Source organism: Pseudomonas gorinensis, assembly GCF_042015035.1.
Taxonomy (GTDB): Bacteria; Pseudomonadota; Gammaproteobacteria; order Pseudomonadales; family Pseudomonadaceae; genus Aquipseudomonas; species Aquipseudomonas gorinensis.
Genome location: NZ_CP167125.1, coordinates 6,062,725 through 6,120,079 on the forward strand (window position 1 = coordinate 6,062,725; position 57,355 = coordinate 6,120,079).

50 protein-coding genes (1 of these 50 cut by a window edge) are annotated in these 57,355 nt (G+C 59.7%); 22 read left to right on the forward strand and 28 right to left on the reverse strand.

Going from position 1 to position 57,355, the window contains the following annotated elements; genetic code table 11:
* Together recJ and AB7933_RS27700 are read right to left on the reverse strand one after the other, a co-directional pair.
* Positions 1 to 1,286: the 5' portion of a single-stranded-DNA-specific exonuclease RecJ gene (gene recJ, locus AB7933_RS27695; RefSeq protein ID WP_024077226.1), read on the reverse strand. The gene continues 424 nt to the left of window position 1, outside the view; 1,286 of the gene's 1,710 nt are visible here — the first part of the coding sequence; its start codon is at positions 1,284 to 1,286; its stop codon lies beyond the left edge, outside the window.
* Positions 1,287 to 1,461: 175 nt separating this feature from the next.
* A complete protein-coding gene (locus tag AB7933_RS27700) occupies positions 1,462 to 2,004 on the reverse strand; it encodes a YaeQ family protein (RefSeq protein ID WP_024077227.1) in 543 nt (180 codons plus the stop codon).
* A 148-nt stretch (positions 2,005 to 2,152) separates the two neighbouring features.
* On the opposite strand from AB7933_RS27700, the gene AB7933_RS27705 reads away from it, so the two are divergent.
* Entirely contained in the window at positions 2,153 to 3,352 is a 1,200-nt protein-coding gene (locus tag AB7933_RS27705; protein WP_024077228.1) for a CaiB/BaiF CoA transferase family protein, read from the forward strand.
* Positions 3,352 to 4,236 carry a TIGR02285 family protein gene (locus AB7933_RS27710; RefSeq protein WP_024077229.1) on the forward strand — a complete coding sequence of 295 codons (885 nt, stop codon included), beginning with the start codon at positions 3,352 to 3,354 and terminating at the stop codon, positions 4,234 to 4,236. The genes AB7933_RS27705 and AB7933_RS27710 overlap by 1 nt, the downstream gene beginning before the upstream one ends.
* Positions 4,237 to 4,408: 172 nt before the next feature.
* On the opposite strand, the gene AB7933_RS27715 is transcribed toward AB7933_RS27710, so the two are convergent.
* The gene (locus AB7933_RS27715) at positions 4,409 to 4,693 is read right to left on the reverse strand and encodes a DUF3509 domain-containing protein (protein WP_041161012.1); all 285 of its coding nucleotides are present in this window, start codon (positions 4,691 to 4,693) and stop codon (positions 4,409 to 4,411) included.
* 310 nt (positions 4,694 to 5,003) lie between these two features.
* Here AB7933_RS27715 and AB7933_RS27720 point away from each other — a divergent pair, with 310 nt between their 5' ends.
* Positions 5,004 to 5,225, forward strand: coding sequence for a hypothetical protein (locus AB7933_RS27720; RefSeq protein WP_024077231.1), 222 nt, complete (start codon positions 5,004 to 5,006; stop codon positions 5,223 to 5,225).
* A gap of 81 nt (positions 5,226 to 5,306) precedes the next feature.
* Here AB7933_RS27720 and thrC read toward each other — a convergent pair whose 3' ends face one another.
* The 9 genes from thrC to ffh form a co-directional block, all read right to left on the reverse strand.
* A complete protein-coding gene (gene thrC, locus AB7933_RS27725) occupies positions 5,307 to 6,716 on the reverse strand; it encodes a threonine synthase (RefSeq protein ID WP_024077232.1) in 1,410 nt (469 codons plus the stop codon).
* Positions 6,717 to 6,783: 67 nt separating this feature from the next.
* Positions 6,784 to 8,088: a homoserine dehydrogenase gene (locus tag AB7933_RS27730; protein ID WP_024077233.1), complete on the reverse strand. Its 1,305-nt coding sequence runs from the start codon at positions 8,086 to 8,088 to the stop codon at positions 6,784 to 6,786.
* A 129-nt stretch (positions 8,089 to 8,217) separates the two neighbouring features.
* Positions 8,218 to 8,949, reverse strand: coding sequence for a thioredoxin fold domain-containing protein (locus AB7933_RS27735; RefSeq protein WP_024077234.1), 732 nt, complete (start codon positions 8,947 to 8,949; stop codon positions 8,218 to 8,220).
* Between the two features lie 157 nt (positions 8,950 to 9,106).
* Positions 9,107 to 10,003 carry a site-specific tyrosine recombinase XerD gene (xerD, locus tag AB7933_RS27740; protein ID WP_017846134.1) on the reverse strand — a complete coding sequence of 299 codons (897 nt, stop codon included), beginning with the start codon at positions 10,001 to 10,003 and terminating at the stop codon, positions 9,107 to 9,109.
* 218 nt (positions 10,004 to 10,221) lie between these two features.
* Positions 10,222 to 10,572 (reverse strand): 50S ribosomal protein L19, encoded by a 351-nt coding sequence (gene rplS, locus AB7933_RS27745; protein ID WP_003175895.1) that lies wholly within the window; start codon positions 10,570 to 10,572, stop codon positions 10,222 to 10,224.
* A gap of 45 nt (positions 10,573 to 10,617) precedes the next feature.
* Positions 10,618 to 11,391 (reverse strand): tRNA (guanosine(37)-N1)-methyltransferase TrmD, encoded by a 774-nt coding sequence (gene trmD / locus AB7933_RS27750; RefSeq protein ID WP_024077235.1) that lies wholly within the window; start codon positions 11,389 to 11,391, stop codon positions 10,618 to 10,620.
* Complete coding sequence (rimM, locus tag AB7933_RS27755; protein ID WP_024077236.1) at positions 11,373 to 11,909, reverse strand: ribosome maturation factor RimM; 537 nt, start codon at positions 11,907 to 11,909, stop codon at positions 11,373 to 11,375. Before rimM ends, trmD begins: the two co-directional genes overlap by 19 nt.
* Before the next feature lie 5 nt (positions 11,910 to 11,914).
* The gene (rpsP, locus tag AB7933_RS27760) at positions 11,915 to 12,166 is read right to left on the reverse strand and encodes a 30S ribosomal protein S16 (RefSeq protein ID WP_003175899.1); all 252 of its coding nucleotides are present in this window, start codon (positions 12,164 to 12,166) and stop codon (positions 11,915 to 11,917) included.
* Positions 12,167 to 12,417: 251 nt separating this feature from the next.
* Positions 12,418 to 13,794 carry a signal recognition particle protein gene (gene ffh, locus AB7933_RS27765; RefSeq protein WP_024077237.1) on the reverse strand — a complete coding sequence of 459 codons (1,377 nt, stop codon included), beginning with the start codon at positions 13,792 to 13,794 and terminating at the stop codon, positions 12,418 to 12,420.
* A 234-nt stretch (positions 13,795 to 14,028) separates the two neighbouring features.
* On the opposite strand from ffh, the gene AB7933_RS27770 reads away from it, so the two are divergent.
* From AB7933_RS27770 to AB7933_RS27780, 3 genes are all read left to right on the forward strand, one after another.
* Positions 14,029 to 14,841 carry a cytochrome C assembly family protein gene (locus tag AB7933_RS27770; protein ID WP_024077238.1) on the forward strand — a complete coding sequence of 271 codons (813 nt, stop codon included), beginning with the start codon at positions 14,029 to 14,031 and terminating at the stop codon, positions 14,839 to 14,841.
* A gap of 12 nt (positions 14,842 to 14,853) precedes the next feature.
* Positions 14,854 to 16,092 (forward strand): transporter associated domain-containing protein, encoded by a 1,239-nt coding sequence (locus tag AB7933_RS27775; protein ID WP_024077239.1) that lies wholly within the window; start codon positions 14,854 to 14,856, stop codon positions 16,090 to 16,092.
* A gap of 297 nt (positions 16,093 to 16,389) precedes the next feature.
* Complete coding sequence (locus tag AB7933_RS27780) at positions 16,390 to 17,700, forward strand: MFS transporter (RefSeq protein WP_024077240.1); 1,311 nt, start codon at positions 16,390 to 16,392, stop codon at positions 17,698 to 17,700.
* A 112-nt stretch (positions 17,701 to 17,812) separates the two neighbouring features.
* Here the strand turns inward: AB7933_RS27780 and purT are convergent, their stop codons facing one another.
* The 5 genes from purT to AB7933_RS27805 all read right to left on the reverse strand — a co-directional run bounded on the left by purT (position 17,813) and on the right by AB7933_RS27805 (position 21,071).
* Entirely contained in the window at positions 17,813 to 18,994 is a 1,182-nt protein-coding gene (purT, locus tag AB7933_RS27785) for a formate-dependent phosphoribosylglycinamide formyltransferase (protein ID WP_024077241.1), read from the reverse strand.
* 69 nt (positions 18,995 to 19,063) lie between these two features.
* Positions 19,064 to 19,531, reverse strand: coding sequence for a VUT family protein (locus AB7933_RS27790; RefSeq protein ID WP_024077242.1), 468 nt, complete (start codon positions 19,529 to 19,531; stop codon positions 19,064 to 19,066).
* A gap of 164 nt (positions 19,532 to 19,695) precedes the next feature.
* A complete protein-coding gene (locus AB7933_RS27795; RefSeq protein ID WP_024077243.1) occupies positions 19,696 to 19,911 on the reverse strand; it encodes a DUF1289 domain-containing protein in 216 nt (71 codons plus the stop codon).
* Positions 19,908 to 20,432 carry a gamma carbonic anhydrase family protein gene (locus AB7933_RS27800; RefSeq protein WP_024077244.1) on the reverse strand — a complete coding sequence of 175 codons (525 nt, stop codon included), beginning with the start codon at positions 20,430 to 20,432 and terminating at the stop codon, positions 19,908 to 19,910. Before AB7933_RS27800 ends, AB7933_RS27795 begins: the two co-directional genes overlap by 4 nt.
* 36 nt (positions 20,433 to 20,468) lie before the next feature.
* The gene (locus AB7933_RS27805; RefSeq protein ID WP_024077245.1) at positions 20,469 to 21,071 is read right to left on the reverse strand and encodes a CoA pyrophosphatase; all 603 of its coding nucleotides are present in this window, start codon (positions 21,069 to 21,071) and stop codon (positions 20,469 to 20,471) included.
* A 146-nt stretch (positions 21,072 to 21,217) separates the two neighbouring features.
* On the opposite strand from AB7933_RS27805, the gene AB7933_RS27810 reads away from it, so the two are divergent.
* The 7 genes from AB7933_RS27810 (at position 21,218) to nagE (ending at position 29,741) form a co-directional block, all read left to right on the forward strand.
* Entirely contained in the window at positions 21,218 to 21,766 is a 549-nt protein-coding gene (locus AB7933_RS27810) for an NUDIX hydrolase (protein WP_024077246.1), read from the forward strand.
* Positions 21,767 to 21,803: 37 nt separating this feature from the next.
* Entirely contained in the window at positions 21,804 to 22,307 is a 504-nt protein-coding gene (locus tag AB7933_RS27815; protein ID WP_024077247.1) for a L,D-transpeptidase family protein, read from the forward strand.
* A 261-nt stretch (positions 22,308 to 22,568) separates the two neighbouring features.
* Positions 22,569 to 23,300 (forward strand): GntR family transcriptional regulator, encoded by a 732-nt coding sequence (locus AB7933_RS27820; protein WP_024077248.1) that lies wholly within the window; start codon positions 22,569 to 22,571, stop codon positions 23,298 to 23,300.
* Positions 23,301 to 23,351: 51 nt separating this feature from the next.
* On the forward strand, positions 23,352 to 24,458 hold the full coding sequence (gene nagA, locus AB7933_RS27825) for an N-acetylglucosamine-6-phosphate deacetylase (RefSeq protein WP_024077249.1): 1,107 nt from the start codon (positions 23,352 to 23,354) through the stop codon (positions 24,456 to 24,458).
* On the forward strand, positions 24,451 to 25,461 hold the full coding sequence (locus AB7933_RS27830) for an SIS domain-containing protein (RefSeq protein ID WP_041161013.1): 1,011 nt from the start codon (positions 24,451 to 24,453) through the stop codon (positions 25,459 to 25,461). The genes nagA and AB7933_RS27830 overlap by 8 nt, the downstream gene beginning before the upstream one ends.
* A gap of 36 nt (positions 25,462 to 25,497) precedes the next feature.
* Entirely contained in the window at positions 25,498 to 28,008 is a 2,511-nt protein-coding gene (ptsP, locus tag AB7933_RS27835) for a phosphoenolpyruvate--protein phosphotransferase (protein WP_041161014.1), read from the forward strand.
* 26 nt (positions 28,009 to 28,034) lie between these two features.
* Positions 28,035 to 29,741 (forward strand): N-acetylglucosamine-specific PTS transporter subunit IIBC, encoded by a 1,707-nt coding sequence (nagE, locus tag AB7933_RS27840; protein ID WP_024077252.1) that lies wholly within the window; start codon positions 28,035 to 28,037, stop codon positions 29,739 to 29,741.
* 414 nt (positions 29,742 to 30,155) lie between these two features.
* On the opposite strand, the gene AB7933_RS27845 is transcribed toward nagE, so the two are convergent.
* Positions 30,156 to 30,467, reverse strand: a complete 312-nt coding sequence (locus AB7933_RS27845) for an NIF3 1 (RefSeq protein ID WP_024077253.1) — start codon at positions 30,465 to 30,467, stop codon at positions 30,156 to 30,158.
* A 4-nt stretch (positions 30,468 to 30,471) separates the two neighbouring features.
* Entirely contained in the window at positions 30,472 to 34,368 is a 3,897-nt protein-coding gene (gene purL, locus AB7933_RS27850) for a phosphoribosylformylglycinamidine synthase (RefSeq protein ID WP_024077254.1), read from the reverse strand.
* 276 nt (positions 34,369 to 34,644) lie between these two features.
* Between purL and mltF the strand changes: the two genes are divergently transcribed.
* On the forward strand, positions 34,645 to 36,105 hold the full coding sequence (gene mltF, locus AB7933_RS27855) for a membrane-bound lytic murein transglycosylase MltF (protein ID WP_024077255.1): 1,461 nt from the start codon (positions 34,645 to 34,647) through the stop codon (positions 36,103 to 36,105).
* Between the two features lie 115 nt (positions 36,106 to 36,220).
* Here the strand turns inward: mltF and AB7933_RS27860 are convergent, their stop codons facing one another.
* The 5 genes from AB7933_RS27860 to treP all read right to left on the reverse strand — a co-directional run bounded on the left by AB7933_RS27860 (position 36,221) and on the right by treP (position 43,662).
* Positions 36,221 to 36,508: a PTS transporter subunit EIIB gene (locus AB7933_RS27860; RefSeq protein ID WP_024077256.1), complete on the reverse strand. Its 288-nt coding sequence runs from the start codon at positions 36,506 to 36,508 to the stop codon at positions 36,221 to 36,223.
* 2 nt (positions 36,509 to 36,510) lie between these two features.
* Entirely contained in the window at positions 36,511 to 39,027 is a 2,517-nt protein-coding gene (gene ptsP, locus AB7933_RS27865; RefSeq protein ID WP_024077257.1) for a phosphoenolpyruvate--protein phosphotransferase, read from the reverse strand.
* A gap of 147 nt (positions 39,028 to 39,174) precedes the next feature.
* A complete protein-coding gene (locus AB7933_RS27870) occupies positions 39,175 to 40,395 on the reverse strand; it encodes a maltoporin (RefSeq protein WP_024077258.1) in 1,221 nt (406 codons plus the stop codon).
* A gap of 70 nt (positions 40,396 to 40,465) precedes the next feature.
* Complete coding sequence (gene treC / locus AB7933_RS27875; protein WP_024077259.1) at positions 40,466 to 42,112, reverse strand: alpha,alpha-phosphotrehalase; 1,647 nt, start codon at positions 42,110 to 42,112, stop codon at positions 40,466 to 40,468.
* Between the two features lie 107 nt (positions 42,113 to 42,219).
* Positions 42,220 to 43,662: a PTS system trehalose-specific EIIBC component gene (gene treP, locus AB7933_RS27880; protein WP_375156299.1), complete on the reverse strand. Its 1,443-nt coding sequence runs from the start codon at positions 43,660 to 43,662 to the stop codon at positions 42,220 to 42,222.
* Between the two features lie 238 nt (positions 43,663 to 43,900).
* Here treP and treR point away from each other — a divergent pair, with 238 nt between their 5' ends.
* On the forward strand, positions 43,901 to 44,605 hold the full coding sequence (gene treR / locus AB7933_RS27885; protein WP_024077261.1) for a trehalose operon repressor: 705 nt from the start codon (positions 43,901 to 43,903) through the stop codon (positions 44,603 to 44,605).
* A 446-nt stretch (positions 44,606 to 45,051) separates the two neighbouring features.
* The gene (locus AB7933_RS27890; RefSeq protein WP_024077262.1) at positions 45,052 to 46,356 is read left to right on the forward strand and encodes a hypothetical protein; all 1,305 of its coding nucleotides are present in this window, start codon (positions 45,052 to 45,054) and stop codon (positions 46,354 to 46,356) included.
* Between the two features lie 379 nt (positions 46,357 to 46,735).
* Here AB7933_RS27890 and AB7933_RS27895 read toward each other — a convergent pair whose 3' ends face one another.
* Together AB7933_RS27895 and AB7933_RS27900 are read right to left on the reverse strand one after the other, a co-directional pair.
* A complete protein-coding gene (locus AB7933_RS27895) occupies positions 46,736 to 47,368 on the reverse strand; it encodes an NAD(P)H-dependent oxidoreductase (RefSeq protein WP_024077263.1) in 633 nt (210 codons plus the stop codon).
* An 81-nt stretch (positions 47,369 to 47,449) separates the two neighbouring features.
* Complete coding sequence (locus AB7933_RS27900; protein ID WP_024077264.1) at positions 47,450 to 48,430, reverse strand: sterol desaturase family protein; 981 nt, start codon at positions 48,428 to 48,430, stop codon at positions 47,450 to 47,452.
* A gap of 957 nt (positions 48,431 to 49,387) precedes the next feature.
* Between AB7933_RS27900 and AB7933_RS27905 the strand changes: the two genes are divergently transcribed.
* The 6 genes from AB7933_RS27905 (at position 49,388) to AB7933_RS27930 (ending at position 54,570) form a co-directional block, all read left to right on the forward strand.
* On the forward strand, positions 49,388 to 50,986 hold the full coding sequence (locus tag AB7933_RS27905) for a VPA1262 family N-terminal domain-containing protein (RefSeq protein WP_024077265.1): 1,599 nt from the start codon (positions 49,388 to 49,390) through the stop codon (positions 50,984 to 50,986).
* The gene (locus tag AB7933_RS27910) at positions 50,968 to 52,443 is read left to right on the forward strand and encodes a hypothetical protein (RefSeq protein WP_024077266.1); all 1,476 of its coding nucleotides are present in this window, start codon (positions 50,968 to 50,970) and stop codon (positions 52,441 to 52,443) included. Before AB7933_RS27905 ends, AB7933_RS27910 begins: the two co-directional genes overlap by 19 nt.
* 542 nt (positions 52,444 to 52,985) lie before the next feature.
* The gene (locus tag AB7933_RS27915) at positions 52,986 to 53,297 is read left to right on the forward strand and encodes a hypothetical protein (protein WP_024077267.1); all 312 of its coding nucleotides are present in this window, start codon (positions 52,986 to 52,988) and stop codon (positions 53,295 to 53,297) included.
* Positions 53,298 to 53,337: 40 nt separating this feature from the next.
* Positions 53,338 to 53,649, forward strand: a complete 312-nt coding sequence (locus AB7933_RS27920) for a hypothetical protein (RefSeq protein ID WP_024077268.1) — start codon at positions 53,338 to 53,340, stop codon at positions 53,647 to 53,649.
* 24 nt (positions 53,650 to 53,673) lie between these two features.
* Positions 53,674 to 54,000 (forward strand): hypothetical protein, encoded by a 327-nt coding sequence (locus AB7933_RS27925; RefSeq protein WP_024077269.1) that lies wholly within the window; start codon positions 53,674 to 53,676, stop codon positions 53,998 to 54,000.
* Between the two features lie 24 nt (positions 54,001 to 54,024).
* A complete protein-coding gene (locus AB7933_RS27930) occupies positions 54,025 to 54,570 on the forward strand; it encodes a hypothetical protein (protein WP_024077270.1) in 546 nt (181 codons plus the stop codon).
* A gap of 93 nt (positions 54,571 to 54,663) precedes the next feature.
* On the opposite strand, the gene AB7933_RS27935 is transcribed toward AB7933_RS27930, so the two are convergent.
* Positions 54,664 to 55,215, reverse strand: a complete 552-nt coding sequence (locus AB7933_RS27935; RefSeq protein WP_041161015.1) for a hypothetical protein — start codon at positions 55,213 to 55,215, stop codon at positions 54,664 to 54,666.
* A gap of 730 nt (positions 55,216 to 55,945) precedes the next feature.
* Positions 55,946 to 57,166 (reverse strand): tyrosine-type recombinase/integrase, encoded by a 1,221-nt coding sequence (locus AB7933_RS27940; protein WP_041161295.1) that lies wholly within the window; start codon positions 57,164 to 57,166, stop codon positions 55,946 to 55,948.
* Positions 57,167 to 57,355 lie beyond the last annotated feature (189 nt).

Below are 57,355 nucleotides of genomic sequence, written 5' to 3' on the forward strand. Positions count from 1 at the left end.
AGCGTCAGCCCCGCCGCCATGGCATGGCCGCCGTACTTGGCGATCAGGTTCGGATGCTGGCTGGCGACTACCGCCAGGGCATCACGGATGTGGAAGCCCGGCACAGAGCGCCCCGAGCCCTTGAGCAGGCCATCACCGGCGTCGGCGAAGGCAATGGTCGGGCGGAAATAACGCTCTTTCATGCGCGACGCCAGAATACCGATCACCCCTTGATGCCACTCCGGATCGAACAGGCACAAGCCATAGGGCATCGAGTCCACCGGCAAGTCCTTGAGCTGGGCCAGGGCCTCGCGCTGCATGCCTTGCTCGATGGATTTGCGGTCCTGGTTCATACCGTCCAATTGCGCAGCCATTTCCCGAGCCGCAGCAAAATCGCTGGTCAGCAGGCATTCGATACCCAGGCTCATATCATCCAGGCGCCCGGCAGCGTTCAACCGGGGGCCGAGGATAAAACCCAGGTCGGTGGACGTGATGCGCGCCGCATCGCGCTTGGCGACCTCGAGAATCGCCTTGATCCCTGGCCGCGCACGACCGGCGCGAATACGTTCCAGGCCCTGATGGACCAGGATGCGGTTGTTGGCGTCCAGCGGTACAACGTCAGCGACGCTGCCCAGGGCGACCAGGTCGAGCAACTCCCCAATGTTCGGCTGCGTTTTGTTCTCGTACCAGCCCAAACTGCGCAAGCGCGCACGCAGGGCCATCAGCACGTAGAAGATCACGCCTACGCCGGCCAATGCCTTGCTGGGGAACTCACAGCCTGGCTGGTTCGGGTTGACGATGGCGTCCGCCGCCGGCAATTCATCCCCCGGTAAGTGGTGGTCGGTGACCAGCACCTTGAGCCCCGCCGCTTTCGCCGCCGCCACGCCCTCGACACTGGAGATGCCGTTGTCCACCGTGATCAACAACTGCGGCTCGCGCTGCAGGGCGACGGCGACAATTTCCGGGGTCAGGCCATAGCCGAATTCGAAACGGTTGGGCACCAGGTAATCGACATGGGCCGCACCCAGCAGCCGCAGGCCCAGGGTGCCCACCGTGCTGGCGGTGGCACCATCGGCGTCGAAGTCGCCGACGATCAGGATGCGCTGGCGTTGCTGCAATGCAGTCACCAACAGGTCTACCGCCGCGTCGATGCCCTTGAGCTGCTGGAAGGGAATCAACCGCGCCAGGCTTTTATCCAGCTCCGCCTCGGACTGCACCCCGCGAGCGGCATAGAGGCGGGTCAACAGCGGTGGCAGTTCACCCAGGAAGGGCATGACGGCGGGTAATGGGCGAGGATCGATACGCATGGGGTGACGGGAGCTTCTCTGCTGATACAACGGTTAAACAACACGGCTTAAAGCGGCACGGGTCAGTTGTGGGAGGGGCGGTGCGACAATTCGAATGGCTCCCGGCAGCGGCGCAACAGTGACTGCAACTTGACCGGCGCCAGCGTCATCGGGAGCACGCCGCCTCCCACATTTTTCAACCGCGTTCGCCGACCAGCCATTGCAGTTGCACTTCGTGCTGGCCGCGGTCATCAGTCACGAAGATCGTGCCTTCACTGATCATCACGTCCCACTTGATCACGCGCGGCATGTCCTTGGCCAAGGTCTCGAGGACTTCCTGCGGCACGGCAGCGATGTGCACGTTCTTCATACTTTTCGCCGCCGGCACCACCTTGCCTTCCCACACGCGCAGACTGCCATAGGCGAGCAAACTGGTACGTTCGGCGCGGCGCGAGCACCAGGTCAGGCGGTCGACATCGGGCTGGCCGACTTCGATCCAGTGTAAAACCCGATCATCCAGGCTTTTTTCCCACAGGGCCGGCTCGTCTACATCCGAGAGGCCACGGCCGAACGACACCTGTTCGCTGTACCACAGCGCGTAGGCCAGCAGGCGCACGGTCATACGCTCTTCGGTTTCCGACGGGTGGCGGGCGATGGTCTGTTTGACGCTCTCGTACACCGAGCGATCGAGGTCGGTGAGGTTGAGTTCGAATTTATAGGTCGTGGACGGCTGGGCCATGAACGGGCTTCTAGAGACAGGGAAAGGCGGCCAGTCTAACCGATGGCGAGGGCATTCAACGAATCCTGCGCTGCATCATCCTTATCCCTGGGCCACTCGCCTATGTTAAAAGGCATCACACCACTGCCCTGCGCTTGAAAGGATCATCATGTCGTTTAATGCCAAACCGCTTGCCGGCCTGAAAGTCATCGAACTCGGCACCCTGATCGCCGGCCCCTTCGCTTCACGCATCTGCGCCGAGTTCGGCGCCGAAGTGATCAAGGTCGAGTCGCCGGATGGCGGCGACCCGCTGCGCAAGTGGCGCAAGCTGTATGAAGGCACCTCGTTGTGGTGGTTTGTGCAGGCGCGCAACAAGAAGTCACTGACGCTGAACCTCAAGCATCCGGACGGGCTGGCGGTCCTCAAACAGTTGCTGGCAGACGCCGACATCCTGATCGAAAACTTCCGTCCCGGCGTCCTGGAAAAGCTCGGCCTGAGCTGGGAAACCCTGCACGCACTGAACCCGAAGCTGGTGATGGTGCGCCTCTCTGGCTTCGGCCAGACCGGGCCAATGAAAGACCAGCCAGGGTTTGGCGCGGTGGGCGAGTCCATGGGAGGGCTGCGCTATATCACCGGCTTCGAAGACCGCCCGCCGGTGCGTACCGGGATTTCCATCGGTGATTCGATTGCCGCCCTCTGGGCGGTGATCGGTGCGCTGATGGCACTGCGTCATCGCGAGGTCAATGGTGGGGTCGGCCAAGTGGTGGATGTGGCGCTGTACGAAGCGATTTTCGCCATGATGGAAAGCATGGTCCCCGAGTTCGACGTGTTCGGGTTTATCCGCGAGCGCACCGGTAACATCATGCCTGGCATCACGCCATCCTCGATCCATACCAGTGCGGACGGCAAGCACGTGCAGATTGGCGCCAACGGCGATGCGATCTTCAAGCGCTTCATGTCGGCCATCGGCCGTGAGGACCTGGCCAACGACCCGGAACTGGCCAGCAATGATGGGCGTGATGGCCGCCGCGATGAGCTTTACGGGGTGATTGATCGTTGGGTCAACGCCTTGCCACTGGAGCAGGTGGTGGAGCAGTTGAACAAGGCCGAGGTCCCCGCCAGCCGCATCTACAGTGCTGAAGACATGCTCGCAGACCCGCAATTCCTGGCTCGGGAGATGTTCCTCAAGGCGCAACTGCCGGACGGCAAGGACTTCAAGATGCCCGGCATCGTGCCCAAGCTGTCGGACACGCCCGGCAGTTGTGAATGGGTCGGGCCGAAGCTGGGCGAACACAACAACGAGCTGCTCCAGGCGCTGGGCTACGATGCCCTGGCAATCACCCGTTTGCATGAGGATGGCGCGATCTGATGACACGTCGCGTCCAGCGCTGGTTCATTTGCCTGTGTCACGTCACCTTGATGGTCGGCGGCTGGCCGGTATCGGCCAACGCCCAGGATACGCTGGTCTGGTTGTTGCGCGACCTGCCACCGGTGACCATCTTCGAAGGCCCGCGCAAGGGGCAGGGAGCACTGGACCAGTTGCTGCCCATGCTCGCCGAGCGCCTGCCGGAATATCGCCATCAGATCCTGCACGTCAACCGCGCCCGGGGCACGCAAATGCTGCGCGAGCCGTCGTTCACCTGTGACCCGTCACTGCTGTGGACACCGGAGCGCGCCAAGTACGTTGTTTTTTCGACCCAGGCCTTCGTGACGGTGAGCAATGGCGTGATGATCCGCCGGAGCCAGCAGGAGGCCATGGCGCCCTTCATCAACGACGGTCAGTTCGACCTGCAGGCTTTTCTCGACGCTCCCAACACCCGGCTTGGCGCCACCGCAGAACGCAGCTATGGCGCCGTCATCGACGAGCGCCTCAAGCACGCCACCGCGCACAAATTGGCGCTGCACTACGGCAACGATGCATTGGGCAGCCTGTTGCAGATGCAACGTCTCGGCCGCCTGGAAGCGGTCCTGGGCTATTGGACGGAGATCCGCTACCACGCCATGCAACAGGGGATTGACCCACAGGAGCTGATGTTTTTCCCGATCAAGGGCGCCGCGCCTTACCAACGCACGCACATCGGTTGCTCGAACACCGCCCTCGGCCGCGAGGCGATCGAACGCATCAACCAGGTACTGCGTGACATCCCTCTGGAACAGGTGCAGCAGTCCTATGCTTCATGGCTGGACCCGGTCACCCGGGAACACTACCTGCGCGACAACCCAAGCTTTTTCCAGGACTCGCCCATGCCCTGACAAATCGCGGGCAAAAAGAAACCCCGAGGAGTGGGGAGACAACTCGGGGTTAAACGTGGCCTACAAAAAGACCAGTACAACAAGACACAAACACCGGAGCACAATGTTTGCTCTTACTGTTACGAAATCTGACTCGTCATAGCGTAGGAAGGTTCCGAAGAAAAATAATTCTTCATGCCAACACCCCACTACGGGTCTGGGCGGCGTTACGCAGGGCCGCGATCACCGACGGTTCAAGACGCCCCTCTGCGATTTTGAGATCGCGCAGCAGGCAATCCACCACATCCACCAGAGCGCGCTTGTCAGTCAGTTGCGCACGGTCGACTTCACGTTCGACCACGATGGCGCCAGCAGGATTCTTCACGGTCACCAGGCACTCGCCCTGCGCACCAGAGGCGGTCAGCGTAACCTGATAAGGGCTCAGTGCTTCTTCGAGCAATAGGCTGATACTTTCCATCTCGATCACCACTCAATAGTTCGGGAACAATCGGTTCAACGGGAGCTGCATCTATCCTAAGTGACTGGATGTAACGTAGGAAAGTTCGCTTTTTCGTCGTTATGGGGGTTTCGGGGAGTGACTAGAACCAGCATGCGCTTGCAACATGACAACCAAAAAACGGCGCACATGACTGCTTACGCAATGGGCGGCTGTTTTGGGGTTTCCGACGGCTGTGACCGGAGGTGAATCCTATCTCGGTGAGCGCTGGTCACGCTGCCACGCAGGTAAAGCGCATGTCAAAAGGCCCATATTCCGAAGGATAAATACGATGGCAGAACAAAATGAACAACAGACAGCGACAGACAGGATGCACGCCGAGGTATCCCGTATTTTTGCTGAGATAGCACGCATGAATGCAGAGCAAAACAAACTCCACGCAGAATCCCTGAAGATAACCTGTGAGACGTTCTGGTACCCGGTGGCTATCGCGACCGGCTTCTATGCCGCTGTCGGCACAGTCATAGTCGTCGCCCAGAAACTATTCTCGTAACACTTGAGCGGGCCCGCCAGAAACGAAAAACGCCGCTGACCCAAGGAAGGGAAAGCGGCGTTTTTGTCTTCGTGATTTGTCTTACAAAGGCTTGCCACGATTACCATGCTGGCTGACAAACGCCTGCATCGCCTTCAAATCATTCGGCAGCACTGTGCAACGCTCTTCACGCTCGAACAGGTCGGCCAGATGCTCCGGCAGTTCCAAAGCCTTGCCAACGCCCGCCTTTTCCACCGCTTCCGGGAATTTGACCGGGTGGGCGGTGCCCAGGATCACCATCGGGATATCCAGGCTGCGACGGCATTCACGCGCAGCCTTTACACCGATGGCGGTATGCGGGTCCAGCAGTTCGCCGGTCTGGGCATAGACTTCAGCGATGGTTTCGCAGGTCTGTGCATCGTCCACCGCAAGGGAGTCGAACAGCTTGCGGGTTTCGGTCCAGCGCTCTTGATCGACGCTGAAACCACCACCGCTCTTGAAGCTGTTCATCAACTCAGCCAGCGCAGCCCCGTTACGGCCGTGCATATCGAACAGCAGGCGTTCGAAGTTCGACGACACCATGATGTCCATCGACGGCGACAGGGTGGCGTGCAGGGTTTCCTTGACGTACTGGTTGCCGCTCATGAAGCGGTGCAGGATGTCGTTGCGGTTGGTGGCGACGATCAACTGGTTGATCGGCAGGCCCATGTTGCGCGCGAGGTAGCCGGCGAAGATATCGCCGAAGTTGCCGGTCGGCACCGAGAACGACACCGAACGCGCCGGGCCACCCAGCTGCAGGGCGGCGTGGAAGTAGTAGACGATCTGGGCCATGATCCGCGCCCAGTTGATCGAGTTCACTGCCACCAGGCGCGTGCCCTTGAGGAAGCTCTGGTCAGCGAAGCTGTTCTTGACCATTTCCTGGCAGTCATCAAAGTTGCCTTCGATGGCGATGTTGTGGATGTTCTCACCGAAGATGGTGGTCATCTGCCGACGCTGCACCTCCGACACACGCTTGTGCGGGTGCAGGATAAAGATATCGACGTTTTCGCAGTGTTTGCAGCCTTCAATGGCCGCCGAACCGGTGTCACCGGAAGTAGCGCCGATGATCACCACGCGCTCGCCGCGCTTTTCCAGCACGTAGTCCAACAGGCGACCCAGCAGTTGCAGGGCAAAGTCCTTGAACGCCAGGGTCGGGCCGTGGAACAGCTCAAGCACCCACTCGTTGCCATTCAGTTGGCGCAGCGGGGCGATGGCGCTGTGGGAAAACACGCCGTATGTCTCTTCCAGGATCTTTTTGAAATCCGCATCCGGGATGCTGCCGGTAACGAACGGGCGCATCACCCGGAATGCCAGTTCGTGGTACGGCAGGCCGGCCCAGGAAGCAATTTCTTCCTGGGTGAAGCGTGGCAGGTTCTCCGGCACGTACAGGCCGCCGTCGGTGGCAAGGCCTGCCAGCAAAACGTCTTCGAAATTCAGGGCCGGTGCCTGGCCGCGGGTGCTGATGTAACGCATGACTGGCTCCTCTAAAACATTCTCGAACAGGGGCCGCCGCACACACGGGGCCCCTGGAACAAATCGGTTAGTTCAAGTGTTCGACGCGAATCCGCACCACCGGGCCCACGACGCCCTGCAAGGCCTCCAGAGCGGTGATGGCATCGTTGATGCGCTGCTCAAGCACGCGGTGGGTCAACAGGATCATAGGCACCTGGCCGTTCTGTTCCTCGACTTCCTTCTGCATGATCGACTCGATGTTGATGCCGCGCTCCGACAGGATGCTGGCGACCTGGGCCAACACGCCCGGATGGTCCTTGGCCTGGATGCGCAGGTAGTAGGCGCTTTCGCATGCCTCGATCGGCAGGATCGGGTGGGCCGACAGCGAATCCGGCTGGAAGGCCAGGTGCGGCACGCGGTTTTCCGGATCGCTGGTCATGGCGCGAACCACGTCCACCAGGTCGGCGATCACCGACGAAGCGGTCGGCTCCATGCCGGCGCCGGCGCCGTAGAACAAGGTGGAACCGGCGGCATCACCGTTGACCATCACGGCGTTCATCACACCGTTGACGTTGGCGATCAGGCGATCGGCCGGGATCAGCGTCGGGTGTACACGCAACTCGATACCGGCCGGTGTGCTGCGCGCCACGCCCAGGTGCTTGATACGGTAGCCCAGGGCTTCGGCGTAGTTCACGTCGGCCGTGGTCAGTTGGGTGATGCCTTCGGTGTAAGCCTTGTCGAATTGCAGCGGGATACCAAAGGCGATGGACGCCAGGATGGTCAACTTGTGCGCCGCGTCGATGCCCTCGACGTCGAAGGTCGGGTCGGCTTCGGCGTAGCCCAGGGCCTGGGCTTCAGCCAGCACGTCTTCGAAAGTACGACCCTTCTCGCGCATTTCGGTGAGGATGAAGTTACCGGTGCCGTTGATGATGCCGGCTACCCAGTTGATACGGTTGGCGGACAAGCCTTCACGAATGGCCTTGATCACCGGAATACCGCCGGCCACTGCGGCTTCGAACGCGACAATCACGCCCTTCTCGCGGGCCTTGGCGAAGATCTCGTTGCCGTGCACGGCGATCAGCGCCTTGTTGGCGGTGACCACGTGCTTGCCGTTCTCGATAGCCTTGAGCACCAGCTCGCGGGCCACGGTGTAGCCGCCGACCAGCTCGATGACGATATCGATTTCAGGGTTGGTGGCCACGGCGAAGACATCGTTGGTAATCGCAATACCGGTCGTTTGGAACTGAGGCTTTGGCGAACGCGTGGCAATTTGCGCCACTTCAATCCCACGCCCTGCACGGCGGGAAATTTCTTCAGCATTACGCTGAAGTACGTTGAAGGTACCGCCACCGACGGTCCCTAACCCACAGATGCCTACTTTGACCGGTTTCACTGAAGAACTCCCCATGAAACGGCCGACGCTAGGTCGGCCGTGGAAAACAGCCGCACAACTGCGGCTTTCAATTGATGACCCGCTGATCGTTCAACGGGCCATGATCGTCAAAGGTTCGACGATACTGGTTTACTTGGCACTCAGTGCCAGTTTGGCAACTTGCGGTGCCGGCTGGTAGCCCGGAATCACTTGACCGTCAGCCAAAACGATGGCCGGTGTACCGTTCACGCCAATGGATTGGCCGAGGGCGAATTGCTTGGAAACCGGGTTGGCGCATTTGTCCGCCTTGATTTCCTTGCCATCAACCATCTTGTCCATGGCCGCTTTCTTGTCGGCTGAACACCAGACGGCTTGTAACTGCTCGTCACCCGGCGAACCCAGGCCCTGGCGCGGGAACGCAACGTAGCGCACTTCCACACCCAGCTTGTTCAGCGCAGGCACTTCGGCGTGCAGCTTGTGGCAATAAGGGCAGGTGGTATCGGTAAACACGGTGATGTGGGTCTTGGTCTCGCCGATGGCTGGGTAAACCACGGTTTCAGCCACCGGAATCCCGTTGATCAGCTTGGATACACCCAGGCGCTCGGCTTTCTCGGTCAGGTTGACCGGCTTGCCATCCTTGAGCTGGAACAGGTAGCCCTGGACGATGTACTGGCCATCGGCACTGGCGTACAGCACACGGCTGCCCTTGAGCTTGACTTCGTACAGGCCGGCCATCGGGCTGGCGCTGATGCTTTCGATCGGCGTATCGAGCTGCAAGTTGGCCAGGCTCTTGCGAATGGTCTGCTCGGCAGCGTCATCGGCGACGACAAACGTGGAAACCAACGCAATGGCTGCGGCGGCAATAATCTGGGTCAAGCGCATGGGAACTCCTGAAGGCAGATGCAGGGACGGTGGGCAAGCACACCGATCTAAAAACACGGGCCTGCAAACACAGGTCTGGGCCGTCCCCTTTGCTAACCGGCAAAGCCTACCACAGTTGGGCCGCAGGGCAGCCCGTGGCCTGATAAATTGGCGGTTTTCAACCACGCGGATGGTGCTTGGCGTGCATATCCTGCAAACGTGCCCGCGCCACATGGGTATAGATCTGGGTTGTGGATAAGTCACTGTGCCCGAGCAGCATTTGCACCACGCGCAAATCCGCACCGTGGTTGAGCAAATGGGTGGCGAACGCATGGCGCAAGGTATGTGGCGACAAGGACTTACCGATGCCCGCCACCTTGGCCTGGTGCTTGATGCGGTGCCAGAAGGTCTGGCGGGTCATCTGTTCGCCGCGCTGGCTGGGGAACAGCACATCGCTGGGGCGCCCACCGAGCAGTTCGCCACGGGCATCGCGCATGTAGCGTTCAACCCACACAATTGCCTCCTCCCCCATCGGCACCAACCGTTCCTTGCTGCCCTTGCCCATCACCCGCAGCACGCCCTGGCGCAGGTTGACCTGCTCCAGGGTCAGGCTGATCAGCTCGGTCACCCGCAGGCCGCAGGCGTACAGCACCTCGAGCATGGCGCGGTCGCGCTGGCCGATGGCCTCGCTCAGGTCGGGCGCGGCGAGCAAGGCATCCACGTCGGCTTCAGACAGGGATTTGGGCAAAGGCCTACCGAGTTGTGGCATATCCACCTGCAACGTCGGGTCGAGGGCAATGAGCTTTTCCCGCAGCAAGTAGCGATAAAAACCACGCACACCGGAAAGGAAACGCGCAGTCGAACGGGGCTTGTAGTTCTGCTCCAGACGCCAGGCCAGATGGTCAAGGATCAGCTCGCGGCCAGCATTGATCAGCTCGAGGTTTTTTTCCTGCAACCAGCCGTTGAACAGCGCCAGGTCGCTGCGATAAGCCTGACGGGTGTTGTCCGAAAGGCCTTTCTCCAACCAGAGGGCGTCGAGGAAGCGGTCGATCAAGGGGTGGTCGATGGCAGGCATGGTGACTCAGGCAGGTGAAGGTGATGTCGGGTAGATCCTATCGCGCGCAAGCCCACTCCCACAGTTTTTTGTGTCTTACTCGATTGCGCGAACCGCAGCGATCAACTGTGGGGGCAGGTTTGCTCGCGATAGCCGCCACGTAGTCCCGGATTTTCAACAAATTCCAGGCACAAAAAAGCAGCCCGTAGGCTGCTTTTTTCTGCATCGGGAAGCTGGACTTAAGCCAGTTTTTCCTTGATGCGAGCTGCTTTACCGGACAGGTCACGCAGGTAGTACAGCTTGGCTTTACGTACGTCACCGCGACGCTTAACGGCCATGCTGTCGATTTGCGGGCTGTAGGTCTGGAAAGTACGCTCTACGCCAACACCGTTGGAGATTTTACGAACAGTGAAAGCACTGTTCACACCACGGTTACGCTTGGCGATTACCACGCCTTCGAACGCTTGCAGACGCGAACGGTCGCCTTCCTTCACTTTCACCTGAACGACAATGGTGTCGCCTGGGGCAAAGGTAGGGATCTCTTTGGTCATCTGCTCTGCTTCGAGTGCAAGGATGATTTTGTTAGTCATGCTGTGCTCCTAAGGTAAGTCGTCGGACCTACCATCGATACGTTGTTAACTATCGTCCCGCGCGAGGATGTATTCCTCGAGCAGCTTCTTCTCTTCTCCAGAAAGCGAGCGGCTTTCCAGAAGATCGGCGCGTCGTTCATAGGTCCGACCAAGGGACTGCTGTAAACGCCAACGCCGGATGTGTGCGTGATTGCCACTTAGCAATACGTCGGGAACACGCTGATCCGCATACACCTCCGGACGGGTGTAGTGCGGGCAATCCAGCAAACCATCCGTGAAGGAATCTTCCTCCGCAGAGTCCGCATGCCCTAAAGCTCCAGGCAGCAGTCGTGTAACCGCATCTATCAGGACCATCGCCGGCAGCTCACCGCCAGACAGGACATAGTCCCCAATCGACCACTCTTCATCGACATGAGCTTCAATAAAACGCTCGTCAATGCCTTCATAGCGACCGGCAATCAGGATCAGTGCTTCCTCATTCGCCAGTTCGCGTACCGCCGCCTGTTTCAGCTGACGGCCTTGAGGGGACAGGTAAATCACCTTCGCCTTCTCCCCGGCGGCGGCCTTGGCCTGAACCAACGCGTCTTCCAGGGGCTTGATCTTCATCACCATGCCCGGGCCACCGCCAAATGGGCGATCGTCCACAGTGTGATGTCGATCCGTCGTGTAGTCTCGCGGGTTCCAACAGGTCAGCTGCAACAGCCCCTGTTTCACCGCCCGACTGGTGATGCCGTACTCGCTGATGGCGGAGAACATCTCGGGAAACAAACTGATCACTTCAATGCGCAAATTAGCCACGCTTAGAAGTCCGCGTCCCATTCCACCTTCATCTCGCCCGCTACCAGGTCGACAGCCAACACGCATTGCTCGGTATAGGGCAACAGGCGTTCGCGATCATCCAGGCTGCCAGCGCAAGGCTTGACCACCATTACATCATTGGCGCCGGTTTCCAGAAGATGATCGATTTTCCCGAACAATTGCCCGAGTTGATCGATAACCTTCAGACCTTCCAGCTGGTACCAGTAGTACTCGCCATCGGTCAATTCAGGGAACAGGTTGCGCGGCACGCAGATCTCATAACCAGCCAGAAGACGAGCTTCTTCACGATCATCAAGACCCTTGAGCTTTGCGACCAGGAACTTATCGCTCCCGCGTCCACTGACCAGCTCGACCTGTTTCACACTACCTTCGCGCTTGAGCGTCCAGGTCTTGTACTGCAACAGGTTTTCAGTCGGATCAGTAAAGGAATACACCTTCACTTCGCCGCGAACGCCATGAACAGAATAAATCTTGCCGATAACGATCAAATCATCAGCAACAGCTGGCGTCGCGTTCATATTGCTCAGGCTGCGGCCTTAGCCGAGTCCTTCAACAACTTGGCAACACGCTCGGAAGGCTGTGCACCAACGCTCAGCCAGTAGGCTACGCGCTCTTGGTTCACGGACAGACGAACTTCTTGACCACGAGCAACAGGGTTGAAGAAACCAACCTGTTCCTTGTGCGAACCGTCGCGCGGGTTGCGGCTGTCGGTTACGGTCAAGTGGTAAAACGGGCGCTTTTTGGAGCCGCCAAGGGCAAGACGGATTGTTAGCATGTGAACATCGTTCCTGTAGTCGGTGCTGCAAATCTAAATGCACAGCGGGCATAGGTGCCCGAAAGGCCGCATATTCTAAGGAATATCCGGACTTTTGCAAATGTCTTTTTCTGGCGCCTATCAGCGTGCCATTCAGATCTGCTATAGAGCCGTCGGTTAAAACGGCGAGTCAGCGCCCGCCAATCGCGGGTTTGCTGGAGATCCCACGTCCCTGTGGGTCGGAGCAGGAGCTGGGCTCCCGCTCGAAATCTTTACATCTTGGGCATGCCGCCGCCGGGCAACATACCGCCCATGCCGCGCATCATCTTGGCCATTCCGCCCTTGGCGGAGAACTTCTTCATCATCTTCTGCATCTGCTTGTGCTGCTTGATCAAGCGACCGATGTCCTGCACCTGGGTGCCGGAACCCATGGCGATCCGACGCTTGCGCGAACCGCTGATCAGCTCAGGGTCGCGGCGCTCGGCCGGGGTCATGGAGTTGATGATGGCTTCCATCTGCTTGAACTGCTTCTCTGCCGCACCCTGGGCGTTGCCCATTTGCGCCAGGTTCACACCGCCGATATTCGGCAGCTTGTCCATCAAGCCGCCGAGGCCGCCCATGTTCTTCATCTGCTGCAGCTGGTCGCGGAAGTCTTCGAGGTCGAAGCCCTTGCCCTTCTTCAGCTTCTTGGCCAGTTTATCGGCCTTGTCTTTATCGAGGGTCGCTTCGGCCTGTTCAATCAGGCTGAGCACGTCGCCCATGCCGAGGATACGCGAAGCGATCCGCTCAGGGTGAAACGGCTCGAGCGCGTCGCTCTTCTCGCCCATACCGATGAACTTGATCGGCTTGCCGGTGATTGCGCGTACCGACAGCGCGGCACCACCACGGGCATCGCCGTCGACCTTGGTCAGGATCACGCCGGTCAGCGGCAGTGCATCACCAAATGCCTTGGCGGTGTTGGCCGCATCCTGGCCGGTCATGGCGTCGACCACGAACAGGGTCTCGACCGGGTTGATCGCGGCATGCAGCGCCTTGATCTCGCCCATCATCTCTTCATCGATGTGCAGGCGACCAGCGGTATCGACGATGACCACGTCGATGAATTTCAGTCTTGCTTCTTTAATAGCCGCATTGGCGATGTCGACCGGCTTCTGGCTCAGGTCGGACGGGAAGAACGTCACGCCCACTTCGCCCGCGAGCATTTCCAACTGCTTGATGGCCGCCGGACGATAGACGTCAGCCGACACCACCATCACGGATTTCTTCTTGCGCTCTTTAAGGAAGCGCGCCAGCTTGCCGGCGGTGGTGGTCTTGCCCGCACCTTGCAGACCGGCCATCAACACGACGGCCGGTGGCACGGCGCTGAGGTTCAGGTCTTCGTTGGCCGCGCCCATCAAGCTTTCGAGCTCGGCCTGGACGATCTTCACAAAGGCCTGGCCCGGCGTCAGGCTGCGGGACACTTCGGTGCCGACCGCACGCTCCTTGACCGAGTTGACGAAGTCCTTGACCACAGGCAAGGCGACGTCGGCTTCCAGCAACGCCATGCGCACTTCGCGCAGGGTGTCTTTAATATTGTCCTCGGTCAGCTTGGCCTTGCCGGTAACGTGGCGCAGCGTCTGCGAGAGACGGTCAGTCAAGTTTTCAAACATGCGCGATCCTTTCAGGCCCTATTCATCGAAATGCATTGGTAGACCGAGGTAATGACGGCCCAGGCTGTGGTAAATCGCTATTAAAAACAGCGCTCGGCGAGCCTGCGGCGTGGGCAGGTCGCGGATTATAGCGAAGACTGCGCCTGTGCACACCCGCTGTCTGGCCTTGGAGTCTTTCGTGGAACGCAGGGGTATGCCAAACTCAGCGCCTTTCGGGCTTGCCTAACAGGATTTATGCTCCCTTTGTCACCCAGTTTGCTACCCAGTCTCGCCGCCGCCTTCTTATATGCCGCTGCGACCCTCTATCAGGGCACCCGCCTGGCCAAATGCGCCAAGGCCGACAAGCGCCTGTTGTCCGGCCTTGGCGCCCTCGCCTTGGTGGCACACGCCGCGAGCCTGTTCACCCACCTGATGACGCCGGTCGGCCTGGGCCTGGACTTTTTCAGCGCCGCCAGCCTGATTGCCGCTGCCGTGATCGCCTTGACGCTGATCGCCTGCGCACGTATCCCGGTGGAAAACCTGCTGGTGCTGTTGTTCCCCCTGGGCCTGCTGACGGTGTTATTGGCGCAGTTCGCCCCCACCGGCACGGTGCAGGTGATCGATGAAGAGCCAGGCATCCTCGCGCATATCCTGTTGTCGATCCTCGCCTACGGCATGTTCACCATCGCGGTGTTCCAGGCTTTGCTCCTGCTGCTGCAGGACCACCAGCTCAAGCACAAGCACCCCTTGGGGCTGATCAAGAACTTCCCGCCGCTGCAAACCATGGAAAGCCTGCTGTTCGGTTTCCTGTGGGCCGGCTGGACCCTGCTCTCGCTGTCATTGATCTCTGGCTGGCTGTTCGTCGAAAACCTGTTTGCCCAGCACCTGGTACACAAGACCCTGCTGGCTTGCCTGGCCTGGGTAGTGTTCAGCGTGCTGCTGTGGGGCCGCAACCGCCTCGGCTGGCGCGGGCACAAGGCGATCCGTTGGACCCTGGCCGGTTTCTGCCTGCTGATGCTGGCCTATTTCGGCAGCAAGCTGGTTCGCGAATACATCCTGCATATCTGACGGGCAGCGATCATGGACAACTTGCCCCTGGGGCCGATGCTCGCGGTAATCGCCCTGCTGGTGTTATGGGCGGCGCTGTTTACCGCCATTGAAGCCGCACAGCAACACTTGCTGGCCCTGCGCCCCGGCACGCGCCAGGGTGACAAGGCCGCTGCCCGCCTGGGTTTTCCCCGCCACAGCCTGATCCTGTGCAATAGCCTGTGCCGCGCAGCAGTAGTGGTTCTGTGCACGTTGCTGGCGATGTATGCCTGGGCGCAAAACGGTCCCTGGCTCGGCTGGCTGATTTCCTGTGCCGTGCTGCTGATATTGGCCGACTACCTGCCCCGCGCGCTGGCCACCCGCCATCCGCAAGCAGTGCTGGGCTTCGGCAACACACTGCTGGGCGTGCCACTGAAAATCGTCTATCCCTTCGCCTGGCTGCTCAACGGCATCAGCCTGCTATTGCTGCGCCCCTTTGCGCGCAAGCCCGGCATCGTGAAAAAAAGCGACGAACCACTGCCCGACCATGATGACGAACCCGAGGCCGAGACCGAAGGCAACCGCCCCCCTGGCCTGCCCGGCATCCACGCGCTGGACAACATCACGGTCAACGACATCCTGGTGCCGCGCAGCGAAGTGGAGGGCATCAACCTGGATGACTCGCTTGAAGCGATCATCGAGCAATTGCGCAACTCCCAACGCACCCGGCTGCCAGTGTTCCACAGCGATATCAACCAGGTCCAAGCCGTGCTCAACACCCGGCTGATCCAGCACCTGCTGCCGGATTCCAGCCTGACCAAGGAAGCCTTGCTTGCCGCTTGCTACGAACCCTACTTCGTCCCGGAAAGCACGCCGCTGCAACTGCAACTGCTGAACTTCCACAAGCAGCAACGGCGCTTGGGCATGGTGGTGGACGAGTACGGCGAAGTGCTGGGCATCGTCACCCTGGAAGATATCCTCGAAGAAATTGTCGGCGAATTCGAAAGCGAACACAGTGTGGACAACCCGCATATCGAAGCGCAGGCGGATGGCCGCTATATCATCGACGGCGCCGCATCGATCCGCGAACTGAACAAGAGCCTGGCTTGGCACCTGCCCAGCGACGGTCCCAAGACCCTCAATGGCCTGGTGACTGAAGCACTGGAAACCATTCCAGATTGTGCCGTATGCCTGAAGATCGGCCGCTATCGCCTGGAAATCCTTGAGACCGAGGATAACCGGGTGAGCAAGGTGCTGATCTGGCACACCAGCCGCGTACCCGTCGCCGCATAGCGTCCTGACTCAACGCATTCGAATGTGGGAGCCCCCCCTCCCACAATTGATCTGCCGCGATTGGCAGATCGCGCGCCCCCTTGTTGTATCGCCGGCCCCATTCCTATAATCCCTGCGGCTTACCCAAGCCCCGCCCGACCGCGTGCTATCCGCACTGAGCGCGTCCGGCACCGCTGCATCGTGTCTGACCGGTGTTTGCTCCCATCCCGAGCCGCTCCGCGCACTACCCTGATCCAAGGGGGTTCGACCCAATAATAATCCGCGTCCAAACGCGCAACGACCGTCAGGGATACCTCCATGAGCACCACCTATAACGAGGCCGCAACCGCCGCCCCGACCAACTCGACCGCCCGCGTTGCCACCGCCAGCATCGTCGGCACCGCCATCGAGTTCTACGATTTCTATATCTATGCCACCGCGGCGGCACTGGTGATCGGCCCGGTCTTCTTCCCGCAGTCGTCCGGTACCGCGCAGATGCTGGCGTCGTTCCTGACCTTCGGTATCGCGTTTATCGCCCGCCCGCTGGGTTCGGCGCTGTTCGGCCACTTTGGTGACCGTATCGGCCGCAAATCGACTCTGGTGGCCTCGCTGCTGCTGATGGGGGTGTGCACCACGCTGATCGGTTTGCTGCCGGGCTATGACAGCATTGGCGCCTGGGCGCCGATCCTGCTGTGCGTGCTGCGTTTCGGCCAAGGCCTGGGCCTTGGCGGGGAATGGGGTGGCGCCGCATTGCTGGCCACCGAGAACGCGCCCAAGGGCAAGCGCGCCTGGTTCGGCATGTTCCCGCAACTGGGCCCATCGATCGGATTCCTGGCGGCCAACGGCTTATTCCTGATCCTGGCCATGAACCTGAACGACGAGCAGTTCCGCAGCTGGGGCTGGCGTATCCCGTTCATCCTCAGCGCAGCCCTGGTGATGGTCGGCCTGTATGCACGGCTGAAACTGCACGAAACCCCAGTGTTCGCCAATGCCGTGTCCAAGCAGGCGCCGGTGAAGGTGCCGTTGGTGGAGCTGTTCAGCCAGCATTGGCTGCCCGTCCTGCTGGGCGCCGCGTCGATGGTGGTGTGCTATGCACTGTTCTATATCACCACCGCGTTCTCCCTGAGCTATGGCGTTTCGACGCTGGGCTACAGCCGCGAAACGTTCCTTGGGTTGCTGTGCTTCGCGGTGCTGTTCATGGGGCTGGCGACACCGCTGGCGGCGCTGGCCAGTGATCGATTCGGGCGCAAGCCGGTGCTGATCGTCGGCGCGATCCTGGCCATCCTGTCGGGCTTCACCATGGAGCCGCTGTTGACCCACGGTTCGACCTGGGCCGTGGCGCTGTTCCTGGCGTTGGAGTTGTTCCTGATGGGGGTGACCTTCGCCCCAATGGGCGCGCTGCTGCCGGAATTGTTCCCGACCCGCGTGCGTTATACCGGGGCTTCGGCAGCGTATAACCTGGGCGGGATCGTCGGCGCATCGGCGGCACCGTTCTTCGCGACCAAGCTGGTGGCGATGGGTGGGCTGAGTTATGTCGGCGGGTATGTGTCGGCGGCAGCGTTGCTCAGCTTGATTGCGGTGCTGTGCCTGAAAGAGACGCGCAATAACGATCTGAATCGCGTCGTCTGATAGATCGCTATCGGGGGCAAGTCGAATCGTCGCACCGCCCCTCCCACATTTTGACCGCATTCCTACAGATTAAACGCGGTTAAGTGTGGGAGGGGCCTTGCCCCCGATGCTTTTAGAGCTCTACAACAACCGCTTGGGAAGCACGGGTCGCCTTAGCCCGAGCCGCTTCAATCGACTCATCCCGCGCCAGCGCCACGCCCATGCGGCGTTGGCCATTCACTTCTGGCTTACCAAACAGACGCAACGCCGTGTCCGGCTCGCTCAAGGCGGCGCCGAGGTTGGCGAATGCGGTCTGGGTCGACTGCCCTTCCACCAGGATCACCGCCGACGCCGAAGGGCCGAACTGGCGAATCAATGGAATCGGCAGGCCCAGGATGGCGCGGGCGTGCAGTGCGAATTGCGACAGGTCCTGGGAAATCAGGGTCACCAGGCCGGTATCGTGCGGGCGCGGCGACACTTCGCTGAACCATACCTGATCACCCTTGATGAACAGCTCCACGCCAAACAGGCCACGGCCACCCAGGGCGTCGGTTACGGCCTTGGCTACGCGCTCGGACTCTGCCAGGGCGATCGGGCTCATGGCCTGAGGCTGCCAGGATTCCTGATAGTCGCCTTTCTCCTGACGGTGGCCGACCGGCGCGCAGAAAGTGGTGCCGCCGATATGACGCACGGTCAGCAGGGTGATTTCGTAGTCGAAGTCGATAAAGCCTTCAATGATCACCCGGCCTTTACCGGCACGCCCGCCTTCCTGGGCGTAGTCCCAGGCTTTCTGCACGTCGTCGCTGCTGCGCAGCAGGCTCTGGCCCTTGCCCGAGGAGCTCATCACCGGCTTGACCACGCACGGGAAGCCCAGGTCCTGCACAGCCTTGCTGTAGGCTTCGAAGGTGTCGGCGAAGTGGTACGGCGAGGTCGGCAGGTCCAGCTCTTCGGCGGCCAGGCGACGGATACCTTCGCGGTTCATGGTCAGCGACGTGGCGCGCGCGGTCGGGATCACGGTGAAGCCTTCGGCCTCCAGCTCCACCAGGGTGGCGGTGGCGATGGCTTCGATTTCCGGCACGATGAAGTGCGGTTTTTCCGCCTCGATCACTGCACGCAGGGCGGCGCCGTCGAGCATGTTGATCACATGGCTACGGTGGGCAACCTGCATGGCCGGCGCGTTGGCGTAGCGATCCACGGCAATCACTTCAACGCCCAGGCGTTGCAGTTCGATTACCACTTCCTTGCCCAGCTCACCGCAGCCACACAGCAAAACGCGGGTCGCGGTTGGCGACAATGGAGTTCCGATTCGGGTCATCTCAGGTCCTCAGGGGAGCGGATCATGGGGAGAAAGGCCGGCATTTTACATGAACTGTAAAAATTGGCCTCAGTTGGCGACGGCGCGCTTGCGCAGACGCCAGGCCATGATCAGCCACACCACGGTGACCCCAGCGAATTTCGACGCCAGGGCGGTGCCCACCACCGCTGGGGTCAGAGCGCCGATCAAGCCGAAAAAGATAAAGGTATCGAGGGGAATGCTCAGCGCCGAGCTGATCCACAGGCGGTCATGGAGCGGGCGCCTGGTGATGCTGAACACCAGCCAGTCGATGCACTCGGACACCGCGAACGCCGTGGCACTGGCCAGGGCGATGGACGGATCGGAGGTGATATACGACAGCACCAGCGCCGCCAGCATGGCGAGGATCGCGCCATGACCGAAGCGGGTTTGCACCATGTCGCGCAGGATAAACACCAGGCCGCCCCAGGCAGACCAGATCACATCCAGATGCGGCGCGGTGGAGAAGGCAAAGTTGATCAGCACGACGCTGCTGATGTAGGCGATCAGGAAGAGCATGGGGCGAGGGACCTGTGAACAAGGGGCACAGGGTACTTCACATTTTGAAATATGTCGTCTGGGAGGGCCTCATCGGGGGCAAGCCCCCTCCCACATTTTGACCGCATTTCTACAGATTAAACGCGGTTAAGTGTGGGAGGGGGCTTGCCCCCGATGGCGACCCATCAGGCGCCGGATTTACCAGAAGCCATAAACACCAACCCAGCCGCCACCGCCCGCTCATGACACAAGCCCAGCACCACCCGCCGCTCGGCATTGTCCATGCGACTCCAACGCGTAATTTCATCCACCGTGCGCTGGCAACCGGTGCAGAGATCGTCATCGTCCAATGCGCAAATGCTCACGCACGGCGAGGCGACAGGGCGTTCTGCCGGGTTCATTCTGCCTGCTCGACCAGATCCCGCGCATAACGCTGGGCGTTATGCACATAGTGCGCAGCGCTGGCTTCGAGCATCTTCTTCTGAGCCTCGGTCAACTCACGCACCACTTTGCCCGGCGAGCCCATCACCAGCGAGCCATCGGGAATTTCCTTGCCTTCGCCGATCAGCGAGTTGGCGCCAATGATGCAGTGCTTGCCGATCTTCGCGCCGTTGAGGATCACCGCGTTGATGCCGATCAGGCTGTAGTCGTCGACCGTGCAGCCATGCAGCATGGCGTTATGGCCGATGGTCACACCGGTGCCAAGAGTCAGCGGGTAGCCCATGTCGGTGTGCATCACGCTGCCGTCCTGCACGTTGCTGTTCTTACCGATCAGGATCAGCTCGTTGTCGCCGCGCAACACCGCGTTGAACCAGACGTTGGCGCCCTCCTCCAGCCTGACCTTGCCCACCAGCGTGGCATTGGGAGCCACCCAGCTGTGTGGATGCGTCTCGACGCGGGCGTCGCCCAAGCGGTATTTCATGGTTTTTCCTCACGGCTTGCCATTGGAGACGATGGCTTAAGTATTGATGAAGCTCTTGGGTGGGTGATGCAGGCTGATATTGGCATCGTCATAAAGCAGGTTGATCAGCTCGACAATCATAATGGCCGTAAGCCCCCAGATCTTGTATTCGCCAAACCGGTAGCTCGGCACATACCAACTGCGCCCTTGGTAGTCGATACGGTGCGTATGCTCGCGAGGGTCCTGGCGGAAAAAATCGAGCGGCACACTGAAGACAGCGGCGATTTCGGCGTCGTTGGCCAGGTATTCGACGTAATCGGGGATCACGCCCACATACGGGGTGACGCGAATGCCATGCAGGGAAATCAGTGGGCTCAAGGGGCCGATCACCTCGACCAGGCCAGGCGGCAGGCCGATTTCTTCTTCGGCCTCGCGCAAGGCGGTAAAGATCAGGTCCGGGTCTTCCGGATCGCGGCGCCCGCCAGGAAACGCGACTTCGCCGCCATGGGTCGACAGGCCGCTGGCGCGCAGGGTCAGGATCAGCTCAGGTTCGTCACTGCGAGTAATCGGCACCAGCACGGCGGCCTCGGGGAAACGCCCGTCGGTTTCCAGCGTATGCGGCGTGTGATTGCTTACCCGGCGAAGTAGCTCGTCCAGCATGAGTCATCTCGATCTGTTGGCTACCTTGCATCATGCACCAAAGCTGCCGGGCGCCCAACCCCAAAACCTGAGGGCTGTCGCGAAACGACAACTTGCAGGGCCCTGCCGCCCACGCCAAGATAGACGCACTTTCCAGGAACCCCAGCATGAACTTCTGCAGCCAGTGCGGTAAACCGGTCACCCAACGCATTCCCGAAGGCGACGCACGCCTGCGCTTTGTGTGTGATCACTGTCAGACCATTCACTACCAGAACCCTAATATCGTTGCCGGTACCGTGCCGGTGTGGGGTGAGCAAGTGCTGCTGTGCCGCCGTGCCATCGAGCCACGCCTGGGCTACTGGACCTTGCCTGCGGGCTTCATGGAGAACGGCGAGACCGTGGAACAGGCCGCCATGCGCGAAACCATGGAAGAAGCCTGTGCCCGCGTGCGCAACCTGAGCATCTATACGTTGATCGATGTACCGCACATCAGCCAAGTGCATGTGTTCTATCGCGCCGAGCTGATGGACCTGGACTTTGCCGCCGGCCCCGAGAGCCTGGAAGTCAAACTGTTCAACGAAGCCGATATCCCGTGGTCCGAGCTGGCGTTCCGTACCGTCGGGCGGACCCTGGAGTATTTCTTTGCCGACCGTCGGCAGCAATCATTCCCGGTGCGCAGCGAAGCCATACCGCCGCTGTCCAAGCCCGCCCAATAACAATCCTGCCGATCGTCGCCAAAGGGAAGTCGTTTTAATGCGTTGGTTGTTTGCTTTGCTCTGCCTGTCGTTCGCCACGTTGTCGCCGGCTTCCACCCTGGAAACCCTGGGCGGCAAAACGGTCGAGAAAATCCTGGTCCTCAAGTCCGCCCATCAGTTGCAATTGATCAATGACGGCAAGCCCCTCAAGACCTATCGCATTTCCCTGGGTAAAAACCCCAAGGGGCCCAAGCTGTTCGAGGGCGACCGTCGCACACCGGAAGGCCTCTACTGGATTGACTGGCGCAAGACCAGCGACAGCTACTACCTGTCGATGCACATCTCCTACCCCAATATCAGTGATTCTGCGCGCGCCCGCCGCGAGGGCGTGAAGCCCGGCAGCATGATCATGATCCACGGCACGCCCGACAGCGAAGACTACCCGGAGCAGTTGTTCCACACCCTGGACTGGACCGACGGCTGTATCGGCATGCGTAACGTCGATATGCGTGAAGTCTGGAACCTGGTCAAGGACGGCACCCTGATCGAGATCCGGCCGTAGCCTTCGACCGTTGGTAGATTAATTAAAAAAATTTCCTGCCCTCGGCAGCGCCTGCCGGTGAATACCAGTTCACCCCGCGGGCTGCGCAGCTCTGCGCGTCCAAAAGACCTCTCTAATACCACTTGATACCATGCACCATTAGCATGCCCTGAAACCAGTGCCCGCACTGTTTTGGCAGCATTGACATGGTATTTAAGTGGTATTAATTTCCGGCCATTACCGGGCGACAACACTCCAATAACCGCATCGGAAACCTTAACGATGAACCCCATCCTGACGCTGCGCCCCGACGGCAAACAATCCACGCCGCTGTACCTGCAATTGGCCCGCAACCTGGAAGCGGCGATCCATGCCGGCCAGTGGAAATCCGAACAGGCGCTGCCATCGGAACGCGCCCTCAGCGAGCAATTGAGCATTTCCCGGGTCACCGCCCGCAAGGCACTGGAAGTGTTGTTTACCCAAGGCCTGATCCGCCGCAGCCAGGGCTCTGGCACCTTCATCACGCCTCGCCTGGAGCAACCGCTGTCGCGCCTGTCGGGCTTCAGCGAGATGCTGCGGCTCAAGGGCTTCGTACCCAGTTCGCAGTGGCTGGAACGCGAAATCACCCCGCCGACCCACGAAGAGCTGATCCGCCTGGGCCTGTCACCGACTGACAAAGTGGCGCGGCTCAAGCGCCTGCGTAAGGCTGATGACACGGTAATGGCAATCGAAATGACCGCCATGCCCGCCTCGGTGCTGCCGCACCCACAAGCCATCGGTAACTCGCTGTACGAATACCTCGAAGGCATCGGCAAACCCATCGTGCGCGCCTTGCAGCATATCCAGGCGATCAATGCCTCGGACGAGTTCGCCACGCTGGTCGGCATTGCTCCAGGCACCGCCATGCTGCTGATGACCCGTGTCGGCTACACCGCCGACAACACGCCGATTGAAATCACCGACACCTACTGCCGCAACGACTACTACGACTTTGTCGCCGAGCTTCGACGTTAGAAAGCCGCGTCGATATGACTTTGCCGCGAATGCGGCCTTAGAGAACTGCCCATGTCCGAAGACAACATCCTGACGCCCCACGGCTGGATTCGCGGCCGCGTGGTCCATGAACACGGCAAGGTCGTCGCCATTGAAGGCGCGCCTTGCGACCCGGCCGACAACGACCTGCCCTACCTGCTGCCAGGCTTTATTGACCTGCACGTCCATGGCGGCGGCGGCAAAGACATCATGGAAGGCATCGACGCGTTCGAGACCATCACCGGCACCCACGTGCGCTTTGGCACCACCTCGCTGCTGGCCACCACCATGACCGCGCCGGTCGAGGAAATTTCCCGCGTGCTGGGCGATATCGGTACCTATAGCGACAACCGTCCAACCGGCACCGCCCGCGTATTGGGTGTGCACCTGGAAGGTCCTTACATCAACCCAGGCAAACTCGGCGCGCAGCCCAACTTCGCCCACACCGCATTGATGGCGGAAGTGGAAGCCTACCTGCGCCTGGCGCCGATCCGCGTGATCACCATCGCCCCGGAAATCGCCGGGCATGACAGTCTGATCCGCGCCCTCAGTGCACGTGGTGTGCGCATGCAGATCGGCCACACCCTGGGCAGCTATGAAGAAGGCGTCGCCGCCCTCGCCGCTGGCGCTACCAGCTTCACCCACCTGTACAACGCCATGAGCCCGCTGCATCACCGCGAGCCTGGCATCGTGGGGGCCGCGCTGGCCCACGCACAGTACGCCGAACTGATCCCGGACTTGCTGCACGTCCACCCTGGCGCCATGCGCGTGGCCCTGCGTTCGATCCCGTGCCTGTATTGCGTCACCGACTCCACCGCCGCCGCCGGCATGCCGGACGGCGAATACAAGCTGGGCAGCCACACCGTGACCAAATGCCTGGGCGGCGTGCGCCTGGCCGACGGCACCCTCGCCGGCAGCACCCTGACCATGGACCAGGCGCTTCGCAACCTGGTGAAAATCGGCCTGCCCATCAGCGAAGCCTCACAACGCCTGTCGCAATTTCCCGCGGACTACCTCGGCCTGGAAGAACGCGGGCGCCTACAACCCGGCAGCTTTGCCGACTGCGTGCGCCTGGACCGTTCCCTGCACCTCACCGACGTCATGGTCGAAGGAGAAGCCATTGTCTTCCAAAATGCTTGAAGAGGCCTTGGCCTCCTGTGACGCCGTCGCGGCGCAGTTGCAACGTCTGAACCCGCGGCTGGAAGAGGTCGCCGGCCGCCTGCGCCGCCAGCCGCCGCAAGTGGCGATGACCATAGCCCGTGGCAGTTCGGACCACGCCGCCAGCTACTTCGCCTACCTGGCCATGCAGCACGTGGGCATTCCGGTGGCGTCGTTGCCGATGTCGGTGGTGACCTTGCTGCAAGCGCCCTTGAAGGTCAGCGGCCAGGTGACTTTCGGCTTTTCCCAGTCCGGCCAGAGCCCGGACCTGGTCGATAGCCTGCGCCTGCTGCGCAAACGCGGCGCCTTGAGCATTTCGCTGGTCAACGCCGAAGACTCGCCGCTGCAAGCCGCTTGCGAGTTCCACCTGCCGCTGTGCGCCGGGCCGGAACAAAGCGTGGCCGCGACCAAAAGCTTTATCGCTACCCTCAGCGCCAGCGCGCAGTTGATCGGCCACTGGAACCAGGAGGCGGATTTGTTGCAAGCCTGCCACGCGCTGCCCGATCACCTGCGCGAAGCCGCCAGGCAGGATTGGACGAAAGCCATCGACGCCCTGCGCGGCTGCCAGCAATTGATGGTGATCGGCCGTGGCGCCGGGTTTGCCATCGCCCAGGAAGCCGCGCTCAAACTCAAGGAAACCTCGGCGATCCAGGCCGAAGCCTTCAGCAGCGCCGAAGTGCGCCACGGGCCGATGGCCTTGATCGACGAAAACTACCCGCTGCTGGTGTTCGCCCCCCGCGGCGCCGAACAACCGGGATTGCTGAGCCTGGCCGCCGACATGCGCCAACGCGGCGCCCGCGTATTGCTGGCCGCGCCGGACGATATCGCCGAACGCGACCTGACCTTGAGCCGCGCCGAACACCCGAGCCTGGACCCGATTCTGGCCATCCAGAGTTTCTACGTGATGGCCGCCGGCCTGGCGGTCGCCCGTGGAATGGACCCCGACCAGCCACGCCACCTGAGCAAAGTGACCCGCACTCACTGAGTCGATTGCTGCGTTTTCCTGATGAGTACCGTGCCCATGTCCAACAACAATAATCAACTGACCCTCAGCGCCCCGTTAAGCGGGCCGGTGCTGCCCCTGGGCAACGTTCCCGACGAAGTCTTCGCCAGTGGCGCAATGGGCGACGGTATTGCCATCGACCCCCTGAATGACTGCCTGCATGCGCCGTGTGACGGGGTGATCATCCATGTCGCCCGCACCGGCCACGCCCTGACGATTCGCACGGACAACGGCGCCGAGTTGCTGCTGCATGTGGGTATCGACACGGTGGAGCTCAATGGCGAAGGCTTCGCGCTGCTGGTCAAGGAAGGCGCCCGTGTCAGCCAGGGGCAGGCGTTGGTGCAGTTTGACCTGGACCGGATTGCGCGCCAGTGCAAAAGCCTGGTCAGCCTGATCATTCTGACCAATAGCGATCGCTTCGCGCTGACACCGCTGGCACTCAATACAGTCAAGGTCGGTGAACCGCTGCTGCGGGTGAGCCTGCGCTCAACGGCCTCGACGCAGACGGCTGTGGATAACTCGGCCGCAGAAGCCAGCGCCAACGTGCGCATCACCCACCGCGGCGGTTTGCATGCGCGCCCAGCGGCGTTGATTCGCAAGACCGCCCAGGGGTTCAGCAGCCAGGCGCAGTTGCATTTCGCCGGCAAGTCGGCGGCGTGCGACAGCCTGATTGGCTTGATGGGGTTGGGCATTGGCGAAGGCGACGAGGTTCGCGTCAGCTGTCGTGGCAAGGATTGCGAGGCGGCGTTGCAGGCATTGGTCGCCGCACTGTCAGTCGCCATCAGCGCAGAACCTCACGCGCCGGTAACCGCCACTCCACGTCGTGCGAATACTGAAACCGGTGTACTGCAAGGGGTGTGCGCAGCACCGGGCCTGGTGTGCGGGCCACTGTTCCGGTTGACCGGCATCGAGTTGCCGGCCGATACCGGTAACCACCGCGCCGACGAACAACTGCAACGGCTGGATGCGGCCCTTGAGCACGTGCGCGGTGATATCCGCCAGACCCTGGCCCACGCCCGCCAGCGCAAAAATGCCGAAGAAGAAGACATCTTCGCCGCCCACCTCGCCTTACTGGAGGATCCGGCCCTGCTGGACGCCGCCACCCGCGCGATCGAACACGGCAGCGCCGCCACCCACGCCTGGCGCGATGCAATCCAGGCGCAATGCGCGGTCTTGCTGGCCCTGGGCAAGCCGCTGTTTGCCGAACGCGCCAATGACCTGCGCGACCTGCAACAACGGGTGCTGCGGGCGCTGTTGGGTGAAGCCTGGCATTTCGAATTGCCCCCTGGCGCCATTGTCAGCGCCCATGAACTGACCCCTTCAGACCTGCTGCAATTGAGTGCACAACAGGCGGCGGGCATCTGCATGGCCGAGGGTGGCGCCACCTCCCACGTCGCGATCCTGGCCCGGGGCAAAGGCTTGCCGTGCGTGGTGGCATTGGGCGCCGACGTACTCGATGTGCCACAAGGCCAACGGGTGGTGCTGGACGCGGCCAACGGTCGCCTGGAACTGGCCCCCAGCGAGGCGCGCCATGCCCAGGTGCATCAGCTGCGTGACGCACAGCAACAGCGGCGCCAGCAGCAACAGGCCCAGGCCCAATTGCCAGCACGCACTCGCGATGGGGTGGGCATCGAAGTCGCCGCCAATGTCGCCTCCAGCGCCGAAGCCCAGGTGGCGTTTGAAAACGGCGCCGATGGCGTCGGCCTGTTGCGTACCGAATTCCTCTTCGTCGACCGCCGCACTGCGCCGGACGAACAGGAACAGCGCCAGGCCTACCAGGCCGTGCTGGATGCCATGGGCGACAAGTCGGTGATCATCCGCACTATCGACGTGGGCGGCGACAAGCAGCTCGACTATCTGCCACTGCCGGTGGAGGCCAACCCCGTGCTCGGCCTGCGCGGCATTCGCCTGGCCCAGGTGCGCCCCGAGGTACTCGACCAGCAACTGCGTGCCCTGCTGCAAGTCAGCCCGCTGGCGCGCTGCCGCATCCTGCTGCCAATGGTCAGCGAAGTCGACGAACTGCTGCACATCCGCCAACGCCTGGATGAACTGTGTATGGCACTGGAGCTGACCCAACGCCCGGAACTGGGGGTGATGATCGAAGTGCCCGCCGCCGCGCTGATGGCCGAACAACTGGCCAAGCATGCGGACTTCTTGTCCATCGGCACCAATGACCTGTCCCAGTACACCCTGGCCATGGACCGCGACCACGCAGGTTTAGCTGCGCGGGTGGATGCTCTGCACCCGGCGCTGCTGCGGCTGATCGCGCAGACTTGCGCGGGCGCGGCCCAGCATGGGCGTTGGGTCGGCGTGTGCGGCGCCCTGGCGTCCGACCCCTTGGCGACTCCCGTACTGGTTGGCCTGGGGGTCAGCGAACTGTCCGTGAGCCCGCCGCAAATCGGAGAAATCAAGGACCGCGTCCGTCACTTGGACGCGGCGCAATGCCGGCAACTGAGCCAAGGGCTGCTCGACCTGAGCAGTGCCAAGGCCGTTCGCCAAGCCTGTCAACACCACTGGCCGCTGAGCTGAAAACAACAAGAACAGGGAGACACGCCATGTACCAATACTTTATCGAAGGCCTGCAACGGCTCGGCCGCGCGCTGATGCTGCCGATCGCGATTCTGCCGATCGCCGGCCTCTTGCTGCGCCTGGGTGACACCGACCTGCTCAACATCGCGGTGATGCACGATGCCGGGCAAGCGATCTTCGCCAACCTGGCGCTGATCTTCGCCATCGGTATCGCCGTGGGTTTTGCCCGCGACAATAACGGCACCGCCGGGCTGGCCGGCGCGATTGGTTACCTGGTCATGGTCTCTACCCTCAAGGTGATGGACTCGACCATCAACATGGGCATGCTCGCCGGTATCGCCAGCGGCCTAATGGCGGGCGGGCTGTATAACCGCTTCAAGGACATCAAGCTCCCGGAGTACCTGGCCTTCTTTGGCGGGCGACGCTTTGTGCCGATTGTCACGGGCTTCAGCGCAGTCGGCCTGGGCGTGATCTTCGGCCTGATCTGGCCACCGATCCAGCACGGTATCAACAGCTTCGGCGTGCTGCTGATGGAAAGCGGCAGCCTGGGCGCGTTCGTGTTCGGCGTATTCAACCGCCTGCTGATCGTCACCGGCCTGCACCACATCCTCAACAACATGGCCTGGTTCGTATTTGGCACCTTTACCGACCCCGTGACCGGCGCGGTTGTCACCGGCGACCTCACGCGCTATTTCGCCGGCGACCCCAAAGGCGGCCAGTTCATGACCGGCATGTTCCCGGTGATGCTGTTCGGCCTTCCGGCTGCGTGCCTGGCGATGTACCGCAATGCGTTGCCGGAGCGGCGCAAGGTGATGGGCGGGATTTTCCTGTCGATGGCGCTGACTTCGTTTCTGACAGGTGTCACCGAGCCGATTGAATTTGCGTTCATGTTCCTCGCACCGTTTCTTTACCTGATTCACGCAGTGCTTACCGGCCTGTCGATGGCCGTGACCAACATGCTGGATATCCACCTGGGCTTTACCTTCTCCGGTGGGTTTATCGACATGGTGCTGGGTTGGGGCAAGTCCACCCATGGCTGGTTGGTGTTCCCGGTTGGGTTGGCCTATGCGGTGATCTACTACAGCGTGTTCAACTACTGCATTCGTCGGTTCAACCTGAAGACGCCAGGGCGTGAAGATATTCAAGTCGTACAAACCGAAGCGATGACAGATAACCAGCGGGCCACCGCTTATATCCAGGCCCTGGGTGGTGCAGAGAATTTGCTAAGCGTCGGCGCCTGCACCACGCGCCTGCGCCTGGATATGGTGGATCGCAACAAGGTCGTGGATGCGCAACTCAAAGCTCTGGGCGCCATGGCTGTGGTTCGGCCCGGAAATGGCGGGAGCTTGCAGGTGGTAGTCGGGCCGATGGCCGATAGCATTGCCGATGAGATTCGCTTGGCGATGCCGGCGTTTGTTGCTGCAAGTCCAGCGGGCGTTGCAGCTGTGGATAAGCCGGTTGCGGTGAATGCGGAGGACGCCGAGAAATGGCTGACAGCCTTGGGTGGCCGAGGGAATGTGCGTCAGCTGGAAGCGATGGCGATAACCCGGTTGCGGGTGGAACTGGGGGATGATTCGGTGTTGTCCGAAACTCAGCTTGTGGCGCTTGGATGCCAAGGTATTACTCAACTCGACAGTGGTGTTTGGCACTTGCTGATTGGTGCCAAGGCGTCGGGGTTGGGTGAGGCGCTGGAGCGGTTGGTCAGTGGTCGGCAGATTGGGGCGGGGGCGTAGTTGATCTTTGCCTGTATGGGCCTCATCGCAGCATGGGTATCTACACAACTTAGGCTCAACGCTGCCCCCCCCGGCAGACAGGGCTGTTGTGGCGAGCGGGCTTGCCCCGCGTTGGGCTGCGAAGCAGCCCCACTAAGATCACCGCGCTGTTTCAGATAGACCGCGGACTGAGGTTTTAGGGCTGCTGCGCAGCCCAACGCGGGGCAAGCCCGCTCGCCACAGGGAGAGTTCTCAAGGTCTGAAAGTTGCGTAGATACCCATGCTCATCGCAGGCAAGCCAGCTCCCACAGTTTGAATGTATTCGCAGATCAACAATGTGGGAGCCGGGCTCGCCCGCGATAGGGCCTGTTCAGGCAACAAAAAACCCGCTGGCCAAACTGGCCCAGCGGGTTTCTTGTTTTTACAGCCGGCGAATCAAAAATCCGCCAACTGCCACACCTCATACGCCGGTGTTTCATACGGATGGCTGAGCTTCAACGCCGCCACAGCAGCCACGATCGACTCATCGGCCACCACCAGCTCAACCTTCCACTCTTCAACCACTTCAACCTGGCCCACCTGCCCGATAAACGGCTGGCTGCCGTCCAACGCGCGGAATTGGCCCTGGCCCAGCACTTGCCAGGCGCAGCTGTCGTAGTCGCCGATGCGCCCGCCACCGGCTGCGAAGACGGCGGTCTTCACCGTCTCCACATGGCTGTCGGGCACAAAGAAGCTGAGCTTGTACACCGCCTTAGTTCACCCACACGCGAGCGTTGCGGAACATGCGCATCCAGGCGCCGTCTTCGTTCCACTCTTCCGGGCGCCACGAGTTCTGCACCGCGCGGAATACACGCTCCGGGTGCGGCATCATGATGGTGACGCGGCCGTCGCGGCTGGTGAGGCCGGTGATCCCGCGCGGCGAGCCGTTCGGGTTGGCCGGGTAGTTTTCGGTGACCTTGCCGTGGTTGTCGACGAAACGCATGGCCACGCAACCGGACAGGTCGGCTTCCAGCAGGGCTTCTTCGCTTTCGAACTCGGCATGGCCTTCACCGTGGGCGATGGCGATCGGCATGCGCGAACCAGCCATGCCTTGCAGGAAGATCGAGTTGGACTCCTGTACCTGCACCATGGCAACACGGGCTTCGAACTGCTCGGAACGGTTACGCACAAAGTGCGGCCAGAACTCGCTGCCCGGGATCAGCTCATGCAGGTTGGACATCATCTGGCAACCGTTGCACACACCCAGCGTGAAGCTGTCGTTGCGCTCGAAGAAGCCTTGGAACGCGTCGCGGGCACGGCTGTTGAACAGAGCCGACTTGGCCCAGCCTTCACCGGCACCCAGGACGTCGCCGTAGGAGAAGCCACCGCAGGCCACCAGGCCCTTGAACTCGTTGAGGTCAACGCGACCGGCGAGGATATCGCTCATGTGCACGTCGATCGCGTTGAAGCCGGCGCGGTCGAACGCGGCCGCCATTTCGACCTGGCCGTTGACGCCCTGCTCACGCAGTACGGCGACTTGTGGACGAATGCCTTTCTTGATGTACGGCGCGGCGATGTCCTGGTTGACGTCGAAGCTGAGCTTGGTGCTCAGGCCCGGATTGTCTTCTTCCAGGATCAGGTCGAACTCCTGCTCGGCGCAGTCGGCGTTGTCGCGCAGGCGCTGGATCTGGTAGCTGGTTTCCGCCCACTGGCGTTGCAGCAGACGGCGCTGGCCTTCGAAAACGGTGTCGCCATTGAAGACAATGTCGATCTGGCCGTTGTTGATCGGCTGGCCGATCACTGCCACGCAATCGCCCAGGCCGGCGGCGCTGAACTGTGCAAGTACGTCCGGGGTCGCGTCCTGGCGCACCTGGATCACGGCGCCCAGCTCTTCGTTGAACAGGATGCCGTTGATTTCAGAAGCATCCTCGGCAACGCTGTCGAGCACCAGGTTCAAGCCGCAGTGACCGGCAAACGCCATCTCTACAACGCTGGTCAGCAGGCCACCGTCGGAACGGTCGTGGTAGGCCAGCAGGTGGCCGTCGGCGTTGAGGCCCTGGATCACGGCGAAGAAGGCCTTGAGGTCTTCGGCATCATCGACGTCCGGCGCATGCTTGCCGAGCTTGCCATGGGTTTGCGCGAGGATCGAGGCGCCCATGCGGTTCTGGCCACGGCCCAGGTCGATCAGGATCAGGTCGGTGGTGCCCTTGTCCATGCGCAGTTGCGGGGTCAGGGTCTGGCGGATGTCGGTGACCGGTGCGAAACCGGTGACGATCAGCGACAGCGGCGAAGTGACGCTCTTGTCGGTGCCGTCTTCGTTCCAACGGGTGGCCATGGACATGGAGTCCTTGCCCACCGGAATGGTGATCCCCAGTTCCGGGCACAGCTCCATGCCGACCGCCTTGACGGTGTCGTACAGGCGCGCGTCTTCACCGGGGTGGCCGGCAGCGGACATCCAGTTGGCCGACAACTTGATGTCGGACAGTTTGCCGATGCGCGACGCCGCGATGTTGGTGAGGGTTTCACCAATGGCCATGCGTCCCGACGCCGGAGCATCCAGCAGGGCCAGCGGCGTGCGCTCGCCCATGGCCATGGCTTCACCGGTGTAGACGTCGAAGCTGGTGGCGGTGACGGCAACGTCAGCCACCGGCACTTGCCATGGGCCGACCATCTGGTCACGGGCCACCAGGCCAGTGATGGTGCGGTCGCCAATGGTGATCAGGAAGCTTTTGCTCGCCACGGCCGGGTGGTGCAGCACGCGTTCGATGCTGTCGGCCAGGTCCAGCGTGCTCGGGTCGAAATCATCGCCCAGCTCGGCTTCACGTACGGCCGAACGGTGCATGCGCGGGGCCTTGCCCAGCAGCACTTCGAGCGGCATGTCCACCGGGCTGTTGCCGAAGTGGCTGTCGGTGACCGTCAGTTGCGGCTCGGCAGTGGCTTCGCCAACCACGGCAAACGGGCAGCGCTCGCGCTCGCAGATGGCCTGGAAGCGCGCAAAGTCTTCAGGGCCGACGGCCAGTACGTAGCGTTCCTGGGACTCGTTGCTCCAGATTTCGTGCGGGGCCATGCCCGGCTCGTCGTTTGGAATGTTGCGCAGTTCGAAACGGCCACCGCGGTCGCCATCGTTGACCAGTTCCGGGAAGGCGTTGGACAAGCCACCGGCGCCGACGTCGTGGATGAAGCTGATCGGGTTCTTGTCACCCAACTGCCAGCAACGGTCGATGACTTCCTGGCAGCGACGCTCCATCTCTGGGTTTTCGCGCTGTACGGAAGCGAAGTCGAGGTCCGCCGAGCTGGTGCCGGTGGCCATGGAGGAGGCAGCACCGCCCCCCAGGCCGATCAGCATCGCCGGGCCGCCGAGGACGATCAGCTTGGAACCGACCAGAATCTCGCCTTTCTTGACGTGTTCTTCACGGATGTTGCCCATGCCGCCGGCCAACATGATCGGCTTGTGGTAGCCGCGCACTTCATCGCCACGCGGGGTGGTGATGGATTGCTCGAAGGTCCGGAAGTAGCCGGTCAGTGCCGGGCGCCCGAATTCGTTGTTGAACGCGGCGCCGCCCAGCGGGCCTTCGATCATGATGTCCAGCGCGGTAACGATGCGCTCCGGCTTGCCGTATGGCACTTCCCACGGCTGTTCGAAGCCCGGGATCTGCAGGTTGGACACGGTAAAGCCGGTGAGGCCGGCCTTTGGCTTGGCGCCACGACCGGTGGCGCCTTCGTCGCGGATCTCGCCGCCGGAACCGGTGGCTGCGCCCGGGAACGGGGCAATCGCGGTCGGGTGGTTGTGAGTCTCGACTTTCATCAGGATGTGCACCGGCTCCTGCACCGCGCCGTACTGGCGGGTCTCGGGGTCCGGGAAGAAACGGCCGGCGACGCTGCCGACGATGACCGAGGCGTTGTCCTTATAAGCCGACAGAACGCCTTCGCTGTGCATCACGTAGGTGTTCTTGATCATGCCGAACAGGCTTTTTTCCTGGCTTTCGCCGTCGATGTCCCAACTGGCGTTGAAGATCTTGTGACGGCAGTGCTCGGAGTTGGCCTGGGCGAACATCATCAGTTCGATGTCGTGCGGGTTGCGCTTCAAGCCGTTGAAAGCGTTGACCAGATAGTCGATCTCGTCTTCGGCCAGGGCCAGGCCCAGTTCGGTGTTGGCCTTCTCGAGGGCGGCGCGACCGCCGCCAAGCACGTCAATCGCGGTCAGCGGCTTGGGCTCGGCGTGGCTGAACAGGCCGGCAGCCTGTTCCAGCTGGCTGACGATGATCTGGGTCATGCGGTCGTGCAGGCTGCTGGCGATAAGCTCGGCTTCGGTCTCGCTGAACTGCCCGGCGACATAGAAGGCAATCCCGCGTTCCAGGCGCTGGATGCTCGTAAGGCCGCAGTTGCGGGCGATATCACTGGCCTTGCTCGACCAGGGCGAGATGGTGCCGAACCGTGGCAGAACCAGGAACAAGCGGCCGGTCGGCTCTTGAACGGGAACGCTTGGGCCGTACTTCAGAAGGCGTGCCAGCACTTGCTGTTCGTCGGCGGTCAAGACGCCGGTAACGTCGGCGAAGTGAGCAAATTCAGCATACAGGCCTGTAACAGCTGGAACCTTCTGGCTCAGTTGCTCAAGGAGTTTGCTGTGGCGAAAGGCAGAAAGGGCAGGAGCGCCGCGCAGGATCAACATCTTCGGGACAGCCTCGGGAAGGGGGTGTGCTTTGAGGCCGTGCATTCTAGCGTAAACCGCCGCCAACGGCACCCGAAACGCTACTGGTGGCTGCTGCCGAACGTCAGTTGGCACCGATTGCACGCTATCCGTGGCATTCCGCGCAGTTATTTTAACCGTCACAATCACTCGCCAAGCCACGTTTCTGCGGGTTGCAGCACAGTTTTGCCGGCGCTAGCAGACAAGTCCCACGCTGTCGAGATATGGCGCCGTGGGCCGTTTGCGTATACTGCGCAGATGTTCTCCCCTACTGCTTTGCGCCCGCGGTGCGCCAAATGGCTCATCGCAACCGGACTCTTCCTGATGCTCAGCGCCTGTGTTGATAAACCCAGCACGCTCGAGCGAATCAAGGAGGATGGCGTATTGCGGGTGATTACCCGAAACAGCCCGGCCACGTATTTCCAGGACCGCAACGGTGAAACCGGTTTCGAATACGAACTGGTCAAGCGTTTTGCCGACGACCTGGGGGTGAAGCTGGAAATCGAAACCGCTGACAACCTCGACGACCTGTTCGGCCAGCTGGGCAAACCCAACGGCCCGGTCCTGGCTGCCGCCGGCCTGGTGAGCAGCGAGCAGCGCCTGAAGCAGGTACGCTTTTCCCACCCGTACCTGGAAGTGACCCCGCAGATCATCTATCGCAACGGCCAATCGCGCCCCACCAACGCCGCGGACCTGGTGGGCAAGAAGATCATGGTGCTCAAGGGCAGCACCCACGCCGAACAACTGGCGGAGTTGAAAAAACAGAATCCTGCCATCGAATACGAAGAGTCCGACGCCGTTGAAGTAGTCGACCTGCTGCGCATGGTCGACGAAGGCCAGATCGACCTGACCCTGGTGGACTCCAACGAAGTGGCGATGAACCAGGTGTACTTCCCCAACGTGCGCGTGGCGTTCGACCTCGGCGATGCCAGCCACCAGAGCTGGGCCGTGGCCGCCGGCGACGACAACAGCCTGCTCAACGAGGTCAACAGCTACCTGGACAAGGTCGGCAAGAACGGCACCTTGCAGCGCCTGAAAGATCGCTACTACGGGCACGTCGATGTGCTCGGCTACATGGGCGCCTATACGTTTGCCCAGCACTTGCAGCAGCGCTTGCCCAAGTACGAGAAACACTTCAAGGCCTACGCCAAGGAAGAAAAGGTCGACTGGCGCCTGTTGGCGGCCATCGGCTATCAGGAGTCACTCTGGCAACCGGCGGTCACCTCCAAGACCGGCGTGCGCGGGCTGATGATGCTGACCCAGAACACCGCCCAGGCCATGGGCGTGTCCAACCGCCTGGACGCCAAGCAAAGCATCATGGGCGGCGCCAAGTACCTGGCCAAGATCAAGGATGAGCTTGACGATGATATCGCCGAGCCGGACCGTACCTGGTTTGCCCTGGCCGCTTACAACGTGGGCACCGGGCATCTGGACGACGCGCGCAAGCTGGCGCAGAAGGACGGCCTGAACCCGAACAAGTGGCTGGACGTGAAGAAGATGCTGCCGCGCCTGTCGCAGAAGCAGTGGTACAGCAAGACCCGCTACGGCTATGCCCGTGGCGGCGAGCCGGTGCACTTCGTGGCGAACATCCGGCGCTACTACGACATCCTCACCTGGGTAACTCAGCCACAGCTGGAAGGTAATCAGGTGGTCGAAGGCAACCTGCATGTACCTGGGGTGAACAAGACCAAGCCGCCGGAAGAGAACCCGCAGCTGTAAACCCGATCATCCAGCCCCCCAAGCCCATGTGGGAGGGAGCTTGCTCCCGATGAGGTTCGATCAGCCACAGACAAGCTGACCGCCCCCTGCTACCGGCACTCCCACCGCTCGTTCGCTACTGGCCCTGGAGGCCGGTGAGCAGATGTACCGTGCCTCCCGCCAACACCATCACGCCCGGCACTCCAGCCGCCTTTAACGCCGCCACATCCACCCGCGCCGCGTCCTGCAGTTGCACGCGCACCCGCGTCAACGCCACGCGCTGTTGCGTCTTGAGATTATCCGCACCACCGAGCGCATCCAGCACATCGGCCGACAACAGACTCGGTGTCGACGGCGCTACCGTCTCGGCAATCAAATCCGGGGTCAGGGCTTTCCAGAACGCCCGCTGCAATTTCTCGAACATGCTCAGTGCTCCACGACAGGTGAGGTTTCAACGGTGGCCGCGTGATACAGGCGCAAGGCCTCGCGCACTTGGGCGGCCTCTTCCAGGCCCAGTACCTGGCGGGCGATGATCTGGCAGTCCGCCAGGTCCAGCTCGCGTACGGTGGCCTTGATGGTCGGGATCAGCGGCACACTGACAGACAACTCATCCACCCCCAGCCCGATCAATACCGGCACGGCCAAGGCTTCGGACGCCAACGCCCCGCACACGCCCACCCACTTGCCGTGGGCATGGGCGGCCTTGACGGTGGTCGCGATCAGGCGCAGCACCGCCGGGTGAAAGCTGTCGGCCTGGCCGGCCAGCCGCGGGTGGTCGCGGTCCATGGCCAGGGTGTATTGGGTCAGGTCATTGGTGCCGATCGAAAAGAAATCCACATGGGGCGCAAACACATCCGCCATCAACGCCGCAGACGGCACCTCGATCATGATGCCCAGCTTCGGTAGCTCGGTGAGCCCCAGGGCCAGCGCTTCTTCTTCGAGCATCTTGCGCGCCAGGTGCAACTCGGAGAGCAGGCTGACCATCGGCAGCATGATATGCAGGCGTGCAAAACCGGCACTGGCGAGGATCGCACGGAACTGTTCGCGCAGCAGCTCGGGACGCTCCAGGCACAGGCGAATACCGCGCAACCCGAGGAACGGGTTGGTTTCGGCGTCCATCGGCACATAAGCCAAGGGTTTGTCGCCACCGACGTCCAAGGTGCGCACCACCAGGTTGCGCTCGGCGCCCAGGGCACGGGCGATGGCCGTGTAGGTGGCTGCTTGTTCGTCAGGGCCCGGCGCACGGTTGCGGTCCAGGTAGAGGAACTCCGAACGCAACAGGCCGACGCCTTCGCCGCCAAGGGTCAGGGATTGCTCCACTTCCTGCAACGAGGCCACGTTGGCGGTGACTTCGACGTGATGACCGTCTCGGGTGGTGGCGGGCAAAGACGCCTGCGCCACATCGCGTTGATGGCGAAGCACCTGCTGCTTGCGGGCGGCTTCCAATTGTTCGATTTCGGCCAGGTCCGGGTCCAAGTGCAGTTCGCCTTTGTCGGCGTCGAGCAACACCTGCTTGCCGTTGGCCAACCCCAGTACCTGGGCCGAAACACCGCAAATGGCCGGCAGGCCAAGGGCGCGGGCGAGGATCGCGACGTGGCTGGTCGCGCCTCCGCCGACGGTGACAAAACCCAGCACTTTGCGTGTATCCAGGCTGGCAGTCTGCGAAGGGGTCAATTGCTCAGCGATCAGGATTGCGCGCTCCGGCAAGTCCCAGGCGTTGTCCTGAATGCCCAGGATCAGTTTCAGCACGCGCTGGCCAACATCCGCCAGATCTGCCGCACGCTCGGCGATCAGCGCATTGCCCAGCCCCTGAAATAGCTTGACGGTCGCCAGCGTGGCACTGTTCCAGGCAAAGGCGGCGCTTTTGCCTTCAGCCAGCAGGCTGTGAGCGTGTTCCAGCAAGGTCGGGTCTTCGAGCAATTCTTGATGGGCGCGGAAAATCTCTGCCTGGGCGCTGCCGGCGGCCTTATCCCGAAAAGCCTGCAATGCCTCGGTGGCAGCCAGCAGGCCACGCGCCAAAGCGGCACGTTCAGTGGCTTCACCCGTACCTTGTTCAGGGATGCTCAGCTCAGGCTCAGTCACTTGAGCGACCTGACCAAACGCCGAACCCGGCGATGCGCACACGCCTCGCAGCAAGGTCGCCGAGGGTGGCGTAACGACCGCTTCAGCCACGCTCGCCACCCCCTCGCCACAGCCTTCAGCCAACAAGGCCACCAGCGCAGTGATCGCCACTTCGGCATCCTCACCCGCCGCACTCACCTGCAAGGTGTCGCCGTGCACGGTTTGCAACGCCATGATCGCCACCAGCGATTTGGCGTTGGCGCTCTGGGTTTGCTTGTGCAGATAGATGCTTGCGTTGAAACCTTTCGCCGCCTGGGCGAACACCGCCGCCGGGCGGGCGTGCAAACCATTGGCATTGGGCAAGGTCAACGGCTTGGAGAACAGCGCATCGCCCTCCTCTTCGTCCACTGCGTCAACGGCTTCACCTGGGGATAACTGCAACAGCGGTTGGCCGACCTCCACAAGATCGGTTGCCAACACGCTAAACGGCTCGCCACTGACCACCAGCATCAAGGTCAGCAGGCTACGGGCGTTGAGCGCCACGTAGTCGGCATCGAATTCGATCAGCGGTTGCCCGGCCTCCACCCGCTGGCTTTCCTCGACCAATCGGGTAAATCCCTTGCCTGCCAGGTTCACGGTGTCCAGGCCGATGTGCACCAGCACCTGCACGCCATTGTCATCGGTGATGCTGACCGCATGCCCACTGTCCTGGATATTGCTGATCACCCCGGCCAGTGGCGCGCAGAGGGTCTGCGAGGTGGGGTCGATACACAGGCCGTCGCCAATCAGGCGGCTGGAGAATACAGGGTCGGGCACCTTATCCAGCGCCAGCAGCACACCCGACACGGGCGCCAGCAATTCCAGGGGTTGAGTTGCGGTCATGACTTCACCTGCTGTTTTGTTCTGTAGATATCCGTGTGGGCGGAGGCTTGCTCCCGATGACGGTGTACCAGCCAATAAATGCCTATCTGAAACACCGCTATCGGGGGCAAGCCCCCTCCCACATTTAGTCCCTGTGCACCCGAAGGCTCATTTCCACCAGTATTCGACTTGCACGCCGACGTTCGAGCCATGCCGCGCAGTGCCGTAGGCGCCGGTGTCGGACAACGCCGAACCCGCCGCCAGTTCATTCGCCGCACGCTTGGCCGCGTCGTTCCAACTGGCATAGGTGTAATACAAACGCACCTCCGGCCGCGCCCAGAAATCCGGGCCTTTGGGCGACCAGGTCGGGGCGAAGGTGAACTTGCTCAGCTTGCGCGTGCCACCGCTGGCATCGACCTGATCATGACCGAGTTCGGTGACCAGCTTGAACTGCTCGCTGATCGCATAGGCCGGGCGCACGCCGACGGACATCCAGGTCTGGTCCTGGCTGCCGGGGCGGATATCTTTCTGGTACACCGCCTCGATCTGCCCGCCGAAACGCGGGGTCACCTGCCAGTCGAAAAACTCGACGGCGCGATAGCTTTTGCTGCTGTTATCCAGGCCGGTATTGCCGGTGTAGCCCAGGCCGGTGCCAGGACCTTCGCCGTACTGCAGGGCGAATTTGTTCTTGCCGCCCAGGAAAGCCTTTTGTACGTGCTGCGCCGTGATCGCCCAGCCACTGTTGGTATCGCGCCCGCCGGCCTTTTCGATGTAGCTCAAGCCCAGCTCCAGCTCGCCACCGGGGTTGGTCTTGAAGCCCGCGACGTTGAAATCGTGACGGGTGGCGTATTCCTTCTGGTACAGGTTGTCCTTGCGCGAAAGGGCGTAGCTGTATTTCAAGTCGCCAATCAGCACGTCCTCGATACCGCCGCCCGTGGCGCTCTGGTTCCAGTAGTAGAAGTCGGAGATATGGATGTCATTACGTTTGTAGTAACGCCGCCCGGCCCACAGCGACCCGCCGTTGAGACTGGGCAGGTTCGACCATTGCGCATACATCTGCGGCATGCGCGCCGAGCCGTTGTTTTCACCCTGGAATTTAAGGGCGCGGTCGTATTGGTTGTACAGGGAGGCCATGGCGTCGACGCTGAGCACCGAACCATCGTCGAGGGTCAGCAGGTCCTGGCGCAATTCCAGTTCGGCGTACTGCTCGCATTCGTTGCCCAAGCGGTATTTGGTTTGCGCGCCCGGCAGTTGGAAACACTGCTGCTTGCCACTGCCGGTTGAAGTGCCCACGCCACTGCGCAGGTAACCGGCAAATTCCAGGGCCTGCGCGCCGAATGGCAGGCTCAGGCACGATGCTACTAGGCCCAGCTTTATTGTTGTTTTCATGAAGCGCTCCGATATTTTTATTATGTTTTTAACGCGTCCCCGCGCTCCCACACGGGGTTTACAACGGGTCTCAGTCCTTGAGGTGCAGCACAAAGGATTCGTAGGGGCGCAGCACGACTGTGCGGGTACGCATCGGGCAATCGGGGTAGTTGCTGATCAGCAGGCGTTGCTCGGTGCCCCCACTGATCACGTTGCCGGGCAGTTGGATCTCGCACGGCTGGCCGTAGAAGTTGTTCAGCACCAGCAACCGCTCGCCATGACCTTCGCGCAGGTATGCCCAGACCTGAAGGTGGTCTTGCAGCAACGGGCGGTAAACGCCCTCCTGAATCAGCGGTTCATGGCGACGCAAGGCGATCAGCGCGCGGTAGTGATGCAGCACCGAGTCCGGGTCATCCAGTTGCTGCTCGACATTGATCTGCGCCGCATTGGCCGGGATACCGATCCACGGCTCGCCCGTGCTGAAACCGGCATTCGCCTGGTTGCTCCACTGCATGGGCGTGCGCCCGTTATCGCGGGACTTCTGCATGATCGCCGCCATGCTCGACGCCTCGGACTCCCCCGCATCGCGCTTGAGGCGGAAGATGTTCAGGGTCTCGACATCACGGTAGTGCTCGATCTTGTCGAACCCTGGGTTGGTCATGCCCAGCTCTTCGCCCTGGTACACAAAGGGCGTGCCCTGGAGGAAGTGCAACGCCGTGGCGAGCATCTTGGCCGAGACCACCCGGTGTTCGCCGTCATCGCCAAATCGCGAGACCACTCGAGGCTGGTCGTGGTTACACCAGAACAGTGCGTTCCAGCCGCCACCCGCCTGCATGCCGAGTTGCCAATCAGAGAGGATCTGCTTGAGCTGCAGGAAATCAAAGTCGGCGCGCACCCACTTCTGCAAGTTCGGGTAATCGACTTTCAGGTGATGAAAGTTGAACGTCATCGACAGCTCTTTGGACTCCGGCCGCGAGTAGCGGATGCAGTGTTCCAGGCTGGTGGACGACATCTCGCCGACGTTGATCAGGTCATGGCCCTCGAAGACTTCGCGGTGCATTTCCTGCAGGTATGCATGCACGTTCGGGCCGTCGGTGTAGAAGCGACGGCCATCGCTGTTGTCTTCGGGGAAATCGGCGGGCTTGGAGATCAGGTTGATCACGTCCAGGCGGAAACCGCCCACACCCTTGTCGCGCCAGAAGCGCATCAGCTTGAACACCTCGGCGCGCACCTTGGGGTTGTCCCAGTTGAGGTCGGCCTGGGTGTGATCGAACAGGTGCAGGAAGTACTGGCCGGTTTGCGCTTCGTATTCCCAGGCTGAGCCACCGAACTTGGATTCCCAGTTGTTCGGCTGGTCGCGCCAGATATAGAAGTCACGGTACGGGTTGTCGAGGCTGCTGCGTGCCTGCTGGAACCACTCATGCTCGATGGAGGTGTGATTGACCACGATGTCGAGCATCAGCTTGATGCCGCGCTGGGCTGCTTCGCTGATCAGCAGGTCGCAGTCGGCCATGGTCCCGTAGCTGGGATCGATGGCGTAGTAGTCGCTGATGTCGTAGCCGTTGTCGCGCTGCGGTGAACGCAGGAACGGGGTGATCCACAGGCAGTCGACCCCCAGCCACTTGAGGTAATCGAGTTTATCCACGATACCCAGCAGGTCACCGGTGGCGTTACCCGCGTGGCTGTGGAAGCTTTTGGGGTAGATCTGGTAGATCACCGAGTGTTGCCAGTCTTGCATGGTGGGTTCCTTCAGTAGAGTTTTTTGCAGGCCTCTCGGGCCTCATCGGGGGGCAAGCCCGCTCCCACATTCAAAATGCGGAGGGGCTTGCCCCCGATAGCGGTAGATCAGGCAACCCTGTATCCAGGCCGCACGATCTTCATGCTCAACGCGCAGGTCAAAACAAACGGCACGACCATCGCGATGACCATCCCGATCACAAACATCGGAATGGCGCTCGGCACGATCGAGATAAACCCAGGCAGGCCGCCGCCCCCGATGGCCGAGGCCTGGACCTTGTTCAACGACAGGAAGATGCTGCCCAGCGCCGAACCCAGCAGCGCGGCATAAAACGGGAATTTGAAGCGCAGGTTCACGCCGAACATCGCGGGCTCTGTAATGCCGAAGTAGGCGGAAACCGCTGAGGTCGAGGCCATGCTTTTGTCCCGCGCATTACGGGTCATGTAGAACACCGCGAGCGCGGCGCTGCCCTGGGCCAGGTTGGACATGACGATCATCGGCCAGATAAAGGTGCCGCCCTGGGTGGAGATCAATTGCAGGTCCACGGCGAGGAACATATGGTGCATGCCGGTGATCACCAGCGGGGCATACAGCAGGCCGAAAATCGCCCCGCCCAGCATCGGCGCCAGGTCAAAGAGGGTGACCACGCCTTCGGTAATCAGGATGCCCAGGTGACGGGTGACCGGGCCAATGATTGCCAGGGCCAGCACACCGGTAACGACGATGGTGGTGATCGGTACGACGAGCAGTTGAATCGCATTCGGCACCCGCGCCCGCAGCCATTTCTCGATGACGCTCATCACATAGGCCGCCATCAGGATAGGCAGGATCTGCCCCTGGTAACCCACTTTCTCGATCTTGAACCAACCGAAAATATCGAAGTACGGCAGGCTCTGGCCATCCAGCCCGGCGACCGCCTTGCCGTAGTTCCAGGCGTTGAGCAGGTCCGGGTGCACCAGCATCAGGCCGAGCACGATGCCGAGGATTTCACTGCCGCCAAAGCGCTTGGCCGCCGACCAGCCCACCAGCGCCGGCAAGAACACGAACGAGGTGTTGGCCATCAGGTTGATCAGGCTCCACAGGCCATCCAGGTTCGGATAGGCCTCCAGCAGCGTCTTGCCCTCGATGAACATGCCCTTGGCGCCCATCAGGTTGTTCACGCCCATCAACAGGCCGGCAATGATCAGCGCAGGCAGGATCGGCATGAACACATCGGAGAACACCCGCACCAGGCGCTGCATGGCATTGGTCTTGTCGGCGCCCTTTTTCTTGACGTCGGCGATGGTGGCGGCGGCGAGGCCGGTCTGTTCCCGCAGCGCGGCATAGACTTTTTCCACTTCGCCGGGGCCGATCACCACCTGGAACAGGCCCCCGGTGAAAAACGAGCCCTTGACGAGGTCAACCTGGTTCAAGGCGCTGCTCTTGACCCGGCTCGGGTCCTTGAGCGCCAGGCGCAGGCGAGTCACGCAGTGGGCAGCTTGCTCAAGGTTGTCGCTGCCCCCGAGGTTCTCGAGAATCTCGCGGGCAATGTTCGAATAGTCGTGGCTCATGCTTGGTTTCCACTTTGATTTTTTTATTTGGGGGCAGTCATTGGCAGCACGCCGAGAGCAAACGTACTCGTACAGACGAGTTAAAGCAACAACTCGTCTGTACGAGTTACATTTTGTTTGTTTTTTCATGGGCTCTACACCGTCACGCGCCACAGATATCCAAGGGCCCAATGGACAAACACCCCCCGTGCCACTAAGGTTCCTGCCTTGAACGCAAACCCGGCACAGAGCCATCCCCATGAGCAAATACAACCAGATCTATACCGATCTGCTTGCCAACATCACCACTGAACGCCTGCAACGTGGCACCCGTCTTCCCTCCGAAACCGAATTGATGGATGCCTACCAGGCCAGCCGTGGCACCGTGCGTCGGGCCATCGAGCAGTTGCAGGAGCGTGGGTTCGCGCAAAAAATCCACGGCAAGGGCACTTTCGTGTTGTCGCCCAACCCCATCGAGTTCCAATTGGGTGGCATCGTCAGCTTCCACGAAACCCACGCCGACCTGGGCGACGACGTACGCACCGAAGTGGTCGAGTTCACCCAGTTCCCACTGGAAGGCTCATTGCAACAACACATCGAAGCCGAACCCGGCACCCTGATCACGCGGATCAAGCGCGTCCGGCGCATCGGCGGCAAACGGGTGATCCTCGACATCAACCACTTTGTCGCCGACCTGATTCCCGGCCTGGACCGCGACATCGCCGAGCAATCGATCTACGCGTTCATCGAGCAGACGCTGCAGCTGCAGATCAGCTATGCGCAACGCACCATCGAAGCCCTGCCCCGCAGCAAAGACGACCAGGCGCACCTCGACCTAGACGGTCAGAGCCATGTGATTGTGGTGAGTAACCAGACGTTTTTGCAGGATGGGCGCCAGTTCGAGTACACCGAATCGCGGCATACGCTGGATAAGTTTTACTTTTCGGATATTGCCCGACGGTAAACAGATACCAGAAACACAAAACCCCGGACATGGCCGGGGTTTTGTTATTCAGCGCTCACCTGCTGCCGCAGCGTCACTTCCACTCCAATTATGAACCATGAAATAAAATATATAAAAATCATATAGTTATATGATCACGTACGAATGACGCCTTGAAAAGTGCCATTTCTATCAGGAAGGCCGCTGCAAGCCACCCCACCGTTGATATGATCCTTAACAAGTCCTGACGTGTGCCGTTGCGGATTACCCGTCGACGACAAATCGGTATGGACAGCAGGGCCTCTGGATCGGCCAAGTCGTTTCCCGAGGCTCGTGGCTACGTGCCAATTTGGGATACGGATGCGGACGACCTGCCTCCTATGCTTAAGTCGAACTCATCGCCCCTGAGGACGACCATAGAGCACTCGCCTTGTCTTCAATGGCGACGAGCGCAGTAAGGATGTGAAATGGATAAGTCGCAGGAAGTTGACGAGGTAACCCGGCTCACAGCGCACGCGCACAGAGTCTTACAGAGTGGTGCGCTCGGTAAATCGCAACAGATCATTCGTCTTTTCGAGTTTCTCCTCGAACGATCACTGACGGCGACCGCAACGAAAGAAATCGAGATTGCACTAGTCGTGTTTGGTAGACCCGCCAGCGTGGATCTCGCGGCTGATGCAACGGTTCGAGTGCATATTCATCGGCTGCGAAAAAAACTCGATGCGGCGCCAGCCGATGAGCGTGGCGAGCGGCTTATCCTTCCGCGTGGCGAATATCGTCTGGTCGTCGCTGTTCCCGATGAGCAAGACAAATACTCCGGCCATGTGCACCGACGTTTCCTTGATTGGCGGTATTTTGCCGTCGCGGCGCTTTTCCTCACGCTCAACGCAATATGCTGGCTCTGGTTGGCAGGGAAATCACCCAGTGATTCGCGTATCGAGAGCATTCTCTGGAGTGGTATCACGAAGAATCTGGCTCCGCTATTAATCGTTTCCGGTGATTTTTATGTATTCGGTGAACAGGGCGCTGACGGTTCTATTCTTCGTATGGTCGCTGATTCCACCATCGCTTCCAGCGAGGATCTGAATAACTACAAACAACAGATGCCTGTGCCCGGCCAAAGGTATATCGATATGAATGCCCATCACTTGCCGAGTGGGCTCGCATCAGCCCTGGTTTCGGTGATGCCAATCATGGTCGCAACCAGGCCTGGAAATTCAAGCCTGATCAAGGATGTGACCACATCACGTTTCACCAATGAAATGCTGAGCGATCACGATATTGTCTATGTTGGTTTACTCGACACGCTCGGCGATCTGCAGGAGCCGTTTTTTGATCTTTCCGGGTTTTCGCTGTCGGCCAGCGGCGATACCCTTGTGGATCGAGCGAGCGGGGATAAATTTCAATCTGATTGGGCCGAACCGTCCACTGAAAGAATCATGCGTCGTGACTATGCGTACCTTGCTCGCTTTCCGGGACCAGCAGGAAATCACATCGTCGTCGTTGCCGGCATCATGGATCCCGCACTGATTGAAGCAGCGAAAATTGCATCGGACAGTGCCGAGCTGAGTCGCTTGAAGACCGTGCTAGGGAATAGCGACGCCTTCGAAGCGATGTATGAGGTGCGCACATTTGGTCCGTCGAGTGTATCGGCAGAGTTGCTGATCGCACGCCCACTTGACGTCGGTCAGATGTGGCGTACGAGGCAGGCGTCGCCTCCCAGTGGCAAGGCCATGCCAAGCCCTGGCAAGCCAGACGAGGCAGCTCAATAGAAGCTGAGCGCCAGACTCTTTTACGAACCTGTCCCTATCCCGGACAGGGCTGCCAACCGCACGCGGTTAGCTCCTTCTGGAGCGAAGAGCCAGGCTAAAGGAACCTGAGATGGGGCAAGGCAATATCGCCCGTCGTCTCGTAGCGAAGCCATTGCTCGTTCCGAGACGGGCTGGGCACCGTGCCTACGTGCGTGGCCTGACGTGGGCATCCGCTTCGCCTGGTGCCGACGTCTCCCATCAGGGTGTGCGGGAATGCTTTGCGCAAAAAGCACATGGCCTGCATGGGGTCTCGGCAACGGCGCCTGAACCGGCATGCAGGCACATTTAATCTGCCCTGCTGATTACAACCTGTGTTGCTGGAAATTTCTCAGGGGTAGACCTACGCAATCTCCACGAACATATGCGCCTTGTCGCGCCGGACCTTTTCGAGTTTCACCAGCCAATCGCTTTCAGTATCCCGGTAGCCCAGGGCCAAAAGAACGGAACTGTTCAACCCCTGTTCGGGAAGCTTCAGAAGTGCATTCACTGCCTGGTTGTCGAATCCTTCCATGGGCGTGGCATCTACGCCCAGTTCAGCTGCCGCTACCAACGCGAATCCCAAGGCGATGTAGCACTGTTTGGACGCGTGGAAATACTGCTGCTCCTTGCTCATGCTGCCGAAAGAATCGAGCAGCGATAGCCGGTAATCATCGGTGACACTGGCAGGCAGGTTACGTATTTTGTTGCTGTATTCAAAAAACCCATTGATCCGCTCAGGTGTGTATTCATCCCAGGCAGCAAAAATCAACAAGTGGGACGCTGTGGAAATTTGCTGTTGGTTGGCGCAGATCGGCTGCAATTGCGCCTTCAACTCGCGGTTAGTGATGATTAACACCTTGAAAGGCTGCAGGCCCGAACTGCTGGGGGCCAGGCGTATGGCTTCCAGGATCGGATCAATTTTTTCTTGCGCGACCTTGTCGCCGTTGTAGCTTTTGGTTGCATAGCGCCAATGAAGCGTGTCTTTCAATGCCATGATGATTCCCTTGACGGAATTGAGCCAGCGATTGCCTGGCGTGCTTTACGCTCTAGATACTTGCCCAGTGCTCCGTACCCCTCACGGATTCGGGCTCTGCCCGTCCTTCAAGTGACGCCAGAGGGTTTTGAAAGGATCGATATAGAACCCCCTCAGGGTGTTGTGCGGATTGTTGGCACCATATTCTTCGTCGTTGCATCCCCAACGCCAGCTCTCGCCCTTCTTGGGCAAGTAGAGTGTTCCGAACATCCAGTCCCAGAGCGTCAGTACGACTGCGTTGTTCTTGTCCCAGTGATGGGGCTCCATACTGTGGTGAAGGTTGTGCATGACAGGGGCCAAAACGATCCGGTTCATCCACCCGTAGGAGATCGGCAAATGGACGTGAGAAAACACATCGATAACGAAGAAGCAGATGTAGGCCGTTGTGGTGACGGCAACCACCATGCCTGGGTGGATTTGACTCCCCGTTGCATAAAGCACCACCCCCGTAAAGGCCCCGCCGACCACCGCCGGGATAATATTGAGGCCAAAGAACTCGATGGGGTGCTGGCGGAATAGCGTCCAGGGCGTCAGTGTCTCAGCGGTATGGTGAGGCTTGTGCAGATGCCACATCAGTGCATTGGTATGGCACCAACGATGTATCCAATACCCCACGAAGTCGACACTGAGGAAATAAGTCAGGAACTGAACGGAGACGATCAGCCAGGTTGACGTCATCAAGGGGGCCCGGACACCGAATTCAGCGGTGAAATAAGCGCCTACATTGTCAGCAATGGCGATGCCATTGACGGCGAAGACGCCGACCAGGGGAAAACCGAGCATCAGCAGGATGATACCGTTCCACATATCCACGCGAGATGAGGGGTTGTCATATTGCTCTTTGGGAAAGGCTGCATTGGTTAGAGAACGGAGGGTCAGGGGGCTCTGCCACTTTTGCGAGATGATGAACATCACCGCGAGGACTGAGACAAACAGAGGAAGGCCCCAGGCCCATAGACTTATTATTTCCAGTGTCGGTTCATAGAACGCGACAATTGAGTCCCAGATCTCATACATCGTCATCGTAAGTACCTCGCCATTTATTCTTTTGTTTTTGTTTTGAGGCCATGGATAGCCTCGCGCTGTCTTTCCGTGCAGGCCCGGTCGGGAGTCTTATTTCAACGGGCTATATGGATACTGCCCATGACAGACTGCCCAAGATAAGTTGGGTAACGGTTAATTAACGGTACGTAACAGGTTATTTTCAGAGAGGTTTTCTCTAAAAACATCATTTGAATCAGATAGATAGTCTTAGGGGCATGCTGGCAGAGCCGTTACCTATTCGCCGAGCGTGTCAGCCGCCCGAGGTCCGTCCAGGCACCCTCTGGTTCGAGGGGCAAGGATTGGGGGCGCCGCCTGATGGATAGAGCGGAGGCTTTCCTATTTCAACACCACCAGAACATATGACTGGAAACCACTGAAGCACACCGCGCGAGTGGTTTTTATCAAAGCCTCGGCTGGTAGCCCGTGGAGAACCTACCGGAAGGTGATATTCGCTTTGGAAAGTACCGGCATAATCATTAAAAGAAGTATCGACCGGACACTTACGCTTATTCGGCGTCAGCTTAATCACGCAAGATGCGTTCGGCGGGCAAGAGACTACAGAATCCGGCAAATGCAACAATCAAGTATTGCCACTTGAAGCGGACGCTATAAAAAAGAACATTCGGAGATTAACAGTGTGAGCGAGCGGATATTGAAATCCCGCGCCAAGGCGCGGGATTTCGGGGAACGGCATCATCAAGAGCGCGTGGGGATCACTCCCACTCTATTATCGATAATAAATAAATACCCTTATAAATCAATCGTTAATCGCTACGATTAAAATCTATGCCACATTTAATACCATGCCAAGAAAACCTGATTTTATAAGTTCTGTTTAGGGCGTAACTGGGCCAAAACCCTACTCGTCATAAAGCAAGGCGCCTGATACTCGAATTGGACATAATTAGAATTTGTGAGCCACCGGGAGCTACCTTCATGAACCGATATGAGCCAGCCGAGCCTCGCTCCCCGCTGCCAGAGCTGACCCAGCTTCTCACGCCCGGCACATTGGGGTTTTATACTCATGTCGAATGTACAGAGCTGTTCGCCAGCCGGCCCGATCATGAGGACATCATCAATATCTTCACGCTCCTGATTGCCGAGGAGCAACCTGATCTCGAGCCAGCGGCTGCCTACTTTCTGACGCCGAAACCCATTCGAATCAAATCGCTCAATGGCTGGAGTTTTGGCCTCCGCCGTTACACTGCACTGATCGACACCCTCATTCCGGCTCTCACAGCTTTGGAGGCGGGGGAGGGATGGAGACTCTCGGGCGATGAACTCGGATTTGGCGAGCTTTTGCCGATGCCCGCACAGTTTGTGCCGCCAGATAATGGTGCGCAGGTCCCATGGAACAAACTCCTCAAAAACAACTTCTGGACTGGTTCGCATCTGCTTGAATGGGCCGATCATGGCAAAGAAGCACTGAAGCCGTTCTTCGCAGATCCTCGCCGCTTGCAAGAGCTATCAGTGCAGGTCGAAAAACACATCCCACTCCAACTGGCCACAATGTCAGATCGGCTCGGCAACCTGACAGTCCAACTTCCGGTCACTGTGCTAATGGCGAAATTTCAGCAGCTCCAAGACGGGAATTTTCAGGTCGAACACGCCTGGCATCCTAAAGCCACTCCACGCTCCTTGATAGCTGTCTGCGAATTGGAGCATGACGAAATCCTCACAGGCTTTGCTTCAGCAAGGCTACAGGAAAGGGTAACCCCACTTCCTATGCGTGCTGGCAGAGGACTATATCGGGGCTTCATCTGGGCCGAACAGAGCAGCACGCTCCTCGTCGCCTCCGGACCAGGTTCTTTTATCTCAACCATCTCATTCAATATGCGCTCTCTCGATCCGGAGCCACGCACTTTTTCGGTCAAAAATCCGGATGGCAGTAGTGACCTTCGGCGAGTAGGTATGACTTCGTTCTCCACTCATAGCCTCATCGGTGATCCTCAGCCAGACGACAACGGGGGATGGACAGCGAAGCGAATGTACACCGAGCAAGCCAACAAGCTCGCTGCCGAGCGCCGTTTTGTTCAGTATCGACCAACCCAAGACGATGGAACCGCAGTCCGCCGAAAGGCACTGGATGACATTCGAGCACTGATCGTTGCTTACAGCGAAAAAGGTGCCTGGCTATGGGATCCATATCTGTCAGCCAAAGACCTACTCGAAACGCTATTTTACTGCCCCTACCATGGAGTGGACCTCCGCGGTCTGACAACTGCCAAAGCTGGCTCCACCGACGAAATCCGCCAAACACTGAATGAATGTCAAAGCAACTGGCGGGGCCTGAAACTTGAACTTCGAGTACAGAAGGGCATGACAGGATGGGACTTCCACGATAGGTTCCTGATCTTTCCATCTGGCCCAGATGGGGCAATGGCTTGGTCGCTCGGCACCTCGGTAAACTCCGTGGGCTCGGCGCACCACATCCTTCAGAAGGTCGACAATGCTCAGCTTGTGGTGGATGCCTTCACCGACCTTTGGGAGCTACTCGGCGGACAGGATCACCTTGTATGGAAAAGGCCGCAATGAAGCTTTCGGATGTTATTGTCGCGGCGATGGCGAAAGCCACGCAATTTGGGCCGATTGAAGTCCCAGATGCGCTTGTTACGGTAATCGAAGCGCAATCCGATCCTCTTCAAGCTATTTCCGAGTGGGACGCCAGTAACGACATATTTGAAGCGATCCGGTCTCAATTTGCTTTCGTAGATTTGCTCCGACGTGGCGCACCCGCCAGCGGTGAGGATTTCGACAGGCTCACCGGGCTGTTCCGATGGATTATTCAAGCAGGCGCCGATTGGAGCATCAGCGCTGATCCGCGCCGTACCCGACTAGTCGCCCTATTCGTCGTAGGACAATTCACAACGATGGGGGCAAGTTTCTGGGCTATCGTGCCAAATGATTTCAGGCCTAACGATGAATTGCTCTCTGCGCTCGAAAGCATGATCGCAGGTATAACAATGAGTTTCACGACTCGTGGTTTATCCGCGCCTATCTGGGAGTCAGAGGCCGTAGAACGGTTTGAAAAGGCTGATGCTGAAAGCGATTGGATCGGAATCGAACTAGGCTGGCGCATGATAGAAGGCGGATTTTTTCCGGGCACTGCCATAGTTCAAGCTGCCCAATGTCTCGACAGATTTGCCCCCCAGCGTTTGATCGTGGCCGTCTCGGGGCTAAGGCAGACGGCATCTATCATGAGTGTCGTGCTATCGCTCAACGCCAACGCGGCACTACGTCTCGGCTCTGGATCGTCCAGCCCTCATGTCCAGTTCGCGACAACTTATATATCTGTGTCAAACATGGCTAACAGGGAGCCACTTGGTGAAACTTGCGAGAAATTTTTGATCCAGATACTGGAACGTGTGTCGAAAGATGCGCCGCGTTGGGCTGCCTGGATGCGCGTGTTCAACTTGTTCCCTTCGCGATTTCCAGAATTACAGACTTGTCTCGGATGCGTTCTTGCTGGTGCGAACGACACTGCCCTTGAAGCCTATGTTGATGCGGTAAGCCTGCACTGGTCTGGTCAACAAACTCGATTTTCAGTTGCGAATTGTCTCCGAGCATTCAGGGACATGGCCGAAGTCAAGAAGCGGAAGACTATGTGGAATTTCGCTTATCAGCGTTGGACGTCTTGGGGGTTCGGTCTGCACGGGAGTACTGAGAACCTTATTAAGATTTCTCGCTGTGAGTTGGATTACGCTTTAGTAGGTTATGCCGTCGAATGCCTCGACGATGCCCAGCGACAGCACATGTTAGCCTCACTGACCACGAAACTTCAGACCGTGGAAAACAATTGGCACCCCGGGATCATAGACTGTCTCTCTGAGTGGTACGCAGTGCTATCGGAGATGCAGCCTCTTTTCTTGGCAATGAGTGTCGCAGGTACAGAAGCCGATTGGATCGATAAAGAACCCACAATGCGATTACCATTTGATCCAGATAAAGAAGCCTATGTAACCCTCAAGTACGGCAGACCTCAAATCGCCTAAGCCGCACTGATGAATGACTCAGAGCTTACGAAATTGTTAGCACAAACCAAGACCCAAAACCCCCGGCACATGGCCGGGGTTTTGTTATTCAGCACTCACCTGCTAACGCAGGCTCACTCGAACATAAACAATCATAAAAAACCAATATAAATCATAGTTTTATTTTGATCGTTTCTGCTGATACCACGAAAAACACCATAAACGAAAACCTGTTTTCACAAGCATTGCATCATTCATGCGATGTCATGATCGGCTGGGGAATTGACCCGCCTGCCAATACCGCACTGATCCTATATTGACTCAAGATCCAATACCGGAAAGTACTCGCAGACCAGGAGTTACGGTCAGCGAAATGTTGGTAAATGGACCAATACTTCATAAGCTGAAACACGCTCGCCTATGGGAATGACTGAACGTGCTGGACGGCAATCAAACATTGCATAACCGCTATGAGGATGCCGGGGCCGCTTGCAAACCCTTCTAGAGCGACTCACCCTACGGCGTCTCACACTTATCCGAGTCAACCCATAAGGAAGAACGCCATGTTCACGAGGAGCCTGTTGCTGAGTTTTTGCGCTGTGTTACTGGTTGGCTGCACGGGAAGGGGCTTTCAACCGCCGGCTCCGGATTACACAAAATGGTACAAGGAGGGCGTATCGCAGACCGGGATCGTTGCTGCGATGCGTGCGTGCGGATATACCAATGTTGATGGCGCAGGAGACAGGTCGCCAATCGATGTGAGGTTAATGAATTTCTATTGCATGAAAGACGCAGGCTACAAACGCAAAGATAACGTGGACATGTGCAAGCTCGGTCGTATTGGTGAGTCTGCGGTGTGTGACGGGCGCCGGTAATCGGGCACAGTCCGGGGCACTCATGGACATGGAGAATGTGATGTTGCTGACTCGAAATCAGTGGTTGGGCCTGAGCCTTCTGGTAGTAGTTGGGGGCTGTACCCCTTTTCAACCGCCGCCAGGGGACTACACCCAATGGAAAAAGAAGGGCGTCTCCCAGCAGGGCGTCGATGACGCAATGCGGGCTTGCGGGTATACCAATCTTGATGGCGTTGGCGACAAGTCGCCGATTGATGTGGTGCTGACGCGCTTCTACTGCATGAAGGATGCGGGTTTTATCCGCACGGACGATCTGGACCTGTGCAAGCTAGGCCGCATTGGCGAATCGCCGGTGTGCGACGGCCGCCGTTAACCCATCACCAAAAGGACACAGGGAATGAACAATCTACGCAACGGACTGTATGGTGCCGCATTGGCCCTGGCGGCAACAGCGCTGGGCGGTTGCGCCTCCTCGGCCGCGATCACCGGCGAGCCTGGGGTAAACATGGGCGACAGCTATCAGAAGGTGCTCGAGGTGGTCAGCCGCAACAATACCGTGACCAAACAGGTCGATGGCCAAGGCTTCCGGGCGGAGGGTTACTCAGCGATGTTCAAGGATTGTCGCGTCAAATACTTCCTGTTCCAGGACGCCGATGGTTTGCAGCGCGTGAGCTATGAGCCGGCGCCACATCTGTCGGTCAACCAGAACTGCCGCCAGCCTTAACTTCCCCCTACGAGTCGATGCCTGATGAGACTGTTGCCTGTAATCCCCGCCGTGCTGCTGCTAGCGCTGGGCGGCTGCGGCCAAGTGGCGAACGTGCGTTCGCTGTCCACCGGCTACGTGCCCCCGCAGGGCGGCGAGACCGCGCGTATCCGCCTGCTCACCGACGGCCTGGTGCGCGCCGTGCCGGGGCGTGATTGCCTCGACTGGAACGTGCCCGGCGCGGGGGTGATGGCGTCGGCGAAACCCGGCTTCCCCGACCATAACGGCGAAAACCTCGGCATTCCCGGACCGATCTTTTCGTGGGCCGGTGCGGTCTCGTCGGAGCTGGTGGTGCCGGCGAACAAGCCGATCGCGTTCCATTACCTGGGGCGCCTGCAATATTCCCGGCAGTGTGCCAAGACCATGACCTTCGTGCCTCGGCCTGGCGTGGACTACATGGTGCAGGCCACCATGTCGGCGGACTGTTCGTTCCAGCTGGATGAATTGGAGGCGGGCGGCAAGCAGTGGGCAATGGTCCAACCGCAGCCAGCGGGGAAGGTGTCGATGTGCAACGCGATTGATAACTTCTAGCCGAAATCTACGCGGGTTAGCTTCACCAGATCCACCAGTTCCTGGAGCTGTGCCTGCATTTCTTCGTAGATGGCCATCGTCTTTTCAGTGGATTCAGTCGTGTTCTTTAGACCTGATCAAGGCTGCCAAATTTGGCATGACATTGGCATCAAGGTGGTCCTGCATTCGCTGGCTCAGATGGTGCTCGTTGGGAAGATCAATGTCCTCTTGACTCGCCCATTTCCGCAAAACGCCCAGCAATACCATGCTGACGGTATGACCATCTTCCATGTACTGGAGCAGGAAGGCCTTTAGCCTCCCCCGTCCTTCATCGGTATGCAGGTCAAAACCGCCGGGCACATCATGTAGCCGATGTGCGATCACGTTGCGATACTGGAGGAAGCGATCCAACTTGTCGTCGAAGGTGGGATGCAGATCAACCCGCTTCCGCAGTGCTTTAAGCAGTTGTCCCAGAGTGGCTTTTGAATGTCGCTCAAGCAGGATCTGAAGCTGTTCCACTGTTTGCAGTGGCTCGCCGTGCAAAGGAAACGTTAGGCAATTGCACAATAGGTGCTCAACACTCTGCCCCGCGATCACCGCAAGGCCCAATGTCTTCAACACATCGTCCTGTACAGGATTGTAGCCAGTTTGCGCTTTATCTTTCATGAACATGTCATTCCTTGATGTGCTGGAGGCGAAAAGTGGAATCGTTCTACAGCCAAAGCCCGCGTTGTTTATATTTCATGGTCATCAGTTCCTAGATCAAATCATCATCGGCTGAGAGGGAAACTCCACCAAGGCATCCATCGCGTGGAAAAGACATGCTCCATAGATGAAATGGAGTAGCCCAGACTCCTGTCCAGCTCTAATGACTACACCGACAAACAGGTGAGGGTCTCCAGATACGAAGACGGGAGATCCGCTCAATCCATCGATATCACGTCGAGCGTCGAATGCTCGTTTCTACCTGGGCGTGCCAGGGCGAGTTGATGTGGCCTTCGGCTTTACCGAGCCATCCCGAAGGCGCATCGAGACCGAGCAAACTTTACTGTGAGGCTCACAACCCACGGCGTAGCGATGAAGCTCGGCGCGCTTATCAGCGCGACCGGAGGTATGCACTGGAGTATGAGGATTTAATCGCAAAAATCTGGTCCCAAGGAGCTGCTGTTTTCCCGAGGTGGGATATAGAGACATGGGCTGAGGTCAGGAAAACGGCCTATAGCCAGCTCCAGATACTCAAGTCACCAACAAGCTCGGTGGATGAGTTGCTGAATCAAGGCATTACCAACCAGGCTGAAATTGCCCGCCAACTTGGCGTATCACGCCAAGCAGTATCTGCGGCCATCAGACGACGAGCTCGAAAGCAGTAATCATCATAAGATCGAAAATGTTAACTTCACTCTTTGCCGACGTTGCTTCGACGTGGCCGACTAAGTGTCCACTCGTCAATCATATCCGCCCAATCCTGCAACATCGCCCGACGCTGATCGCGGTATTCAGCCTTGTTGTAAACGGCCCTTACGCCCTTCTGCTCATGCGCAAGGCACTTCTCAATCCAATCTGAGTTGTAACCAGCCTCATGCAGCAGCGTGCTCGCTGTGCGCCTCAAATCATGCGGTCCGAACTTGCTCAGCGACTGCCCTTCTTTTTGCGCAAGCCGGTAAGTCAGCGTCAACACCTGATTGATCGTCGCGGTGCTCATTGGCAAATCAGAATCGTACCGGGAGGGAAAGACGTAGTCTGAACCGCCAGCAAACGTCTTCAATGCAATGAAGAAATCCAAAGCCTGCTGAGATAAGAACACCAAATGAGGATTGCGGCGCTTCATCCGCTCTTTCGGAATGGTCCATAGGGCTTCGCTGAAATTGATTTCGTTCCAGGTAGCGTTGGTCAATTCACTTTTACGAACCATGGTCAGCAACAACAGCTTAGCGGCGACTCTCACGGATGAGGCGGTGCCGATGCGGTCCAGGTATTGATACATCAACGCGATTTCGTCAGGTCCTAAAGCGCGGTCACGTGGCTCGAATTTAGCGATGCTTGCAGGACGTACCAGATCCGCCGGGTTCTCGACCTTCTGGCCACGCTCTATCGCCCATCGGAACACCTGCATCACAATCTCGCGGGAGTGCACAGCCGTGGCTGGAGCTCCACGCTCCACAATTGCATCAGTCAGCGTTCGCAGATCCTCATGATTGATTTCCACCAGTTTCTGATTACCGAAGTGCGGCTTTAGCTCGCGCTCGTAAACCGACCGGCGCATGTCACGCGTCGAGTCAGCCATCTGATACCCACGCAGCCATTTCTCAGCCCACGCATCAAATGTCTCTGCCCCTTTGGTGCGTGCCTTGGCACGTGCTTTCTCTTTGGCAGGTGACTTACCCGCCGAAACCATCTTTTTAGCCTCGCCCAGGCGCTCTCTGGCTTCCGCAAGTGTGATGCCACCCACGCCATAACGACCGAACGTGATGGTCTCCTGACGGCCATTGATTGAGTAGTTGTAACGAAATGAGATGGAACCGGCAGCAGTGACGGCCACGTACAGCCCGTCGCGGTCGTTCACCTTGTAGAGTTTTTCTTGCGGTTTGAGGTTACGCAGCTTGGTATCGGTCAGCATGGCAGTTACGGATCCCATGGAAAAAATACCATGCTCAGAAAAGCACTCATGCACCAAGATAAAACCCAATGAAACCGGGCTGATGATGAGATTTGATACCATGCCCTTCCCTACTAGGGCGACATGGTATCGAGCACCGAACATGGCATTTGGCTCAGTCAATGCCCTGTACCATGCCATACAAACACG

What these genes read in the sequence shown, in the direction of transcription:
- AB7933_RS27700 (WP_024077227.1), bottom strand. Translation starts at nt 2,004, where the DNA reads ATGGCCCAGCCGTCCACGACCTATAAATTCGAACTCAACCTCACCGAC.
- AB7933_RS27705 (WP_024077228.1), top strand. Translation starts at nt 2,153, where the DNA reads ATGTCGTTTAATGCCAAACCGCTTGCCGGCCTGAAAGTCATCGAACTC.
- AB7933_RS27710 (WP_024077229.1), top strand. Translation starts at nt 3,352, where the DNA reads ATGACACGTCGCGTCCAGCGCTGGTTCATTTGCCTGTGTCACGTCACC.
- AB7933_RS27715 (WP_041161012.1), bottom strand. Translation starts at nt 4,693, where the DNA reads ATGGAAAGTATCAGCCTATTGCTCGAAGAAGCACTGAGCCCTTATCAG.
- AB7933_RS27720 (WP_024077231.1), top strand. Translation starts at nt 5,004, where the DNA reads ATGGCAGAACAAAATGAACAACAGACAGCGACAGACAGGATGCACGCC.
- thrC (WP_024077232.1), bottom strand. Translation starts at nt 6,716, where the DNA reads ATGCGTTACATCAGCACCCGCGGCCAGGCACCGGCCCTGAATTTCGAA.
- AB7933_RS27735 (WP_024077234.1), bottom strand. Translation starts at nt 8,949, where the DNA reads ATGCGCTTGACCCAGATTATTGCCGCCGCAGCCATTGCGTTGGTTTCC.
- xerD (WP_017846134.1), bottom strand. Translation starts at nt 10,003, where the DNA reads ATGCCTGCCATCGACCACCCCTTGATCGACCGCTTCCTCGACGCCCTC.
- rplS (WP_003175895.1), bottom strand. Translation starts at nt 10,572, where the DNA reads ATGACTAACAAAATCATCCTTGCACTCGAAGCAGAGCAGATGACCAAA.
- trmD (WP_024077235.1), bottom strand. Translation starts at nt 11,391, where the DNA reads ATGGGACGCGGACTTCTAAGCGTGGCTAATTTGCGCATTGAAGTGATC.
- rimM (WP_024077236.1), bottom strand. Translation starts at nt 11,909, where the DNA reads ATGAACGCGACGCCAGCTGTTGCTGATGATTTGATCGTTATCGGCAAG.
- rpsP (WP_003175899.1), bottom strand. Translation starts at nt 12,166, where the DNA reads ATGCTAACAATCCGTCTTGCCCTTGGCGGCTCCAAAAAGCGCCCGTTT.
- ffh (WP_024077237.1), bottom strand. Translation starts at nt 13,794, where the DNA reads ATGTTTGAAAACTTGACTGACCGTCTCTCGCAGACGCTGCGCCACGTT.
- AB7933_RS27770 (WP_024077238.1), top strand. Translation starts at nt 14,029, where the DNA reads ATGCTCCCTTTGTCACCCAGTTTGCTACCCAGTCTCGCCGCCGCCTTC.
- AB7933_RS27775 (WP_024077239.1), top strand. Translation starts at nt 14,854, where the DNA reads ATGGACAACTTGCCCCTGGGGCCGATGCTCGCGGTAATCGCCCTGCTG.
- AB7933_RS27780 (WP_024077240.1), top strand. Translation starts at nt 16,390, where the DNA reads ATGAGCACCACCTATAACGAGGCCGCAACCGCCGCCCCGACCAACTCG.
- purT (WP_024077241.1), bottom strand. Translation starts at nt 18,994, where the DNA reads ATGACCCGAATCGGAACTCCATTGTCGCCAACCGCGACCCGCGTTTTG.
- AB7933_RS27790 (WP_024077242.1), bottom strand. Translation starts at nt 19,531, where the DNA reads ATGCTCTTCCTGATCGCCTACATCAGCAGCGTCGTGCTGATCAACTTT.
- AB7933_RS27795 (WP_024077243.1), bottom strand. Translation starts at nt 19,911, where the DNA reads ATGAACCCGGCAGAACGCCCTGTCGCCTCGCCGTGCGTGAGCATTTGC.
- AB7933_RS27800 (WP_024077244.1), bottom strand. Translation starts at nt 20,432, where the DNA reads ATGAAATACCGCTTGGGCGACGCCCGCGTCGAGACGCATCCACACAGC.
- AB7933_RS27805 (WP_024077245.1), bottom strand. Translation starts at nt 21,071, where the DNA reads ATGCTGGACGAGCTACTTCGCCGGGTAAGCAATCACACGCCGCATACG.
- AB7933_RS27810 (WP_024077246.1), top strand. Translation starts at nt 21,218, where the DNA reads ATGAACTTCTGCAGCCAGTGCGGTAAACCGGTCACCCAACGCATTCCC.
- AB7933_RS27815 (WP_024077247.1), top strand. Translation starts at nt 21,804, where the DNA reads ATGCGTTGGTTGTTTGCTTTGCTCTGCCTGTCGTTCGCCACGTTGTCG.
- AB7933_RS27820 (WP_024077248.1), top strand. Translation starts at nt 22,569, where the DNA reads ATGAACCCCATCCTGACGCTGCGCCCCGACGGCAAACAATCCACGCCG.
- nagA (WP_024077249.1), top strand. Translation starts at nt 23,352, where the DNA reads ATGTCCGAAGACAACATCCTGACGCCCCACGGCTGGATTCGCGGCCGC.
- AB7933_RS27830 (WP_041161013.1), top strand. Translation starts at nt 24,451, where the DNA reads ATGCTTGAAGAGGCCTTGGCCTCCTGTGACGCCGTCGCGGCGCAGTTG.
- ptsP (WP_041161014.1), top strand. Translation starts at nt 25,498, where the DNA reads ATGTCCAACAACAATAATCAACTGACCCTCAGCGCCCCGTTAAGCGGG.
- nagE (WP_024077252.1), top strand. Translation starts at nt 28,035, where the DNA reads ATGTACCAATACTTTATCGAAGGCCTGCAACGGCTCGGCCGCGCGCTG.
- purL (WP_024077254.1), bottom strand. Translation starts at nt 34,368, where the DNA reads ATGTTGATCCTGCGCGGCGCTCCTGCCCTTTCTGCCTTTCGCCACAGC.
- mltF (WP_024077255.1), top strand. Translation starts at nt 34,645, where the DNA reads ATGTTCTCCCCTACTGCTTTGCGCCCGCGGTGCGCCAAATGGCTCATC.
- AB7933_RS27860 (WP_024077256.1), bottom strand. Translation starts at nt 36,508, where the DNA reads ATGTTCGAGAAATTGCAGCGGGCGTTCTGGAAAGCCCTGACCCCGGAT.
- ptsP (WP_024077257.1), bottom strand. Translation starts at nt 39,027, where the DNA reads ATGACCGCAACTCAACCCCTGGAATTGCTGGCGCCCGTGTCGGGTGTG.
- AB7933_RS27870 (WP_024077258.1), bottom strand. Translation starts at nt 40,395, where the DNA reads ATGAAAACAACAATAAAGCTGGGCCTAGTAGCATCGTGCCTGAGCCTG.
- treC (WP_024077259.1), bottom strand. Translation starts at nt 42,112, where the DNA reads ATGCAAGACTGGCAACACTCGGTGATCTACCAGATCTACCCCAAAAGC.
- treP (WP_375156299.1), bottom strand. Translation starts at nt 43,662, where the DNA reads ATGAGCCACGACTATTCGAACATTGCCCGCGAGATTCTCGAGAACCTC.
- treR (WP_024077261.1), top strand. Translation starts at nt 43,901, where the DNA reads ATGAGCAAATACAACCAGATCTATACCGATCTGCTTGCCAACATCACC.
- AB7933_RS27890 (WP_024077262.1), top strand. Translation starts at nt 45,052, where the DNA reads ATGGATAAGTCGCAGGAAGTTGACGAGGTAACCCGGCTCACAGCGCAC.
- AB7933_RS27895 (WP_024077263.1), bottom strand. Translation starts at nt 47,368, where the DNA reads ATGGCATTGAAAGACACGCTTCATTGGCGCTATGCAACCAAAAGCTAC.
- AB7933_RS27900 (WP_024077264.1), bottom strand. Translation starts at nt 48,430, where the DNA reads ATGACGATGTATGAGATCTGGGACTCAATTGTCGCGTTCTATGAACCG.
- AB7933_RS27905 (WP_024077265.1), top strand. Translation starts at nt 49,388, where the DNA reads ATGAACCGATATGAGCCAGCCGAGCCTCGCTCCCCGCTGCCAGAGCTG.
- AB7933_RS27910 (WP_024077266.1), top strand. Translation starts at nt 50,968, where the DNA reads ATGGAAAAGGCCGCAATGAAGCTTTCGGATGTTATTGTCGCGGCGATG.
- AB7933_RS27915 (WP_024077267.1), top strand. Translation starts at nt 52,986, where the DNA reads ATGTTCACGAGGAGCCTGTTGCTGAGTTTTTGCGCTGTGTTACTGGTT.
- AB7933_RS27920 (WP_024077268.1), top strand. Translation starts at nt 53,338, where the DNA reads ATGTTGCTGACTCGAAATCAGTGGTTGGGCCTGAGCCTTCTGGTAGTA.
- AB7933_RS27925 (WP_024077269.1), top strand. Translation starts at nt 53,674, where the DNA reads ATGAACAATCTACGCAACGGACTGTATGGTGCCGCATTGGCCCTGGCG.
- AB7933_RS27930 (WP_024077270.1), top strand. Translation starts at nt 54,025, where the DNA reads ATGAGACTGTTGCCTGTAATCCCCGCCGTGCTGCTGCTAGCGCTGGGC.
- AB7933_RS27935 (WP_041161015.1), bottom strand. Translation starts at nt 55,215, where the DNA reads ATGAAAGATAAAGCGCAAACTGGCTACAATCCTGTACAGGACGATGTG.
- AB7933_RS27940 (WP_041161295.1), bottom strand. Translation starts at nt 57,166, where the DNA reads ATGCTGACCGATACCAAGCTGCGTAACCTCAAACCGCAAGAAAAACTC.